54 protein-coding genes (2 of these 54 only partly in view) are annotated in these 57194 nt (G+C 60.8%); 24 read left to right on the top strand and 30 right to left on the bottom strand.

All coding sequences use genetic code 11. From position 1 onward, the window contains the following. From ACFOFO_RS04290 to ACFOFO_RS04315, 6 genes are all read left to right on the top strand, one after another. On the top strand, window positions 1–225 hold the final stretch of the coding sequence (locus tag ACFOFO_RS04290; RefSeq protein ID WP_390326597.1) for a DUF3375 domain-containing protein. Its footprint begins 1230 nt before the window's first position; 225 of the gene's 1455 nt are visible here — the last part of the coding sequence; the start codon falls outside the window, past its left edge; the stop codon is at window positions 223–225. Between the two features lie 544 nt (window positions 226–769). Beyond that, the gene (locus tag ACFOFO_RS04295; protein ID WP_390330923.1) at window positions 770–1417 is read left to right on the top strand and encodes a DUF4194 domain-containing protein; all 648 of its coding nucleotides are present in this window, start codon (window positions 770–772) and stop codon (window positions 1415–1417) included. Beyond that, window positions 1410–4796, top strand: a complete 3387-nt coding sequence (locus tag ACFOFO_RS04300) for an ATP-binding protein (protein ID WP_390330925.1) — start codon at window positions 1410–1412, stop codon at window positions 4794–4796. The genes ACFOFO_RS04295 and ACFOFO_RS04300 overlap by 8 nt, the downstream gene beginning before the upstream one ends. Beyond that, window positions 4793–5968, top strand: coding sequence for a DUF3322 domain-containing protein (locus tag ACFOFO_RS04305; protein WP_390326599.1), 1176 nt, complete (start codon window positions 4793–4795; stop codon window positions 5966–5968). The genes ACFOFO_RS04300 and ACFOFO_RS04305 overlap by 4 nt, the downstream gene beginning before the upstream one ends. 395 nt (window positions 5969–6363) lie before the next feature. Then, window positions 6364–7773, top strand: coding sequence for an MATE family efflux transporter (locus ACFOFO_RS04310; RefSeq protein ID WP_390326602.1), 1410 nt, complete (start codon window positions 6364–6366; stop codon window positions 7771–7773). Window positions 7774–7939: 166 nt separating this feature from the next. Continuing rightward, entirely contained in the window at window positions 7940–8143 is a 204-nt protein-coding gene (locus ACFOFO_RS04315) for a hypothetical protein (protein WP_390330926.1), read from the top strand. 88 nt (window positions 8144–8231) lie between these two features. On the opposite strand, the gene pcaF is transcribed toward ACFOFO_RS04315, so the two are convergent. From pcaF to paaA, 11 genes are all read right to left on the bottom strand, one after another. Further along, complete coding sequence (gene pcaF / locus ACFOFO_RS04320) at window positions 8232–9434, bottom strand: 3-oxoadipyl-CoA thiolase (RefSeq protein ID WP_390326606.1); 1203 nt, start codon at window positions 9432–9434, stop codon at window positions 8232–8234. A gap of 9 nt (window positions 9435–9443) precedes the next feature. Beyond that, window positions 9444–10775 carry a phenylacetate--CoA ligase PaaK gene (gene paaK / locus ACFOFO_RS04325; protein WP_390326608.1) on the bottom strand — a complete coding sequence of 444 codons (1332 nt, stop codon included), beginning with the start codon at window positions 10773–10775 and terminating at the stop codon, window positions 9444–9446. Between the two features lie 87 nt (window positions 10776–10862). Beyond that, on the bottom strand, window positions 10863–11300 hold the full coding sequence (gene paaI / locus ACFOFO_RS04330; protein WP_390326610.1) for a hydroxyphenylacetyl-CoA thioesterase PaaI: 438 nt from the start codon (window positions 11298–11300) through the stop codon (window positions 10863–10865). A gap of 19 nt (window positions 11301–11319) precedes the next feature. Then, the gene (gene paaH, locus ACFOFO_RS04335) at window positions 11320–12858 is read right to left on the bottom strand and encodes a 3-hydroxyacyl-CoA dehydrogenase PaaH (protein WP_390326613.1); all 1539 of its coding nucleotides are present in this window, start codon (window positions 12856–12858) and stop codon (window positions 11320–11322) included. Window positions 12859–12861: 3 nt separating this feature from the next. Further along, a complete protein-coding gene (paaG, locus tag ACFOFO_RS04340) occupies window positions 12862–13653 on the bottom strand; it encodes a 2-(1,2-epoxy-1,2-dihydrophenyl)acetyl-CoA isomerase PaaG (protein ID WP_390328234.1) in 792 nt (263 codons plus the stop codon). A gap of 32 nt (window positions 13654–13685) precedes the next feature. Next, on the bottom strand, window positions 13686–15350 hold the full coding sequence (paaN, locus tag ACFOFO_RS04345; RefSeq protein WP_390326615.1) for a phenylacetic acid degradation protein PaaN: 1665 nt from the start codon (window positions 15348–15350) through the stop codon (window positions 13686–13688). 623 nt (window positions 15351–15973) lie between these two features. Continuing rightward, on the bottom strand, window positions 15974–17050 hold the full coding sequence (gene paaE / locus ACFOFO_RS04350; RefSeq protein ID WP_390330928.1) for a 1,2-phenylacetyl-CoA epoxidase subunit PaaE: 1077 nt from the start codon (window positions 17048–17050) through the stop codon (window positions 15974–15976). A 293-nt stretch (window positions 17051–17343) separates the two neighbouring features. Continuing rightward, entirely contained in the window at window positions 17344–17898 is a 555-nt protein-coding gene (paaD, locus tag ACFOFO_RS04355; protein ID WP_390326617.1) for a 1,2-phenylacetyl-CoA epoxidase subunit PaaD, read from the bottom strand. Further along, window positions 17898–18683 carry a 1,2-phenylacetyl-CoA epoxidase subunit PaaC gene (gene paaC / locus ACFOFO_RS04360; RefSeq protein WP_390326619.1) on the bottom strand — a complete coding sequence of 262 codons (786 nt, stop codon included), beginning with the start codon at window positions 18681–18683 and terminating at the stop codon, window positions 17898–17900. Before paaC ends, paaD begins: the two co-directional genes overlap by 1 nt. A 14-nt stretch (window positions 18684–18697) precedes the next feature. Beyond that, complete coding sequence (gene paaB / locus ACFOFO_RS04365) at window positions 18698–18982, bottom strand: 1,2-phenylacetyl-CoA epoxidase subunit PaaB (RefSeq protein WP_390326621.1); 285 nt, start codon at window positions 18980–18982, stop codon at window positions 18698–18700. A gap of 92 nt (window positions 18983–19074) precedes the next feature. Next, window positions 19075–20064 carry a 1,2-phenylacetyl-CoA epoxidase subunit PaaA gene (gene paaA / locus ACFOFO_RS04370; protein ID WP_390326624.1) on the bottom strand — a complete coding sequence of 330 codons (990 nt, stop codon included), beginning with the start codon at window positions 20062–20064 and terminating at the stop codon, window positions 19075–19077. Window positions 20065–20470: 406 nt separating this feature from the next. Between paaA and paaX the strand changes: the two genes are divergently transcribed. Beyond that, window positions 20471–21460 carry a phenylacetic acid degradation operon negative regulatory protein PaaX gene (paaX, locus tag ACFOFO_RS04375; protein ID WP_390326626.1) on the top strand — a complete coding sequence of 330 codons (990 nt, stop codon included), beginning with the start codon at window positions 20471–20473 and terminating at the stop codon, window positions 21458–21460. Between the two features lie 24 nt (window positions 21461–21484). Here the strand turns inward: paaX and ACFOFO_RS04380 are convergent, their stop codons facing one another. After that, window positions 21485–24067, bottom strand: a complete 2583-nt coding sequence (locus tag ACFOFO_RS04380) for a DUF1631 family protein (RefSeq protein ID WP_390330930.1) — start codon at window positions 24065–24067, stop codon at window positions 21485–21487. A 370-nt stretch (window positions 24068–24437) separates the two neighbouring features. On the opposite strand from ACFOFO_RS04380, the gene ACFOFO_RS04385 reads away from it, so the two are divergent. From ACFOFO_RS04385 to ACFOFO_RS04405, 5 genes are all read left to right on the top strand, one after another. Next, window positions 24438–24848, top strand: coding sequence for a surface-adhesin E family protein (locus ACFOFO_RS04385; RefSeq protein WP_390330931.1), 411 nt, complete (start codon window positions 24438–24440; stop codon window positions 24846–24848). Between the two features lie 70 nt (window positions 24849–24918). After that, the gene (locus ACFOFO_RS04390; RefSeq protein WP_390330933.1) at window positions 24919–25686 is read left to right on the top strand and encodes a hypothetical protein; all 768 of its coding nucleotides are present in this window, start codon (window positions 24919–24921) and stop codon (window positions 25684–25686) included. Between the two features lie 248 nt (window positions 25687–25934). After that, window positions 25935–26663: a P-loop NTPase family protein gene (locus tag ACFOFO_RS04395; RefSeq protein ID WP_390326634.1), complete on the top strand. Its 729-nt coding sequence runs from the start codon at window positions 25935–25937 to the stop codon at window positions 26661–26663. Window positions 26664–26675: 12 nt separating this feature from the next. Next, window positions 26676–27065, top strand: a complete 390-nt coding sequence (locus ACFOFO_RS04400) for a hypothetical protein (RefSeq protein WP_390326637.1) — start codon at window positions 26676–26678, stop codon at window positions 27063–27065. Between the two features lie 127 nt (window positions 27066–27192). Beyond that, the gene (locus tag ACFOFO_RS04405; RefSeq protein WP_390326639.1) at window positions 27193–30051 is read left to right on the top strand and encodes a M16 family metallopeptidase; all 2859 of its coding nucleotides are present in this window, start codon (window positions 27193–27195) and stop codon (window positions 30049–30051) included. A gap of 500 nt (window positions 30052–30551) precedes the next feature. Here ACFOFO_RS04405 and ACFOFO_RS04410 read toward each other — a convergent pair whose 3' ends face one another. The 3 genes from ACFOFO_RS04410 to ACFOFO_RS04420 form a co-directional block, all read right to left on the bottom strand. After that, the gene (locus tag ACFOFO_RS04410) at window positions 30552–31679 is read right to left on the bottom strand and encodes an SLC13 family permease (protein WP_390326641.1); all 1128 of its coding nucleotides are present in this window, start codon (window positions 31677–31679) and stop codon (window positions 30552–30554) included. Continuing rightward, window positions 31676–31891, bottom strand: a complete 216-nt coding sequence (locus ACFOFO_RS04415; protein WP_390326643.1) for a hypothetical protein — start codon at window positions 31889–31891, stop codon at window positions 31676–31678. Before ACFOFO_RS04415 ends, ACFOFO_RS04410 begins: the two co-directional genes overlap by 4 nt. A gap of 122 nt (window positions 31892–32013) precedes the next feature. Then, a complete protein-coding gene (locus ACFOFO_RS04420; RefSeq protein WP_390326645.1) occupies window positions 32014–32496 on the bottom strand; it encodes an FKBP-type peptidyl-prolyl cis-trans isomerase in 483 nt (160 codons plus the stop codon). Between the two features lie 193 nt (window positions 32497–32689). On the opposite strand from ACFOFO_RS04420, the gene thpR reads away from it, so the two are divergent. After that, window positions 32690–33214, top strand: a complete 525-nt coding sequence (gene thpR / locus ACFOFO_RS04425; protein ID WP_390326647.1) for an RNA 2',3'-cyclic phosphodiesterase — start codon at window positions 32690–32692, stop codon at window positions 33212–33214. Here the strand turns inward: thpR and tcdA are convergent. Next, on the bottom strand, window positions 33207–34148 hold the full coding sequence (gene tcdA / locus ACFOFO_RS04430; protein ID WP_390326649.1) for a tRNA cyclic N6-threonylcarbamoyladenosine(37) synthase TcdA: 942 nt from the start codon (window positions 34146–34148) through the stop codon (window positions 33207–33209). The two genes, thpR and tcdA, sit on opposite strands and share 8 nt — an antisense overlap. Before the next feature lie 39 nt (window positions 34149–34187). Next, on the bottom strand, window positions 34188–34466 hold the full coding sequence (locus tag ACFOFO_RS04435; protein ID WP_390326651.1) for a hypothetical protein: 279 nt from the start codon (window positions 34464–34466) through the stop codon (window positions 34188–34190). On the opposite strand from ACFOFO_RS04435, the gene ACFOFO_RS04440 reads away from it, so the two are divergent. The 3 genes from ACFOFO_RS04440 (at window position 34456) to ACFOFO_RS04450 (ending at window position 38312) form a co-directional block, all read left to right on the top strand. Further along, complete coding sequence (locus ACFOFO_RS04440) at window positions 34456–35604, top strand: MFS transporter (protein ID WP_390326653.1); 1149 nt, start codon at window positions 34456–34458, stop codon at window positions 35602–35604. The genes ACFOFO_RS04435 and ACFOFO_RS04440 overlap by 11 nt on opposite strands. A gap of 69 nt (window positions 35605–35673) precedes the next feature. Next, entirely contained in the window at window positions 35674–36888 is a 1215-nt protein-coding gene (gene pdxH, locus ACFOFO_RS04445; RefSeq protein WP_390326656.1) for a pyridoxamine 5'-phosphate oxidase, read from the top strand. A gap of 212 nt (window positions 36889–37100) precedes the next feature. Continuing rightward, window positions 37101–38312, top strand: coding sequence for a class I SAM-dependent methyltransferase (locus ACFOFO_RS04450; RefSeq protein WP_390330935.1), 1212 nt, complete (start codon window positions 37101–37103; stop codon window positions 38310–38312). On the opposite strand, the gene msrA is transcribed toward ACFOFO_RS04450, so the two are convergent. After that, the gene (gene msrA / locus ACFOFO_RS04455; protein ID WP_390326660.1) at window positions 38309–38842 is read right to left on the bottom strand and encodes a peptide-methionine (S)-S-oxide reductase MsrA; all 534 of its coding nucleotides are present in this window, start codon (window positions 38840–38842) and stop codon (window positions 38309–38311) included. The genes ACFOFO_RS04450 and msrA overlap by 4 nt on opposite strands. A gap of 185 nt (window positions 38843–39027) precedes the next feature. Here msrA and ACFOFO_RS04460 point away from each other — a divergent pair, with 185 nt between their 5' ends. Then, a complete protein-coding gene (locus ACFOFO_RS04460) occupies window positions 39028–39543 on the top strand; it encodes a flavin reductase family protein (RefSeq protein ID WP_390326662.1) in 516 nt (171 codons plus the stop codon). A gap of 57 nt (window positions 39544–39600) precedes the next feature. After that, the gene (locus ACFOFO_RS04465) at window positions 39601–40803 is read left to right on the top strand and encodes an acyl-CoA dehydrogenase (RefSeq protein ID WP_390330937.1); all 1203 of its coding nucleotides are present in this window, start codon (window positions 39601–39603) and stop codon (window positions 40801–40803) included. 182 nt (window positions 40804–40985) lie between these two features. On the opposite strand, the gene ACFOFO_RS04470 is transcribed toward ACFOFO_RS04465, so the two are convergent. Then, the gene (locus ACFOFO_RS04470; RefSeq protein ID WP_390326665.1) at window positions 40986–41669 is read right to left on the bottom strand and encodes an OmpW/AlkL family protein; all 684 of its coding nucleotides are present in this window, start codon (window positions 41667–41669) and stop codon (window positions 40986–40988) included. A gap of 32 nt (window positions 41670–41701) precedes the next feature. Here ACFOFO_RS04470 and ACFOFO_RS04475 point away from each other — a divergent pair, with 32 nt between their 5' ends. Further along, window positions 41702–41956, top strand: a complete 255-nt coding sequence (locus ACFOFO_RS04475) for a SemiSWEET transporter (RefSeq protein ID WP_390326667.1) — start codon at window positions 41702–41704, stop codon at window positions 41954–41956. An 84-nt stretch (window positions 41957–42040) separates the two neighbouring features. Here the strand turns inward: ACFOFO_RS04475 and ACFOFO_RS04480 are convergent, their stop codons facing one another. The 10 genes from ACFOFO_RS04480 to ACFOFO_RS04525 form a co-directional block, all read right to left on the bottom strand. After that, on the bottom strand, window positions 42041–43282 hold the full coding sequence (locus ACFOFO_RS04480) for an SGNH/GDSL hydrolase family protein (RefSeq protein WP_390326669.1): 1242 nt from the start codon (window positions 43280–43282) through the stop codon (window positions 42041–42043). Between the two features lie 117 nt (window positions 43283–43399). Further along, complete coding sequence (locus ACFOFO_RS04485; protein ID WP_390326671.1) at window positions 43400–44479, bottom strand: L-threonylcarbamoyladenylate synthase; 1080 nt, start codon at window positions 44477–44479, stop codon at window positions 43400–43402. Between the two features lie 21 nt (window positions 44480–44500). Continuing rightward, entirely contained in the window at window positions 44501–45721 is a 1221-nt protein-coding gene (locus ACFOFO_RS04490) for a 5-(carboxyamino)imidazole ribonucleotide synthase (RefSeq protein WP_390326673.1), read from the bottom strand. Continuing rightward, window positions 45718–46233 (bottom strand): 5-(carboxyamino)imidazole ribonucleotide mutase, encoded by a 516-nt coding sequence (gene purE, locus ACFOFO_RS04495; RefSeq protein WP_390326675.1) that lies wholly within the window; start codon window positions 46231–46233, stop codon window positions 45718–45720. The genes ACFOFO_RS04490 and purE overlap by 4 nt, the downstream gene beginning before the upstream one ends. 1 nt (window position 46234) lies before the next feature. After that, a complete protein-coding gene (locus ACFOFO_RS04500; RefSeq protein WP_390326677.1) occupies window positions 46235–47131 on the bottom strand; it encodes a phosphoribosylaminoimidazolesuccinocarboxamide synthase in 897 nt (298 codons plus the stop codon). A 243-nt stretch (window positions 47132–47374) separates the two neighbouring features. After that, a complete protein-coding gene (gene fba, locus ACFOFO_RS04505; protein ID WP_390326679.1) occupies window positions 47375–48439 on the bottom strand; it encodes a class II fructose-bisphosphate aldolase in 1065 nt (354 codons plus the stop codon). Window positions 48440–48518: 79 nt separating this feature from the next. Next, the gene (gene pyk, locus ACFOFO_RS04510) at window positions 48519–49964 is read right to left on the bottom strand and encodes a pyruvate kinase (protein ID WP_390330938.1); all 1446 of its coding nucleotides are present in this window, start codon (window positions 49962–49964) and stop codon (window positions 48519–48521) included. 44 nt (window positions 49965–50008) lie between these two features. Then, the gene (locus ACFOFO_RS04515) at window positions 50009–51211 is read right to left on the bottom strand and encodes a phosphoglycerate kinase (RefSeq protein WP_390326681.1); all 1203 of its coding nucleotides are present in this window, start codon (window positions 51209–51211) and stop codon (window positions 50009–50011) included. A 157-nt stretch (window positions 51212–51368) separates the two neighbouring features. After that, the gene (locus ACFOFO_RS04520; protein ID WP_390326683.1) at window positions 51369–51692 is read right to left on the bottom strand and encodes an AzlD domain-containing protein; all 324 of its coding nucleotides are present in this window, start codon (window positions 51690–51692) and stop codon (window positions 51369–51371) included. Then, window positions 51689–52444 (bottom strand): AzlC family ABC transporter permease, encoded by a 756-nt coding sequence (locus ACFOFO_RS04525; protein ID WP_390330940.1) that lies wholly within the window; start codon window positions 52442–52444, stop codon window positions 51689–51691. Before ACFOFO_RS04525 ends, ACFOFO_RS04520 begins: the two co-directional genes overlap by 4 nt. 393 nt (window positions 52445–52837) lie before the next feature. Between ACFOFO_RS04525 and ACFOFO_RS04530 the strand changes: the two genes are divergently transcribed. From ACFOFO_RS04530 to ACFOFO_RS04550, 5 genes are all read left to right on the top strand, one after another. Next, on the top strand, window positions 52838–53758 hold the full coding sequence (locus tag ACFOFO_RS04530; protein WP_390326687.1) for a branched-chain amino acid transaminase: 921 nt from the start codon (window positions 52838–52840) through the stop codon (window positions 53756–53758). A 162-nt stretch (window positions 53759–53920) separates the two neighbouring features. Further along, complete coding sequence (locus ACFOFO_RS04535; protein WP_390326689.1) at window positions 53921–54121, top strand: zinc-finger domain-containing protein; 201 nt, start codon at window positions 53921–53923, stop codon at window positions 54119–54121. A 151-nt stretch (window positions 54122–54272) separates the two neighbouring features. After that, window positions 54273–54704, top strand: a complete 432-nt coding sequence (locus ACFOFO_RS04540) for a YybH family protein (RefSeq protein ID WP_390326691.1) — start codon at window positions 54273–54275, stop codon at window positions 54702–54704. 289 nt (window positions 54705–54993) lie between these two features. Beyond that, window positions 54994–55971 (top strand): YheT family hydrolase, encoded by a 978-nt coding sequence (locus ACFOFO_RS04545; RefSeq protein WP_390326693.1) that lies wholly within the window; start codon window positions 54994–54996, stop codon window positions 55969–55971. A gap of 2 nt (window positions 55972–55973) precedes the next feature. Then, window positions 55974–56588, top strand: coding sequence for a DUF2946 family protein (locus ACFOFO_RS04550; RefSeq protein ID WP_390326695.1), 615 nt, complete (start codon window positions 55974–55976; stop codon window positions 56586–56588). Between the two features lie 78 nt (window positions 56589–56666). Here ACFOFO_RS04550 and ACFOFO_RS04555 read toward each other — a convergent pair whose 3' ends face one another. Then, window positions 56667–57194, bottom strand: the end of a protein-coding gene (locus ACFOFO_RS04555; protein ID WP_390326697.1) for a beta-barrel assembly-enhancing protease. 999 nt of this gene lie beyond the right edge of the window; the window shows 528 of its 1527 coding nt (coding positions 1000–1527); its start codon lies off the right edge, out of view; it ends in the stop codon at window positions 56667–56669.

Here is a 57194-nt window from a genome sequence, read left to right on the forward strand (position 1 = left end):
GCCTTGCAGGATCGTTCGCAAGTCACCCTGCGTGAGCTGTGCGAGATGCAGCCGCTGCAGCACGGCTTGGCAGAGCTGGTGGCGTACCTGCAGCTCGCGGGCGATACCTTCAAGACCGTGGTGGATGAGGAAGCGACCGAGACCATCGTCTGGAGACGCGAAGGGCCGAATGGTCAGGAATATGCGAAGCAGGCGCGTTTGCCGCGTGTAATCTTTGTCAGATAACTGATGTTATGCACGTCCACAATGAGGAAGGGCATGGTCCACGAAAAACACTAAAGGCACGAAAAAAAGGTGGTAATGGGTAGCGTAGGAACAGCTGCCCACGTTGAAATAAGCGTTCGACGTATGCCAAGTATTGATGGGAGTATATTTTAGAGCCGCAATAAATATATGCGGTAAATGCCATGAAAATTGTGATACTCCCTATTTTTTGCGAAGCTGGCACCTGGTTAGCCTGCAGTGACGGTTTGAATGAATGATGCACAAAAGACCGTTCGCCCTCAGTAGGTCCGTTCGCCCTGAGTAGCGCAGCGTATCGAAGGGAGCGTATCGAAGGATTGCTTGCGTCCGGAGACCCTTCGATACGCCCTTCGGGCTACTCAGGGCGAACGGTTTACTGCCTACAACTGGCACGGTGCACCATAGCGGACTGAATAGTTACCGAAGCGGATTGTTCTATGAAGCCTTTCGTGCTTTTCGTGTGTTTCGTGGACAATACGTAACATCAGTTAGGTCAATGCGGTTCGATAAATGCGGTGAGGTGAGAATGGCAGAACAAGAACTTGAAAGCGCTGTAGCAACGAATGACTTATCGGTGCTGGTCATCGTTTTGCTCAAAGGCGTGATCTATCAAGAAGCGGATGCCGGTCTTTGGAACGCACTGCTCAAGCTGCAAGCGCGGGTGCGCGACTACGTAACGGTACTGGGCCTGGAGCTGGTGCTTGACGAGGCCGAGGGCTATGCCTTCTTGCGCTCGCGCCCGGAAAACGAAGATGACGCAGCGCCAAAGCTTCCGCGCCTGGTGACGCGGCGTCCGTTGTCGTTTCCGGTGAGCTTGCTGCTGGCGCTGCTGCGCAAAAAACTGGCCGAGTTCGACGCGAGCGGCGGTGACACGCGCCTTGTGCTGTCCCGCGATGAGATTGTCGAGTTGATTCGGGTGTTTCTGCCCGAAAGCAGCAATGAGGCCAAGTTGATTGACCAGATCGAGACCCATCTCAACAAGATCGTGGAACTGGGATTCCTGCGCAAGCTTAAACCTGGCGCAGCGAATCAGAATAAGCAGGCGGGGGTGTTCGAAGTGCGCCGCATCCTCAAAGCGTTCGTGGACGCGCAGTGGCTGGCTGATTTCGATGCGCGGCTGGGGGCGTATCAGGCACATCTCGGCGCGCCTTCGGAAGAGGCTGGCGATGAATAGGTACGCAAATGAGACTCAAACGCTGGGCATGGATTTTGTCGCCGACGATACGCTCTCTGGCTTCCGCCTGGCGCGCCTGGAAGTGTTCAACTGGGGCACTTTCGATGGCCGGGTTTGGGCGCTGAATCTGGGCGGAAAGAACGCCCTGCTCACCGGCGATATCGGATCGGGCAAGTCAACGCTGGTCGATGCGGTCACAACGCTGCTGGTACCGGCGCACCGCATCGCCTACAACAAGGCCGCCGGTGCCGACAACAAGGAGCGCACGCTACGATCTTACGTGCTGGGGCATTACAAGTCCGAGCGCAATGAAGTGAGTGGAACAGCCAAGCCGGTAGCACTGCGCGACCACAACAACTACTCGGTGATCCTGGGCGTTTTTCATAACGCGGGCTATGACCAAACGGTGACGCTGGCACAGGTCTTCTGGATGAAGGATGCGCAGGGGCAACCAGCGCGTTTCTTTGTCGCGGCGGGGAGCGGCATGTCGATCATGGACGATTTCGCCAACTTCGGTAGTGACATTGCACAATTGCGCAAACGCTTGCGTGCCGTGGGCGCAGAAGTGTTTGACACCTTTCCGCCCTACGGCGCCTGGTTCCGTCGTCGCTTCGGCATCGAAAATGAACAGGCGCTGGAGTTGTTTCACCAAACGGTGTCGATGAAGTCGGTGGGTAACCTGACCGATTTCGTGCGCAGCCACATGCTCGAACCTTTTGAGGTGGCACCACGCATCACGGCCTTGATCGGCCACTTCGATGACCTGAATCGGGCGCACGAGGCCGTACTAAAAGCCAAGCGGCAAGTGGAACTGCTCTCGCCGCTGGTCACCGACTGTGAGCGCCATTCATCCCTAGTCGCGCAAGCCGAGGAGCTCCGCGCCTGCCGCGAGGCGCTCAGACCCTACTTCGCTGGCCTGAAACTCGGCTTGTTGGAAAAACGTCTCGCCGGCCTGGCTGATGAATGGGTGCGGCAAGACGCTCACGTCAGACGCACTGAGCATCTGCGTGATGCGCAGCGTGCCGAAGAAGGCGAACTCAAGCGCAGCATTGCCGACAACGGCGGCGACCGTCTGGAGCGACTGGCTGTCGAAATACAGCGACTGGAACGGGAACGAGGCGAACGCGAGCGCAAGGCAACGCGTTACGCAGAACTGGTGCGCGCAGTCGGCGAGAAGCCCGCTGAACAGGAGCCCGATTTTCTTGATCAACGCCAGCGCTTGCTCGCCCTGGCCGAAGCAGCGCGCAGCCAAGAGGCAAGTCTGCAAAACGATCTGACCGAGCATGGTGTGACTCTGCGTCAGGGCAAGCAGGAGCATGACACCGTGTCCGCCGAGATCAACAGTCTGAAAGCCCGGCGCAGCAACCTCCCCGCTGAACAGGTGGCGATGCGCGCTGCGTTGTGCAAGGCCCTCGATTTGCCTGAGGCGGATATGCCGTTTGCCGGCGAACTGCTGCAAGTGCGGGACGATGAACGCGACTGGGAAGGGGCCGCGGAACGGCTGTTGCGCAACTTCGGCTTGTCGCTGCTGGTGCCCGATGCACATTACGCAAAAGTCGCGGATTGGGTCGACAGAACGCATCTCAGGGGACGCCTGGTTTATTTTCGGGTACGCCAGAGTTCTCGGGGCGAACTGCCCAACCTGCACCCGGACTCCCTGGCGCGCAAGCTAGACATAAAACGCGACTCGCCTTTCTACAACTGGCTGGAACGCGAATCGGCGCACCGTTTCGACGTGGCCTGCTGCGCAACACCCGAGCAGTTCCGCCGGGAGAGCCGCGCGATCACGCGTGCGGGCCAGATCAAGGCTGCCGGCGAGCGCCACGAGAAAGACGACCGTCATCGGCTGGAGGACCGCAGCCGCTATGTGCTGGGCTGGACCAACACGGCGAAGATCGCGGCGCTCGAAGCCACAGCCAGGAAGCTGGAGGCGCGGCTAGGCGAACTGGGCAGCCTGTTTGGCAAGATCCAGGCTGACCAGAACACACTCAAGGACCGCCTCACCGCACTGACGAAGCTTGACGAGTACGCCGATTTCCATGAACTCGATTGGCAGTCCGTTGCCGTGCAGTTGGCCCAGCTGACGGACGAGAAACAACGACTGGAGTCTGCCTCCGATGTGCTCAAGCAGCTGAGCGAACGGTTGATCGTGGTCGCTGCGGCCTTGAAGGACACAGAAGTCCAGCTGGAGGACCACAAAGACAAGCGCTCCAAAGCAGACCAGAAAAAGAGCGACGCCGAAGCCGCGCGCGGACAAACGCAAGAGATGCTTGATGAACCGGCCTGCGCAAGCCACGCGAGGTACTTCGAGCGACTCGACACTATACGCAGCGAGGCCTTGGGCGAGCATCAACTGACGGTCGAATCCTGCGACAACCGCGAGCGCGAGGTGCGCGACTGGTTGCAGACCAGGATCGATGCCGAAATCAAGAAGCTCGACCGCCTGCGCGACAAGGTCATTCAGGCGATGGCCGCGTACAGGGAAGAATTCAAACTGGAAACGGCCGAGGTGGATGCCAGCATCGAGGCGGGCTTCGAATACCGGAACATGCTCGAACACCTGAAGGCCGACGACCTGCCTCGCTTCGAGGCGCGCTTCAAGGAACTGCTAAACGAGAACACCATCCGCGAGGTGGCCAATTTCAATTCGCAGTTGAACCGCGAGCGAGAAACCATCAAGGAGCGGATCGCGCGCATCAACGAGTCGCTGACCCAGATCGACTACAACACAGGTCGCTATATCGTGCTGGAAGCGCAGCCGACGCCCGACGCAGACATCCGCGATTTCCAGTCCGAGTTGCGCGCGTGTACCGAAGGAGCACTGACCGGCTCGGACGATGCCCAATATTCCGAAGCCAAGTTCCTGCAAGTCAAACGCATCATCGAGCGCTTTCGCGGACGGGAAGGGCAATCCGAGCAGGATCGCCGCTGGGCCGCCAAGGTCACCGATGTGCGCAACTGGTTCGTGTTTGCCGCCAGTGAGCGCTGGCGCGAGGACGATAGCGAACACGAACACTATTCCGACTCGGGCGGCAAGTCGGGAGGTCAAAAAGAGAAGCTGGCCTACACCATCCTGGCGGCGAGCCTGGCCTATCAATTCGGTCTGGAATTTGGCGAAGTACGTTCCCGCTCCTTCCGTTTCGTGGTGATCGACGAAGCCTTCGGACGTGGCTCGGACGAGTCTGCGCAATACGGCCTGCGCTTGTTTGCCCAACTCAACCTGCAGCTCCTGATCGTCACGCCGCTGCAAAAAATCCACATCATCGAACCTTTCGTTTCCAGCGTGGGATTTGTCCACAACGAGGAAGGCCGTGCCTCCAAACTGCGCAATCTCTCGATTGAGGAGTACCGTGCAGAGAAGGTGAGGATGACCGGATGAGCTGGACCAGGCCGGTCGACCTGCGTGCCCAGATGCAAAAGCTGTGGGACCGGGGCGAACTGCTGGCCAGTCTTGTCAATGGCGAGTCGCTATTCCCAAGGCGTTTGGCGCTCACGGTGCCTACCTCGGCTGAGATGGCTGACCGCTTTGACGAGGTACGTGCCTGGATTGGCGACCTTCGAGCGATGCCTCACTGCCGGGTGGAGGTGCGGGAGTTCAGACACCGAGTGTTCGGCGCAAATACCGTCCCCCAGGAGGTATGGATCGATACCCTCGAACATGCGTTGGCTCTCATCGGCAAGCAGCGGGACGTCGCCCGCTTCACTGCGTTGATCGAGGTAACACGCAAACAACAGCCGCAATTGCTGGACTGGCTGGCCAAACGGCCACTGCGCGCGCTGGAGCTGGTCGACAAGTGGCGTATGCTGCTGGACATCGTCGCTTGGCTGCAGGCCCATCCACATCCTGGCGTGTACCTGCGGCAGGTAGACCTCCCCGGCGTGCATAGCAAGTTCATCGAAGCCCATCGCGGCGTGCTCGTAGAGTTGCTGGATATCGTCTTGCTGCCCGAAGCCATTGATCCGACGGCATCCGGCGTGAGCCAATTCGCAAAGCGGTACGGATTTCGTGACAAACCGATGCGCATCCGCTTTCGCGTTCTCGACCCGAAGCACGCCCTATTGCATGGTGCCCTCGTGCAGGACGTGACCCTTGATGCCGAGAGCTTTGCCCAACTCGATCCCAATGTCACGCGTGTGTTCATCACCGAGAACGAGATCAACTTCCTGGCCTTTCCGCAGGTCAAGGACAGCTTGCTCATCTTCGGTGCGGGATACGGTTTCGAAATGTTGAGCCGCGCCGAATGGCTTTCGCGCTGCCGCATTCATTATTGGGGTGATATTGACACCCACGGCTTCGCGATCCTTGATCAGCTCCGCAGTCAGTTCGACCACGTGGAGTCGTTCCTGATGGACCGCAACACTTTGCTGGCATTTGAAACGCTATGGGGTGAGGAAGAGAAACAGACGCTGCGCGACTTGCCCTGGCTGAATGCTGAGGAAACGGTACTCTACGATGATTTGCGAGACAACCGAATACGCAAGAATTTGCGTCTTGAGCAAGAAAGGATCGGCTTCGGCTGGGTAAAGTCAGCGCTATCGACGCTTACCTAGGAATCTGTCGGACCTACGGCTCGGCGCCCCCGGAGAATCGGCTGCCAAAATCTCTGAGCGATACAGTGTCACCGGCTTTTTAGTCAATAGCTCGCTATTGACGCTGCAAATCCGGCAAAATATGCCTTGGTTCAGCACATTTTTCGCTTCGATCCCATAAGTCCGATTGACTCCTGGATTCAATAGGCCTCCAACCGACACTTCCCCCGATTCTCTCCACCCTCCGTTTTCAGAAAAAACGGCCAAATGTTCGAATCCATGCCCATTTGCAGGTGGTTTTGCTATACTGCACGACAATGGGACGTTAGTTAGGTTCCGCGTTCCGCCACCAATTCCACAAAGGCCAACCGCATCCGGTTGGCTTTTTTTTCTTGCGATAACGCACGCCATCCATGATGTCACAAACATTCCGTTTTTCCGCCGTCCGCACCGAAGCCATCGCCCTGTGGCGGCTGGCGTGGCCGATGCTGGTCGGCCAGCTCGCCACCGTCGGCATGGCGGTCGCCGACGTCGCCATGACCGGCCATGCCAGTGCCGAAGACCTGGCCGCCGTATCGCTGGGCGCGTCGATCTGGGCGATCGTGATTGTTACCGTGATGGGCGTGATGATGGCGATCAATGCGGTGGTCGCGCACGAGATCGGGGCCGGCGAATTGGGCCGGATTCCACATGTGGTGCGGCAGGCGTTGTGGAAGTCGCTGGGGGTCGGACTGGTCGCGTGTGTGCTGATCAATGTGGCGACACTGGTATTTGATCATCTTTTTCTCGATGCGGAAGTGCGCGACAAGGCGTCGATGTTCGTGCATGTGATCAGCATCGGCCTGCCGCCGTTTGCCGCTTACCGCGCGCTGTACGGTTATAGCACCAGCCTGCATCAGACCAAGCCGATCATGGTGATCGCGCTGGGCGCCTTGCTGTTCAATATTTTCATCAACTGGCTGCTGATTTATGGCCATTGGGGCTTGCCGAAACTGGGTGGCGTCGGCTGCGCGGTAGCAACCGGTATCGGATTATGGCTGATGCTGGGCGCCATCCTGTTCTGGATCCGGCGTGCGCCGGCTTACCGCACGACTTACCCGTTTTCCCATTGGGAAGGTCCGAACTGGAATGAGATCGGCTCGATGCTGAAAATGGGATTGCCTATCGGCATCACTTATTTTGCCGAGGTCAGCGCATTCAGCATGGTTGGTCTGCTGGTCGCACGCTTCGGCGTGGTGACGATGTCGGCGCACCAGATTGCGCTCAATTTCGCGTCGCTGGTATTCATGGTGCCGATGAGTTTCGGCATTGGCCTGATCACCCGCGTCGGGCAGACCTTGGGCGAAGGCGATGCGGCGCGGGCGCGCTTCATTGCGTGGGTCGGAATCGGCATGTCGCTGGCGTGCGCGCTGGCTTCAGCGACCTTCATTGCGCTGTTTCGACAGCAGATTGCCGCAGCGTACACTTCGGACCCGGCAGTGCAGGCGCTGGCGGAGCATTTGTTGCTGTTTGCGGCCTTGTTCCAGCTTTCCGATGCAACCCAAGTGGCGGCATCCTGTGCGATCCGCGGCTACAAGGTGACGCGACCGCCGATGTTGATCCATATTTTTGCGTTCTGGGGTTTCTCGCTGCCGTTGGGCTGCGTGCTCGGCTTGGCGCCCGCCTGGCTAAGCTGGGCGCCGGCGGTGCCGATGGCTGCCACCGGGTTCTGGATCGGACTGGTGACCGGCCTGACCATCGCCGCCGTGTTGCTGGTGTGGTTCCTGAACCGTCTGTCCTTGCGCCAGATACACGTGATGCGGACGGCGCTGCCGATGGCGGCCTGATCCGGTGGCAGCATCAGCCTGCCATGTGACGGGAACGGAATCTGCCTAATCCGGCGTTTTGGCAGTCTGCTCCGTAGAAAATGCAGTTCATCGCATTCCGTTGGAAGTGGGCGTTGGGCTTGGCTACAGTGGTGTCATACCAACGCAACCACCGAAAGGAAGCAAAATGAACATCGCAAAAAATATGGAAGCCATCGCCATCGTCGCAATCGCTCTGACTTGCGTGACCACCTACGCGGTCGCCGGCAAATCTGAAACGGCGCGCGTGACCGCGCCGCAGGTGAGCAGTGAAAATGCCGGCGCTATCCCGACCGTCATCGTGATCGGGAAGCGTCCGACCGCAGCAGAAAAAGCACAGATTGCAGGTTAATATTGCCAGACTGTGAAGACTTTGCTGCGCCATTTTCACATCCAGGCCGCTTCTGGCTGTCTGTTTCACCTACTCCCTGCCTGGTCCGTTATACCCGTTCGATAATGATCGCAATACCCTGGCCGACGCCGATGCACATGGTGCACAGCGCATACCGCCCTTTGGTGCGTTCCAGCTGATTGAGCGCGGTCGTCACCAGTCGCGCGCCGGAGGCGCCGAGCGGGTGGCCGATCGCGATGGCACCGCCGTTCGGATTGACATGGGCGGCATCGTCAAGCAGGCCGAGGCTGCGCGTGACCGCCAGTGCCTGCGCGGCGAATGCCTCGTTCAGCTCGATCACATCCATCTGCTCGATACTGAGGCCGGTTTGCGCCAGCACCTTGCGCGCAGCCGGCGACGGGCCAAAGCCCATGATGCGCGGCGCCAGACCGGCGGTCGCCATGCCGAGCACCCGTGCGCGTGGTGTCAGACTGAATTTCGACGCCGCGGTATCCGATGCCAGCAGCACCGCGCAAGCGCCGTCATTGACGCCGGACGCGTTGCCGGCGGTGACGCTGCCGTCCGGCCGGACCACGCCTTTCAGCTTGGCGAGTGTCTCGATCGCCGTGTCAGGCCGCGGATGCTCGTCCGTGTCGAAAATTTTTGGATCGCCCTTTTTCTGCGCGATGCTGACCGGCACAATCTCGCTTTGAAAGAATCCGGCGGCATGCGCTGCCGCCCAGCGTTGCTGACTGCGCAAGGCCAGCGCGTCCTGATCGGCGCGATTGATGTTGAATTCCTGCGCGACATTTTCGGCGGTTTCCGGCATCGAATCGATACCGTACTTGGCCTTCATCAGCGCATTGACGAAACGCCAGCCGATCGTGGTGTCTTCCATCTTCGCGCTGCGCGAGAAGGCGCTGTCGGCCTTGCCCATCACAAACGGTGCGCGCGTCATGCTCTCGACACCGCCGGCGATGATCAGACCGGCTTCACCGGCCTTGATGCTGCGCGCCCCAATGCCAATCGCGTCCATGCTGGAGCCGCACAGGCGGTTGATGGTGTTGGCCGGCACCTCGATCGGCAACCCGGCCAGCAGCGCCGCCATGCGGCCGACGTTGCGGTTGTCTTCGCCGGCCTGGTTGGCGCAGCCGTAATACAGGTCATCCACCGCGGCCCAGTCGACGCCGGGGTTGCGCTCCATCAATGCCTTGATCGGCAGCGCGCCGAGGTCGTCGGGTCGCACCGTCGCCAGTGCGCCGCCGTAGCGGCCGAAAGGCGTGCGGATCGCATCACAAATAAAAGCATTCATTGCATGTCCTTAGAGTGGATTGATCTTGCTGCGCAGGTCGATCACGTGCTTGGCCTTGCCAACCGCTGTGCGCTCGATGCATCCGGATGCCAGGATGCTCACTTTGGTAGTGACGCCGACATAGGTCTTGATGTGGTGTTGCAGCGCATTGTTGAGCGCGGTCAGATCGGCATCCGACAGCGGGTGCGGCAAATCATGGCGCAGCTCGGCAATCACTTCCATCACGTCAAGGTGACCGTCGCGCGAAATCACCAACTGGTAATGCGGCGCCAGTTGCGGCAGCTTCAGGATGATCTCCTCGATCTGCGTCGGAAACACGTTGACGCCGCGGATGATCAGCATGTCGTCGGAACGCCCGGTGATCTTGCCGATGCGCCGCATCGAGCGCGAAGTCGGTGGCAACAAGCGGGTCAAGTCGCGCGTGCGGTAGCGGATGATCGGCAGCGCCTCCTTGCTGAGCGAGGTGAATACCAGTTCGCCTTCCTCGCCATCGGGCAGCACCTCGCCGGTGTCCGGATCGATAATTTCCGGGTAGAAATGGTCTTCCCAGATCACCGGGCCGTCCTTGCTCTCGATGCATTCGCTGGCGACGCCCGGCCCCATCACTTCCGACAGACCATAGATATCGACCGCATCGATGCCGGCGCGCGCCTCGATCTCGGCGCGCATCGCATCGGTCCACGGCTCGGCGCCGAAGATCCCGACCTGGAGCGAGCTGTCAGCCGGATCGAAGCCCTGACGGGTAAATTCCTCGATGATGTTGAGCATGTACGACGGCGTGACCATGATGATGCTCGGCTTGAAATCCTGGATCAGCTGGACCTGCTTTTCGGTCTGGCCACCCGACATCGGGATCACGGTGCAGCCCAGTTTTTCGGCGCCGTAGTGGGCACCGAGACCGCCGGTAAACAGGCCGTAACCGTAGGCGATATGGACCATGTCGCCGGCCCGTCCGCCCGCCGCGCGGATCGAGCGCGCGACTACCGTGGCCCAGGTGTCGATGTCATTTTTGGTATAGCCGACCACCGTCGGTTTGCCGGTGGTGCCGCTCGACGCGTGAATCCGCACTACCTGCTCGCGCGGCACCGCGAACATGCCGAACGGGTAATTGTCGCGCAGTGCTTTCTTGCCGGTGAACGGAAATTTCGCCAGATCGGCCAGGGTTTTCAAGTCGTCCGGATGGACGCCCGCCGCATCGAATGATGCGCGGTAGTGCGGCACATTATTGTAGGCGTGCTTCAGCGACCATTTCATCCGTTGCAGCTGCAGCGCCTGCAGCTCGTCCTTGCTGGCCAGTTCGATCGACTCCAGATCGCCGGGATTGGGTGTGCGTTGCGGCATGATGAGCTCCAAAACGATAAAAGAAATGCTTACTGTCTTCAGGCGGTCGGGCCGACGCCGGCTGCGATCCGCGTATGTCCCGGTCGGTTACGCCAGTTGCTCCAGCGTTACCACCTCGCCCTTGATCCGGTACGAGCGGCCGCGAAACAGCGCGATGCGGCGACCGTCCTGATTGGTCACCAGGATGTCGTAGACGCCGGTGCGGCCGGCCAGCGATTGTTCGATACCGTCCGCAGTCAACACGTCACCCAGAAGGCCGGGCGCCAGATAGTCGATGCTGCAGCCGGACGCAACCGTGTTCTGGTTATGACTGTTGCAGGCAAACGCGAACGTGCTGTCGGCCAGCGCGAAAATGAAACCACCATGGCAAGTGTCATGGCCGTTCAGCATGTCGGCCCGGATCGTCATCGTCATGCGCGCATAGCCGGGCCGGATTTCGGCCAGCGCGATACCCATCGCCTGGGTCGCCGGATCGCGCGCATACATGGCATCGGCGGCGGCTTGCGCCAGTCGTTGTGGATTCATCGTTGCTCCGGTAGGCGGTTCACTCATGAAATTTCGCTCCCGCCGCGACTTTGCGGCGCAGCAAGGGCGACACGCGGTAGCGGTCTTCGCCATAGGTGGTTGCCAAATGGTCGAGCACGGTCACCACGCTCGGCAGCCCGATCGCATCGGCCCAGGCCAGCGGTCCGGCCGGGTAATTGACGCCCTTCTGCATTGCGATATCGACCGCCGCCGCGGTGCAGACGCCCTGATTGACGGCATCGGCCGCCTCGTTGGCCAGCATCGCGACGGTGCGCATCACGGCCATCCCGGCCACGTCATCCAGCCGCGACACGGCCAGTCCGGCGGTCTGGAACAGGCCCACCACGCTCGCATAGGCGCTCGGGCTGCACTGATCGGCGGCGGTCAGTGCAACGCGGCTGGCGCGTCCGTAGTCCAGCGCCAGATCGAGCAGGACCGTATTCGGGTAGTCATTGACGCGTGCGCGCTCGGTTGCGCTACGACCATCGGTCAGGTACAGGCCCGCATCGCCGCAGGTAAACAGCGGCGCATCGCCGGATTCCGCACATACCGCACCTTCGGCAACCGCAATACCGGCGTGCAGGAAGCGGGCCGCCAACTGCGCGACGATGGCTGCGCCACTGTGACTGCTCACTGCTGATGGTCTGACCTGCGTCGGTTCGGACTGCGGCTGCGCTGCAGTCGCATCGTCGCCATAACGGTAAAAACCGCGTCCGCTCTTGCGCCCGAGAAAACCGGCATTCACCAGCTCCTGCTGGATCAGCGACGGCGTGAAACGCGGGTCGCAGAAATACGCATTGAACACCGACTGCGTCACTGAAAAATTGACGTCGTGGCCGATCATGTCCATCAGCTCGAACGGCCCCATGCGAAATCCGCCGGATTCGCGCAGCACTGCGTCGATCGTGGCCGGTTCGGCCGCCTGCTCGTTCAGCAGTCGCAGCGCCTCCGCATAGTAAGGCCGCGCCACCCGGTTGACGATGAAGCCGGGCGTCGATTTGGCATGCACCGGGCTCTTGCCCCACGCCGCAGCCGTCGCGTACACGGTATCGGCGATGGCGCGCTCGGTCGCCAGACCTTCGACCACTTCGACCAGCGCCATCAACGGCACCGGGTTGAAGAAATGCATGCCCACCAGCCGCCCGGGCGATGCCAGTTTGGCGCCGATCGCGGTCACCGAGATCGACGAGGTATTGGTGGCGAGGATGCAACCGGCACCGACCACCGCTTCCAGCTCGGCGAACAGCGCGCGCTTGAGGTCCAGATTCTCGACAATCGCTTCCACCACCAGACCGGCGTCGGCCAGTTCGGCCAGGTTGCTCGCCGCTTGCAGGCGGTTGCCGGCAGCCTCGGCATCGGCGGCGCTCGTCCGACCCTTGTCGGCCAGCTTCTGATACATGTTGCGGATATCGGTCAGCGCCTTGGCGACCGTTTCCGGCCGGGTGTCGTACAGCTTGACGCGATGGCCGGCGGCGGCCGCAGTCTGCGCGATGCCGGCGCCCATCGCGCCGCTGCCGACCACGGCGACGATACACGATGACGGTAATGCAGCGCTCATCCGCTACTCTCCTTTAAATTGCGGCGCGCGCTTGGCCATGAAGGCCGCGACGCCTTCGCGGTAGTCGTGGCTGTTGCCCAGTTCGCGCATGAAATCGCGTTCCAGATCGAGTTGCTGCGGTAACGTATTGGCCGGACTGGCATACAGCGCCTGCTTGGTGCGCGCCAGGCCCTTGGTCGGTGCGCTGGCGAAATGCTGGGCCAATGCATCGGTTGTTGCAGTCAATTGATCGTCGTCCACGCATTGCCAGATCAGGCCCCAGCTTTCGGCGCGCTCGGCACTCAGCTTGTCACCCAGCATCGCCAGACCCATCGCGCGAGCGGTGCCGACCAGGCGCGGCAGGAAGTAGGTGCCGCCGGTGTCCGGAATCAGACCAAGCTTGCAGAACGCCTCGATGAAACTGGCCGAACGGGCCGCGATCACGATGTCGCAAGCCAGTGCCAGATTGGCACCGGCGCCGGCGGCGACGCCATTGACCGCGCAGATCACCGGCATCGGCAGATTGCGCAATGCCAGCACCAGCGGGGCGTAATATTTCTCGACCGATTCACCGAGATCAACCCCGGGCGCACCCGGTGCGACCGCGCGGTCCCCGAGGTCCTGGCCGGCGCAGAAGCCGCGTCCGGCGCCGGTCAGCACCAGCACCCGTACCGAACTGTCGGCCTTCAGCTGTTCCAATGCGGCGCGCACTTCTCCGTGCATCGCCGCGGTAAAGCTGTTGAGTCGGTCGGGCCGGTTCAAGGTCAATCGCGCGATACCGTCCTGGATCTCGAACAGAATGCTGTCGTAGTTCATTGGGTAGCTCATGGTGGCTCCGTGATTCCGGTTTACACGTGGGCGCGGCGTTGCACCACGCGGAAGCGATTGGCAACGAAGGCCGAATCGGACAGCGACGCATTGGCAGCCGGATTGGCGCCGGTCGCATGGAAATCGCTGAACGCGGCCGACTGGTTGACGAACACGCCGCCGGTCAGGTTGATCGACAGTGCGACGCCGGCCTGTTCCGACGCATCGGCGACCTGGTCCAGCACCGCCGGTTTGTTGGAGTACACCGACAGCGTCAATGCACCGTGTTCGGTCGCGCCCTTCTGTGCCAGCGCGATGCTGTGCGCAGTGCTGTCGGTCGCGATGGCAAACGAGATTGGACCGAAGAATTCCTGCATGATCTTTTCCTCGTCGACACTGCCAACTTTCAGCAGCAGCGGGGTGCGGATGCGCGCCTGCGGGAACTGCGGATGCACCAACGTCTGGCTGTCCTGCACCACTTCGCCGATGGCACGGGCGGCGTCGATGCGATCGAGCACGCCGGTATTCTGGATCGCTCCCAGCACTTCGACCGCCTTGGCCGGATCGCTGGTCAGCTTGGCAATGCTGTCGCCGATCGCGCTGGCGACCTGATCAAAACTCAGATGGCCGTCCGGTGTATCGATGCCGTCTTTCGGAATATAAATATTTTGCGGTGCGGTGCACATCTGGCCCGAATACAGGGTCAGCGAAAACGCGATGTTGCGCACCATGCCCTTGAAGTCGTCGGTCGAGTCGACGATGATCTGGTTGACGCCGGCCTTCTCGGTAAACACGATGGCCTGATGCGCATTGCGCTCGAGCCAGGTGCCATTGCTGCTGCTGCCGGTGAAGTCGATCAGGCGCACTTCGGGACGCAGCGCCAATGTCGAGGCCATGCGTTCGCTTGGATCGTTCGCAACCAGGGTCACGACATTCGGATCGAAGCCGGCTTCGGTCAGCACTTCCCGCGCGATTTCGACGGTGATCGCGAGCGGAAGAATCGCGCCCGGATGCGGCTTGACGACCACCGCATTGCCGGTCGCGAGACTGGCGAACAGGCCCGGATAGCCGTTCCAGGTCGGGAAGGTGCAGCAGCCGATGACCAGGCCGACGCCGCGTGGCACCACGGTGTAATGCTTTTCCATCCGCAACGGCTCGTTCTTGCCCTGCGGCTTTTCCCATAGCGCGGTCTTTGGAATCCGGCGCATCTCTGCCCAGGCATAGGCAACCGCCTCCAGCGCGCGATCCTGCGCGTGCGGGCCGCCGGCCTGGAACGCCATCATGAAAGCCTGGCCGGTGGTGTGCATCACCGAGTAGGCAATCTCGAAGCTGCGCTTGTTCAGGCGATCCAGAATCTCCAACGAAACGCCAACCCAAGCCTCCGGGCCGGCCTTGCGCCAGCCGGTCGATGCGTTCTGGATTGCGCCAAACAATTGATCCAGATCCGGTTTCGGATAAGTGATGCCCAGATCGAAACCGTAAGGTGATACTTCCTTGCCGGCCTGGCCGATAGTGCCAGCTTGATTCAGTGCGAACGGTTTGTTCAGACGCGCGTCAAACGCGGCCTTGCCGTCGTTGTTGGCGGTTTCGCCGTAGACACGTGGGCTCGGCATTTCTGCATACGGACTCCAGTAACCGCGGGTCGCGATGGCTGCTACGGCTTGGTTCAGAAGCTCTTGATGACGGTCGAAAAAGGCGTGTGACATGTGGTTTTCTCCAGGCTATTTTTGAATGTGGTTATCGGTAATGGTGGTTCGGTGGTCCGGTGGTCCGGGTTAATGATGTGGTTCCGAATAACACCAAAATCCGGTGACCTATGTCGCGAGCTGAAATGCCAATACGGATTGCAGCGAACGACACTGGGTCCCAGCGTTCGCTGGGACGACATCACTTTGCATCGGACAACACTTGTTCAACTTATTTAAAATTTGCGCTACACATTTCTGGTTGAAACGGTCAACAATTACTGTCATTCCAGTCCTTCGGCAGGCTCAGGATGAACCGGCCTGCGGCCACGCTGGAATCCAGTGGCGTCCGCTGCATACCGAAATTTCGACATGGAATGCAACGAAAGACACTGGGTCCAGCGTTCGCTGGGACGACATCACTTTGCATCGGACAACACTTGTTCAACTCTTACTTAAAATTTGCGCTACCCATTTCTGGTTAAAACGGTCAACAATTACTGTCATTCCAGCGAACGCTGGAATCCAGTGGCGTCCGCTGCATACCGAAATTTCGACACGGAATGCAACGAACGACACTGGGTCCCAGCGTTCGCTGGGACGACGGCCGCGGGCAAATTGATGTGTCCGTGGCGTCTAAAAAATCAATGATCCTGATCGAAATCGACCACCACCTTGTCGGTCAGCGGAAAGCTCTGGCAGCTCAGCACAAAGCCGCGCGCGACTTCATAATCTTCCAGTGCGTAGTTGACGTCCATCTCGACCTTGCCGTCCAGCACCTTGCAGCGGCAGGTCGAACACACGCCACCCTTGCATGAATAACGCATATCGATGCCCTGGCGCAGTCCGGCGTCGAGGATCGATTCCTTGTCCTTTTCCATCGTGAAGCTGGTGTGATTGCCGTCGATGATGACGGTGACCTGGCATTCCTGTGGCTGTTGCTGGAGCTTCGCATGCGCTACGTGTTGATGCTTCGGAATGCTGGCGGCGAACAGTTCGATCTTGATGTTCGATTTCGCCATGCCGTGTTCCTGCAATACGTCGGACACGTCGTGCATCATTTGCTCCGGGCCGCAGATGAAGACGGTGTCGATATCGTCGAGCTTGATCCAGTGCCGGAAGAACTGCTCGCATTTTTCTTTCGTGATGCGGCCGTTGAACAGTTCGATGTCCTGCTGCTCGCGGCTCATCACATACACCAGGTTCAGCCGTTCGAGATAGATATCCTTGAGGTCGGTCAGCTCTTCCTTGAAGATCACGGTGGACGACGCGCGGTTGCCGTAGAACAGCGTGAACTGGCTATGCGGCTCCGCGATCAGCGTGGTCTTGATGATCGACAGCATCGGCGTGATGCCGCTGCCGGCGGCGAAGCCCAGATAGTGCTTCTTGTTTTCTGCGCTGAGCGGCGTATTGAAGTGCCCCATCGGCGGCATCACGTCGAGCGTGATACCCGGCTTCAAGGTATCGTTGGCCCAGGTCGAGAACTCTCCGCCGGGGCAGCGCTTGATTGCCACGCGTAGTTGTTGGTCCTGTACCGCCGAACAGATCGAATATGAGCGCCGCACATCGTCGCCATTAATCGTGGTGCGCAGCGTCAGATGCTGTCCCTGGACATACTGGAATTTATCTTTCAACTCCGACGGCACTGCGAACGTGACCGCAATGGTGTCACGGGTTTCGTTGATCACGTTGGCGACCGATAGCGGATAAAACTTGCTCATTTATTGCTCTCCATTGCTAGCTTGGGGTGTTGCCAAGTTTCGTCTTTGCTCTTGTCTTATTGCTGTGCTGCGGAACGGTATTTATTTCGGGCTTATACGGGTTGACGCAAACTTCCGACTTCCAAAATTTGGCTGTCGTCCCAGCGCACGCTGGGACCCAGTGTCTTTCGCCGCACGCTATTGCCATTGCTTCCTGGTGCGATCGACGCCGCTGGATCCCAGCGTGCGCTGGGATGACACGGAATGTTTAAAGTTCGCGGCAATCAATGGCGCTTGAAGTTCATGAGTTGGTATCAATGACACTTGAAATAGTCAAACGGTTCCAGGCAATCATCGCAACGGTACAGCGCCTTGCATGGAGTTGACCCGAACTGGCTGGTGACGCGGGTGTGACTCGAGCCGCAGTGCGGACAGACCACCACCAATAGCGGCCGCTTGCGGCTGATGGCTGAGGCGGCTGCTGCGTCGGAACGCAGGCCGCTGATGTCGATCACCTGTTCGGCCGGCGGCGCGATACCGTACGCGTGCAACTTGCGTTTGCCGTCCTCGCTCATCCAGTCGGTAGTCCAGGCCGGCGACAATTGCGTCTGCAAGCGCACCCGTTCGATGCCGCGCTCGTGCAGCGCCTGTGAAATCGCGTCGGCGATCACGGTCATTGCCGGGCAACCGGAATACGTCGGGGTGATGGTGACCACGCATTCGTCGGCGTGCCACACGACATCGCGCACGATCCCCAGGTCGACGATCGAGATCACCGGGATCTCCGGGTCCGGTACCGCGGCCAGCCATGACCAGACCTGCGCGCTGTCGGGCCGCTCGATCATCCTGGTCGACGCTTGCGTGTCCATTACCACTGTGCTCCTGGATAGGCGCGCTGCAGGAATTGCATCTCGGCCAGCAAATAGCCCAGGTGTTCGGTGTGCACGCCCTGCTTGCCGCCCTTTTGCATCCACGCATCGGGGGCCGGCATGGTCAAGGTCGCTTCGGCGAAAATCTCGGCCAGATGCGCCAGCCACGCGGCGCGCAGAGTGCCCGGATCGGGTGCGATGCCGGTCGCGGTGATGGCGTCGTCCAGCGCATCGGCGTTGAACATTTCGCCGGTGTACGGCCATAGCGCATTGGCTGCGGCCTGGACCTTGCTGCGACTGAGCTCGGTGCCGTCGCCCAGACGTACTACCAGGTCGCCGCTGCGGCGCAGGTGGTAGGTCACTTCCTTCAGCGATTTTTCGGCGATTTCGGCAATCCGTTGGTCCGACGATTGCAGCAAAGCCTGCAGTTGGAAGTAATGCCAGCTATCGAACAGGAACTGGCGCATCAGCGTGTCGGCGTAACTGCCGTTCGGCTGTTCGACCAGCAGAAAATTGCGGAACTGGTGCGCATCGCGCAGGAATGCGAGCTGGTCCTCGTCGCGTCCGGCGCCTTCGATCTCGGCCGCATAGCTGAGCCACATCCGCGCCTGCCCGATCAGATCGAGCGCGACATTGGTCAGCGCCATATCTTCTTCCAGCGCCGGCCCCTTGCCGCACCATTTCGACAGTTGCTGGCTCAGCACCAGCGCGGTGTCGCCCAGGCGCAGCAGGTAATCAAACTTGTCACTCGCGAATTTGTCTTTCGTGAATTTGTCATTCGCCACGGTATTCTCCCGCCCTACAAATTCTTGACTTCTTCCGGCATCGGGAAGAAGGTCGGATGACGGTACACCTTGCTGTTGGCCGGCTCGAACAGCGCAGTCTTGTCGCCCGGGCTGCTTGCGACGATGTCGCTGGCCTTGACGACCCAGATGCTGACGCCTTCGTTGCGGCGGGTGTAGACGTCGCGCGCGTTATTGACCGCCATCTCGGCATCCGGTGCATGCAGGCTGCCGACATGCTTGTGCGCCAGGCCGTGCTGGCTGCGGATGAAAATTTCCCACAATGGCCATTCTTTGCTCATCAGATTCTCCTAATTTTGTTCTGTCACGTCAGCTGTCATGTCCGCTGTCACGTCAGCTGTCACGTCAGCGGTCACGCCATCCACCACATCGCTCAGGCAGCCTTGGCGCGGTCCGCTTGTTTGTCCGCATGCGCCACCAGCGCCTCACGGAACCAAGCGCCGTCTTCCCACGCGTCGACGCGGGCCTGCAGCCGCTCGCGGTTGCAGGGCCCGTTGCCCTTGAGCACGTTGTGAAATTCGCTCCAGTCGATCGCGCCGAACTCGTAATGACCGGTTTCTTCATTGAATTTCAGATCCGGGTCGGGCACGGTCAGGCCGAGATATTCCGCTTGCGGTACGGTCTGGTCGACCATCTTCTGGCGCAGCTCGTCATTGGAGAACAGCTTGATGCGCCATGCCGACGACTGCGCGCTGTTGACCGATTCGGCGTCGCTCGGACCGAACATCATCAGCGACGGCCACCACCAGCGATTGAGCGCGTCCTGCGCCATCGCCTTTTGCTGCGGCGTGCCCTTGCACAGCACCATCATGATGTCGTAGCCCTGGCGCGCATGGAACGATTCTTCCTTGCAGACGCGGATCATGGCGCGCGCATATGGCCCGTACGAACAGCGGCACAGCGGGATCTGGTTGATGATGGCCGAGCCGTCGACCAGCCAGCCGATCGCACCCATGTCGGCCCAGCTCAGGGTCGGGTAGTTGAAGATGCTGGAATATTTGGCCTTGCCCGCATGCAGCGCATCGAGCAGCTGGTCGCGCGAGGTGCCGAGCGTTTCGGCTGCGCTATATAAGTACAGACCGTGGCCGGCCTCATCCTGGATCTTGGCCAGCAGGATCGACTTGCGCTTCAAGGTCGGGGCACGCGTGACCCAGTTGCCTTCCGGCAACTGGCCGACGATCTCGGAATGCGCATGCTGCGAAATCTGGCGAATCAGGGTCTTGCGGTAGGCATCCGGCATCCAGTCCTTGGCCTCGATCTTGATGCCGTCATCGATCCGCGCCTGAAACGCGCGCTCATCCTCGCTCATGTCGTCCTGCGAACGAACCCGGCTCAGTCCGGTTTCTACCAATTGTGCATACATGATCTGTACCTCCGGGTTGCTGACTTATTTGCTCACTTAGTTGCCAATTTAGTTGCCAACCTAGTTGCCAACTTCACTGCCTGATGCCGTCCGTTGGGGTTGCCGCACGATCCGCGCCGGCGCAGTCTTCATATTATATGATACGCTTAAATTAATTCAACCAGTTTTTTAGTATCATTTTATATTTCAGTATCTAAAATAAATATCGGCAACAACTGTACGGCGACGTCCGTGTCGAAAATCTGCCATCTGGAAAATATACTCCTAGACCATATAGCTTATTTCCGCCAATAAATGATAGTGAGTTACGCTATACTCCAATAAAATTGAAAAACAAGTACTGACGCCAACGCCGGTCTTCAAGATCCAATATACGCCTACCGCCAATCACCATGCACTTTTTGCAATGACTAATCCCCCTCTCCAGAACTGGCTGCAACAGCTGATGAGCAGCGATCCGTTACGCGCAAAATCGCTCGTCACCACCGTGTTTGGCGACGCGATTGCACCGCATGGCGGCGCGGTTTGGCTCGGCAGTTTGATCGAATTGCTGGCGCCGTTCGGCATCAGTGACCGACTGGTACGCACCAGCGTGTTCCGGCTGGCCGAGGAAGACTGGCTGCAGGCCAGCCGCGAAGGCCGGCGCAGCTCGTACACCATCACGGCGCCGGCATTGCGCCGTTTCGAGCGCGCCTTTCGCCGCATTTACGCACCGCTACACCGGAGCTGGGATGGCAACTGGACGCTGGCATTTGCCGCCGGCGGCAATCTGAACGCAGCCGAACGCGGCGCGCTGCGCAAGGAACTGGTGTGGGAAGGGTTTTGCTTGATCGCGCCTGGCGTGTTCGGCCATCCGTCAGGCGATCCGGAAGCGCTGGAGGACATCCTGCAACGCCTGAACGTGCAGGGCAAACTATTCGTCTGCAGCGCCAGCGAACTGGCCAATGTCAGCGCACGCCCGTTGCGCGAGCTGGTCGAACACGGTTGGGAACTCGATGGCGTGGTGCAGGGCTATCAGCGCTTCATCGCGCAATTTGCGCCGCTACGTGACCTGCTCGATCTGCTCGACGCGCAGCAAACAGCGGCGGCCTCGGCGCAGTTGGAGCCCGCGCTGGCCTTCATGCTGCGCACGCTGCTGATTCATGCGTTTCGCCGCGTCCAATTGCATGACCCGCAGCTGCCTTTGGCGCTGCTGCCCGCCGCGTGGCCGGGCACCAGCGCCTATGAACTGTGTCGTGACTTGTATCAACGGACCCATGCCGCGGCCGAGCAATATCTGGTCGCCACGCTGCAGCGCGAGGACCAGCATGCGGCGGAGGCGGCGCCGTTCTTCTATCAGCGCTTTGGCGGTTTGCACCGATCCGCCGATCGATCTGCGGATCGATCCAGCGCTTAAAGTAGGCCAGCTTAGTAGGCCAGATTACGCGTGCTCGCCGTCCATCTGATCGGCGGTTTGCAGCAGTGATTGCACGGCCCGCTCAAACAACGGTGCGGCTTCGATAAAGCGGGCACGATCATTCTTGAGCAGGCGGCGGAACGTGCGCACGCTGATGATCGACGGCGCGCCATGCTCGTCGACGCTCAGGACCAGGTTCGAGGCGTTGCGGCTGATCCAGTTCAAACGGCCGCGGCTCCAGTGGCCGTCGAGGTTGAATTCGATCGCGACGCCGCTACGCAAACCTGCCAGCACGCTCTCTTCGGCATCCAAGTCCGCTGCGTCGATATCGGTATCGAGACCCGCTATGCCAGGGCTGCCGGCACTGCCGGCGCCCTGCTCCGCGCTGTCGTGCTGCTCGTGACCGGCGTCAAACATCTGGTCGACCAGCAGCAAGTCCAGTTCCAGCTCCCTGATTGCTTCATCCAGAAATTCACGGTCGGCCGCCATTTTTGTTGGCGTCACCGCTGCCGGCACATCGCGTTCCGGATCGTCGATGAAGCGACTGAAATGCTCATGGATCGCTGACAGCGACGGTGCCGACGCGGTCGTCGCGCGCAGGGCATGGGTATGCACATCCACCAGCCAGTCTATGAAGTCCTGCCGTTGCGGCAATTCGAGGCCGGCCAAGGTCATCCCCTCGCGCAGGTCGGACAGGGTAATCGGTAGCAGCGCCAGCAGTTGTGCCCGGTCCTGCTCGGTGTTTTTCGGCACGATGCTCCACAGCAGATCGGGGATCAGCAGTTGATAGCGCTGCGCGCGCGCATCATCGGTGCGCCCTGCGCGCTCGATCGCGTGAACCCAGGTCGACGTCAGAAAATCGTGCAGGTAAGGATCGATGGTCAGACCAGCCAGTGACTCTGCCATCCGGGCCGAGGTACGGGCGAAACGCAGGGTGCGGCTCTCGGTCGTTTCCATCGCCTGCACCGCACGCTCGACCTGGTGGTCGCTGGCGCTCAACTCCTGGGCAATGAAGGCGTCGAATTCGTCCAGCAGTTTGGAGAACAGCTGCGGACTTTCGGATTCGTCGGCCAGCAGCGCGTCGACGATACGGCAAATCTCGGCAGTGACGCGCACGCCGCTCGGATCAACCTGCTTCAATCCGATCGAAATGGAACCGATCCGGTTGATCATCATGCGCGCCGGGTGACCCTTCTGCGTCAGCAGCGTCGGCTGCTGCAGCGCGATCTTCAGCACCAGAAACTGCAGACGCCCCAGTTGCGCCCGCACTTCGGCCGGCACCTGCTGGTCGCGCAGAATAAACTCGAACAGCATCGCGACCACGTCGATCGTCATCTGCTCGTTGACGTTGCGCGCCATGTCGTTCAGGGTCGCGCGTTGTTCCGCGATCAGGTTGCGCGGCTCGCCATCGTCATTCAGCAGCACCGCGTCGGGCGGCGTGCCGGCGCGCAGAAAATTCTGGATCGGACTGGCCGGCCCGCAGGCGGCTGGGCCGGCGCTGCTGCCGGCGCTCGTGCCGACGCGCGCAAACGCTGCTGCCGGATCGTGCGCCGCCGCCGATGCATACGGTACGTATGGTGCATACGGCGTGTACGGCCGGCCCGGGTGATCGGGCATGCCCACCGGCATCGATGCAGCGCCTTCGTCGAAAAATTTGCGCAGCGTGGCGCCAACCAATTGGGCGCCGGCCAACCATCCGCCTTTGCCAGCATTCGATGCCACCGGGCGCACTTCGATCTGGTCGCGCGGCTGACCGGCTTCGGGTGCCGAATTGGCCGGCTTCACACCGCGCACCAGATGCAGCAGTTGATCGACCATCCGTGCCGGCGGGTCTGCCGCCATGCTCGCCCCGTCCGCGTGGCCTAGTGCGCGGTCGCCGGTGCCGTGGGCACCACCGCCCAGCGCGGCCAGCTGTGCTGGACCCGCGCCGCCGGCGGTCGGACTGACCGGCTGCTCGGGTGACTTCTTTATCTTCAGTTGCAAATTCGCGGCGATGCCGTGGCGCGCCAGATGCTCGTTCAATCGTTCGTACAGCTCGGCAACGCCGCTTTCCAGCTCTGAACCCAGTTGCGCAATCAGGATTGCTGTCATTCCCGGTGTCAGGTGCAGGCTTTCGACCGCGGTCGCGATGCAGCGCGACAGCAGATACGGCCGAAACGGATTTTCCCGTTCCTTGATATTGTCCTGCTCGAACAGTAGCGCAATGCGGATATTCAGATCACGCAATGGCTCCTCTGCCTCGTTGCGGAATCGTTTGGTGATGCCATCGATTCGCAGTTCGTCCTCGAAGGCGGCAGAATCGAGCAGCGCCAGCGAGTTGCCGCGGTACGCCGCCGAGAATGACGGGCGAAATGTGCTGAAGGCAGTTTGAAAGCTGCGGTTGAGCAAATGTTCCAGCGCCTGCGCCATCTCTCGCGTCAGTTCGGCACCGCGATTGAGGACGATCCCGCGCGCGTCCAGAAACTGCCGTTGCGCTGCCGAGGAAAAGCTGGCATCCGCCTTGGCGAAGAGCTGCAGCGCACTGCGCGGTAGCATAATATCGACCACGGCCAGGAAACCGCGCAGGAATTCTGCCCTGGTCATCGCCAATAATTCATTCCGGTCCATACCGCCCCCAATGTTTCCCATAAGCAAAAAAAATCGCTGATTGTTATGATAACGGCGAGGTGCGGCCACGGCACGCAACTCGAGTTGCTATTGTGTATGATCTGATTTCGCTATGCGAGCTTATTTATACCTGCATTTCGCCACCTACCGGACACCATTACCCTCCTGAATGCGCAGGCAGCGGCCTGACCGGAGCCAGCCGGTCCATAATACGTCGATATATTTCATATTATCAACATAGCGGCCACGGCATCGGCCGGGCCTCAAGCGTGACGAACCGGCCGTGCGGAATTTGTCCGGCACTTGGCGGTCGAACGATGTCTCCCCTGCAATTACACAGCAATTACACAGCAAATACACTCATCACAATATGAAAAAAATCGCATTATTATTAACTTTGGTATGCAGCGCCAGCTTTGCTGCCGACTGGCGCAAGGTCGGTGAAACCGAACGCGGCGATGTCCACATCGACGCCGCAACCATCGCACAAAAAGGCGATATCCGGCAGGTTTTGGTGATGGGCAATTACAAGGATCCGGTCGAGACCGGCGGCGCCGAAAAGTTCTCGTTCAAGTCGTACAAGGATCTCAGCCAATACAATTGCAAGACCAAGACCATGGCCATCGTGCAAGAAGTACTGTACGCCGAACGCGATGGCGCAGGCGCGACCAACCATTACAATCCGCCGATCAGCAAACCCAATTACCTGCCACCGGCGCCCAATTCCTTCGGCGCCGATATTCTGAAATTCGTCTGCGCCTATCCGCTACGCAAAAAATAATTTTCAAAAATAACCATCAGCGCCGCGCATCGCGCTGTCCAGTGTCAGCCAACCAGCCTGAGGTGCCGTCATGACTGTCAATAAAAGCCTGATCGCAGTGTTGTTGATGACGGCCGGACTAGGCGCCTGCGGTGGCGGCGGCTCAGTGAGCTTCAATACTTCGCCGCCGCCGGCCGGACCGAGCGAAGGACTATGGCAAGGCAGCACCAGCAGCGCGCGCACTATCACCACCTTCGTGCTGGATAACGGCGTGTTCTGGATCCTGTATTCGGGCTCGGGCCCGAATCCGGGCACCGGGATCGCCGGCCTGATCCAGGGTTCTGGCACCAGCATCAACGGCAGTTTTTCGTCCGCGGACGCGAAGGATGTCAATCTGGAAGGACAAGGCATCGGCGCCGCGACGGTCTCGGCCAGCTATGTCGCCAAAACGAGCTTCAACGGCACCATCTTTTATCCGAATTTGAACCAGACCGTCAGCTTCGCCAGTAACTACAACATCGCGTACGAGCAGGCGCCGAGCGTGGCGACGCTGGCCGGCAGCTATACCGGGATCGCCAGTACCGCCGGCGCAACCGATGCCGCGATTGTCAGGATCGACGCCAGCGGCAACCTGAACGGCATCGGCACCAGCGGCTGCCAGTTCGCCGGCACCGCCTCGCCGCACGCCCGAGGCAATCTGTACGATCTCAGCATCACCTTCAAGGGCGGCGCCTGCAGCAATGGCAGCAACACCCTGACGGGCATCGCCTACTACGACGCCGCTGCCAGACGACTGTACAACGTCGCGCTGAACAGCGAGCGCAGCAGCGGCTTCATCTACGTCGGCTTGAAAAACTGATGCGGCGCGCCGATCCGGCGCCGCTGCTGTCGCACTCGGCGGTTCAAATGCGCCGTACGGGCTGGTTGCCGCGAAAAGTATACTGCCACCAGTATATTTGAAGACCGCCGGAAATCAAGCGCTTTCCTGCCATTTTCTGGCAATACTCCCTGTTAATTTCAGTTGCACATTCGCGTACAATGGCGAGGCATTTTGGCACGGCAACATCGGCCCGAAATCCGTTTTGGTCTTACGCATCTGGAGCAAGCATGAAAAACACCGTGCATTTTATCCTGCAGGGCAAGGGCGGGATCGGCAAGACCCTGGTGTCGACCATCCTGGCGCAATGGATCCGGCCAAAGGACGGCGCGACCTTGCGCTGCTACGACACCGATCAGGAGAATGCGACGTTCTCGCGTTACAAGGCGCTGGGCGTCAAGCATGTACAGGTGATGACCGATGCGCGCACCATCGATCCGAAACGCTTCGATGCACTGATGATCGACATCCTCGAGACCGACGGCAACTGCGTGATCGACAACGGCGCCAATACCTTTTCGCCGCTGCTGGCGTATCTGATCGAGAACGACGCGTTCTCGCTGCTGCAGGATTCCGAGCGCCGCGTGTATATCCATTCGATCGTCGGCGGCGGCGACACGCTGCATGACACCGCATCCGGCTTTGTGTCGACCGCCAAATCGGCCAAGGCGCCGATGGTGTTATGGGAGAACCAGCATTTCGGCCTGCTGCAGTCGGCCTCCGGCAAACTGTTTTCCGAATCGCAGACCTATCACGACCATCTCGACAAGATCCGCGGCCGCGTCACGCTGGCGCAGCGCAATGCCGACACCTTCGGCGCCGACCTGAAGAAGATGAACACGGCGCGCATGACGGTCGACGAAGTCATGCAGAGCGACAAATTCAACATCATGGAAAAGCAGCGCATCAAGGTGGTGTACCGCGAGATATTCGAACAACTCGATCGCGTCGACTGGTAAGCGGAGGACGCCATGGATCAGCAAAAGCTGCGCAATCTGGTATTTGAAAAAACCGGCGTCAAGGTCGACAGCAACGACCCGATTTTCGCGCTGGTCGCGCTCAATGAGACGGTGCTGGCGGAGACGGTCGAACGCCATGTCGCGCTGATCGACGCCGCCACCGCACAGCTCGGCGCACAGGTGCAGCAGTTGCTGGAAGCCAGCGATCGGTATCGGCAGTTGCATCCGGCCAGCGCCAGCAACCCAGGCGCTACGCCCGCCGCGGCAGCGCTCACGGCACCCAGCCCGGCGCAACCGGCGACGTGGCGCGGCAGCGACCAACGCCTGATCGTCGGCGCCTGCGCCATCGCGCTGCTGAGCGCGTTATTGACGGTCAGCCTGCAATGGCTGTTCAGCCGTTAGCAGAGAAGTAGGGTGCGCCATGCGCACCATTACCCGTGCCGACGCACCATTGGTGCGCATGGCGCACCCTACTTTTTCCCATTTTGCGTAAGTCCTATTCATCATAAAACCAACCACGGAGACCTAGATGAAATCGTTGAAACTGCTGGCGATACCGGCCATCGTCATCGGACTGTACGGCACGGTCAATCCCGCGCTGGCCCGCGATCCGGCACCACCGGCCAGCGCCGCCGCATCAGCCACAGTTGCCGCCAGCAATGGCGCCCTGCCGTCGATCCCTTACGAAAAATACACGCTGCCGAACGGCCTCGACGTGATCCTGGTCGAGGACCACAAGCTGCCGATCACCGCGGTCAACGTCTGGTATCACGTCGGCCCCGCCAACGAGGCGCCGGGCCTGACCGGCTTCGCCCATCTGTTCGAGCACATGATGTTCGCCGCCTCCAAGCATGTTCCGCGCGGGCTGGCCGACAAGTTGCTCGAAGGCGCCGGTGCCACCGACTCCAACGGCAGCACCGATTTCGACCGCACCAACTATTTCGACACCGTGCCGTCGAACCAGCTGGAGCTGGCGCTGTGGACGCATTCCGACCGCATGGGTTACCTGCTCGACGTGCTGGACCAGACCGCGCTGTCGAACCAGCAGGACGTGGTGCGCAACGAGCGCCGCCAGAGCATCGAGAACCGGCCCTACGGCATCGTCGAGGAAGAACTGTTCCATCAGCTGTTCCCCAAAAACCACCCGTACTACGCCGACGTGATGGGCTCGCACGCCGACATCCAGTCGGCCAAGCTGAAGGACATCAAGGACTTCTTCACCCGATACTACCGGCCCAACAATGCCAGCCTGGTGATTGCCGGCGACATCGACAAGGCCAAGACCAAGGCGCTGGTCGCCAAATATTTCGGCAGCTTCAAGCGCGGCCCCGACGTCCCGAAACCGCACGTGGTGACGCCGCCGATCACCAGCGAACGCCGCGTCGTGGTGCAGGACCGGGTCGAACTGCCGCGCGTGTTCATGGGCTGGCTGACCACGCCGGCCTATCAGCCGGGCGATGCCGCACTGGGCGTGGCCGCGCAAATTCTGGGCGGCGGCAAATCGAGTCGGCTGTACAAGTCGCTGGTGTACGACAAGCAAATCGCACAGGAGGTGGCGGCGACCCAGAATTCGGAAGCGCTCAGCTCGCTGTTCGTGGTCGATGTCACCGCGCGTCCCGGCCATAGCGCACAGGAACTTGAAGCGGCGATCGATGCCGAGATGGACCGCCTGCGCAAGGATGGCCCGACCGAACCGGAAGTAGAACGCGCCCGCAACACGATCGAAACCGCGCTCCTGAGCCAGGTCGAAAAAGTGGGCGGCCAGGGCATCGCCAACCAGCTCAATCAATACAATCAGTATCTCGGCGACCCCGGCTATCTCGGCAAGGAGATCGACAGCTATCGCAAGGTCACGGCGGCCGACGTGCAGCGCGTGATGGCGGCGCAATTGCAAAACCATGCGCGTGCGGTGGTGACCGGCGTGCCAGGCAAGCAGGACCTGGGACCGGAAGTGCCGATTCCAGCGATGCCGAAACAAGCCGCCGGCAAGGACAGCGGCGTCACCTCGCTCAACGCCGACCAGGCCTGGCGCAAACAGGTGCCGAAAGCCGGCCCGCAGAAGGCGTTCACGCTGCCGCAGGGCGATGTATTCACGCTCAGCAACGGCCTGACTGTGATCCATCACCGCAATCCCGGCCTGCCGCTGGTATCGGCCGAACTGGTCATCAAGACCGGCTCCGAAGCCAATCCGCTCGACAAATCCGGCCTCGCCAGCTTCACCGCCGGCATGTTGACCGAAGGCACCAGCAGCCGCACCGCGCCGCAGATCGCCGATCAGATCGCGCAACTGGGTGCCTCTCTCGGCGCCGCTTCGTCGGCCGATGCATCGAGTGCACAGGTCGCGTCACTCAAGCACAATTTCAGCCAGGCGCTCGATCTGCTGGCCGATATCGTGCTGCGCCCATCGTTCCCGACGGCAGAAGTCGAGCGTGAGCGCAGCAGCCGGTTGGGTGCATTGAGCCAGCAGCGCGACAGCGCTCCGGCCGTCGCCAACCGCGTCGCCCAGGCGGCGCTATACGGCGAGCAGCACCCCTACGGCTATGTCGAACTGGGCACCGAAGAGGCGATCAAATCGATGCAGCGCGACGATCTGCAGGCGTTCTGGAAGCAGCACTATGTGCCGAACAATGCGGCGTTGGTGGTGTCCGGCGATATCACGCGCGCCGAACTGAAAGCGCTGGCGGAATCGCGCTTCGGCGGCTGGCACAGCGCCGCAGTCGGCCGCTCCGCGATCGGCCAACCGCAGTCCAGCACGGCCCGGCTGATCCTGGTCGACAAACCCGGCGCGCCGCAAACGGCGTTGCGCGTGACCGGCATCGGCCCGGATCGCAAGACGCCTGACTATGCGGCGCTGCAGGTGATGAATGCGGCACTGGGCGGCCTGTTCACCAGTCGCCTGTCGAATAACCTGCGCGAGGAAAAGGGTTACACCTACGGCGTGCAATCGGGCTTTCAGTACCATCGGATGCCGGGCCCGTTCGCGATCGCCAGCAGCGTGCGTACCGATGTCACCGGCCCGGCCCTGGGCGAGATATTCAAGGAAGTGCGCGGCATGATCGCCCGGCCAATGTCGGTCAAGGAACTGGCCAACGCGCGCAACTCGCAGATCCTGTCGCTGCCCGGCAAGTTCGATACCAACCACAGCATCGGCGCCAGCCTGGCGAATATCTTTGTCTACGATCTGGGGCAGGATTATTACAGTCGGCTGCCGAAGCGCTTCGCCAGTGTCACCGGCGCCCAGGCGCAGGCGGTCGCGAAGAAATATCTGCAGCCCGAGCAGCTGATCGTGATCGGTGTCGGCGACAAGAGCAAAATCGCACCGCAGCTGGAGCCGCTGAAGCTGAGCCCGGTCGAATATCGCGATGCGGATGGCAAGCTGCTGAAGTGATTTGAACGGCAACGCGGTTGCGACCACCGCCTCAGCCCTGCAGCAGGGTCAGGATCAACTGGCCTGCGGCCAAGCTGGGGCGGCGGTTTTACATTTGCGCCGAAGTTTTTCATTTGTCGAAGCGGACCGGAAATGCGACGTCAAGTCAAGGCGCAAACGGCGACAGGCGCAGACGATCGCTCCAGCGAAAGATGGTCGCAGATATTGACGTCGTCCCAGCGAACGCTGGGACCCAGTGACTTACGTCGCACACTCCCCGCGCCTATTGCAGAACACAGGTAACGTCCTGATATAACGCCCGTGTGACGCAACCAACGCCGCTGCCCCCCTTGCAGGGCGCATCTGCGCTTGCAAGCGCAGACCGTTGCACAGGCGGACAGCATGCTATCCGAATTCCCTGCTCCACCTTTCGCTGGGACGACGTTTTTACGAGTATCCGTAATTGGGTATACCGAGTCCGCCGCATCAACTCGCGATGTCATCTACCTGCCGCGATCCACTCACCACACAAACAACCACAGATACACCAGCCCGCCGGTGACCAGCAAAAACGGCAACGAATACAGATGAAACACCAGCCACGCGCTTCTCTGGTGCGTCATGCGCAGCGCGATGATATTGGCCAGCGAGCCGAGCATGAAGCCGAAACCGCCGACATTGACCGCGTACGCGGTCAGGCGCCAGTCCCGGGTGTATTCGGCCAGCAGGATGGCGGCCGGAACATTGCTGATTAACTGTGAGGCGGCGATCCCGGCCAGATAGAGCCGTTGAGGCTGCGCGAGGCCGATATTGCCGATCACATCGCGCACCAGGTCCAGTTGCGCCAGCAGTCGCAAATCGATGAACATCAACACGAACACCAGGATCAGACCCCAGTCAACGCGCGCCAATACCTTGCGAAAACCAAGCAGGAAGATCGCCAGCAGCACCAGCAACGCCGCCGGCGCATGATGCAGTTCGGTCAGGATCAGGAACGGCAGATACAGCGCCAGCGACAGCCATAGCAGGTGGCGGCGTACCGGCGGCAGCGCGACCAACTGGTGGATCTGCAGCGCACGACTGGAAAATGCGGCGGCGCTCAGCACCAGCAGCGGCACCATCAGCAGCAGGAACAGCGGCAGCAACGCCACCACGAAAGAGTGAAACGGCAATTGCGACTGCTGCCACAGGAACAGGTTTTGTGGATTGCCGATCGGTGTCAGCGCGGAACCGGCATTCGCCGCCAACGCCTCGAAGATGATCAGCCGCGTGATCGGCAGCGGTGCGGCGACCGCGATGCGCAAGCTCACTGTCAGCGGCACCACCACGAACAGCGCGACATCGTTGGTTAGCAGCATCGACAGCAGCGCCGTGGCCAGCACCAGGAACAGCGCCAGCGCGCGCTCGGTCGGCATCAGTACCAACAGCCGCTCACCCAGGTGATGCAGATATCCGCTCAGCTCGACGCCCTTGGTCAGCACCAGCAAACCGGCGAGCGTGGCAATAGTCGGCCAGTCGACCAGCGCCGGGTAGCCGCTGACTTTTGCCGGCGCGACCGCAGTCAGTCCCACCAGCAATAACAGCAGCGTCCAGAAAAACCAGTCCTTGCGCAGTGCCTGCAGCGGCGAAACAGGGGACGGATGGTTCATCGGAAGCGCAGCATCGAGATGCGATAGATCGATATACTCCACGGATATCCGATGATCAACCGCCGGTAAATTAATGACATTAATGTCATACTGGTCATACCGCCTTGGATGTTGGTATTGAAACGACCGTTCTTCCGGTCAACATTTTGGTTCGTGCGGCGTGTCTTGCGCGGTGCGCGTTGCCGCGTGGCGCGACCACCGGTGATCTGCATCGAACCGCGGCGATGCGGCTGCGCGGACCCGCGGGTTTAGCAGCTTGGAGGCTTGGCGCCAGCACCGACAACCCGCAATGCCATTGGCTGACGATCGCAACATTGCAGGGTGTGCTTGCCGGTTACTTCAGATCCAGCAATTCAACGTCAAACACCAGCGTTGCATTCGGTGGAATCACACCGCCTGCGCCCTTGCTGCCGTAGGCCAGATCGCTGGGGATGATCAAGGTGCGTTTGCCGCCGACTTTCATGCCGACCACGCCCTGATCCCAGCCCTTGATGACGCGGCTTGCGCCGAGCGGAAAGGCGAACGGTTCGCGGCCGATCGAGCTGTCGAACTGCTTGCCGTGATGATTTTCCGCCTGCGCGTCGTACAGCCAGCCGGTGTAATTGACTACCGCTTGCGCACCGCGCACCGCCTCTTGACCGCTGCCGACCCGACTGTCGGTCTTGACCAGAGTCTGCGGTGGTCTGACCGCGGCGTTGCTGACTGCCGCAGTGCCGGCGGCAGCGGCACCGGATGGCGATCCAGCCGGCGTGCCGACGCAGCCGCCCAGCGCGATTGCGGCCAGGATGACGACGATGGGGGAAACTCGATTTTGCATGATAGGAGTCCATGATGAAGGTTGTCGGGCCCGCGCCGGGTGCAGCTTGTTGCTTCTACTTGCCAGCCGGTCGGGTGCCAGCCTGCAATAATAACAATAATCAAGCTGAGCAATAACGCCAAAGCAACACTAAGCCGGCAACCACCGCATAATCATCACTACATCATCATCACCACATAAGGACCGTCAGCGCATGCCCGACCAACAGCCACAAAAACTGCGCCTGTTTTATGCGCTTTGGCCCGATGCGGCCACCCGCGCGGCGCTGACGCAACTCCAGCTTGCAGTGCGCGGCCGCAAAATGCGTCCGGAGAATTTTCATCTGACGCTGGCGTTTCTCGGTGAGCAGGCGCCCGCCTCGCTGCCGCTGTTGCGTCAGGTATTGCAGCAGTTAGGCGGATCGGCGCTCGATTTGCAACTGGACCAATACGGTTACTTCCGCCGCAACCGAATCGCCTGGGCCGGCATGCAGCAGGTGCCGCCGGCGCTCATCGCGTTGCAGCAGGATTTGGCGCAGGCATTGGTGCGGCATCGGATCGACTATGACAACCAGAGTGCGTTTCGTCCACATCTGACACTGGCGCGCAATGCGCCGGCGCCGGAACAACTGACCGCCGTGCCCGTGCTCTGGCACGCCGACCAAGTTGCGCTGGTGCAATCGGATTCGCTGGATCAGGGTCGCCAGTACCGGATACTGGCGTCGCACTGGCTTAAATAGTCGCCATGATGTCAGCCGCTACCGCCTCGCCGTCCGTAGCAGATGGCGGTGCGGCCGCGGATGCGAATTCAATCGCAGCGGCTGGCGGGCGTTCATGGGCATGGTCGGCCAGCTTGCGCAACACCTGTGCCGCTGCCACCATGCCAAAGCTGGCGGTCACCACCATTGCCGAACCGAAGCCGGCGCAATTGAGACCGGTGACGCCGCTGCCATTGCCGTCGTCGTCGTCGTCGTCACCTGCGAGCGAACAGGTTTGGTCGCTGCCCGGGAACTTCAACGGTTCCATCGAGAATACCGCGTCGATGCCGAAACGGTTCTTGCTGCCGCGCGGGAAGCCGTGCAGATTGCGCAATTGTTTGCGCACCTTCGCCAGCAGCGGTTCCTGTTCGGTTTTCGAGAGGTCGCGAATTTCGATACGGGTGGGGTCAAGCTGCCCGCCGGCGCCGCCGATCGTCACCAGCGGTATACCGTGCTGGTGGCAATACGCAATCAGTGCGGTCTTGGGTTTCACGCTGTCGATCGCGTCGATCACATAATCGAAATGCCGGGCACCGATCATCTGATCGAGATTGTCCGGCGCGATGAAATCCTCGATTTCGGTGACCCGGCAAAACGGATTGATTTGCGCAATGCGCTCTGCCAACGCGCTGATCTTGGCTTGCCCCAGGGTTGAACTCAAGGCCTGAATCTGCCGATTGATATTCGATTCGGCCACATTGTCGAGATCGATCAGGGTCAGTTGCCCGATCGCACTGCGCGCCAAGGCTTCCACCACCCACGAGCCGACGCCACCGACGCCGATCACGCACACATGCGCGTTGCGAAAGCGCGACAGTGCGGCGTTGCCATACAAGCGGCCAATGCCGCCGAAACGACGATCGAAATCGACGTGGGCTGGTGTTGTCAAGGAGAGTTCATCTAAAACAGTATCCATGGCGCTATTTTAACGTACGGCAACCCCCGGCTTTTTACTTTAAAATACAGATATCGATCCACAGTCGTATTTTTGTGGATTATTAGCCTCGAAAGCCACCGTGTTAATTGCTCCTGATACATCAGCATTGACATCCAGCAACCCGGCATCAGCCGCTGCTGGATCAGATGCTGCTGGATCAGTTGCCGAAGTACCAAGATCGTCCACGCCAAACACTGCAGCACCCGGGCCCGGGCTGAACCCGGCAACTTGCTCGGCCGCACAGGCGTCTGCAGCAAGCTGGAGCGCATGGCGGCCACCGCTGATCGTGCAGCTCATCCTCTCTTCGCTGATCGCGCATATCGCGATGAACGGCGCACGCATCACCACCACGCTGTATGCGCTGTCGCTGCAGGCGTCGCAATTGGCGGTCGGCACCCTGGTCGCCGTGTTCGGTTTGTTCCCGGTGTTATGCGCGGTGCCGATGGGTCGCCTGATCGACCGCGTCGGCATTACCCGCCCGATGTTGGGCGGATGCCTCGCGATGGGCGTCGGCTGCGTGCTGCCGACCCTGACGTCGGGGCTGCCATGGCTGTATCTGTCATCGATGCTGGTCGGCACCGGCTTCGTGACGATTCAGATTGCATCGCAGCACACGGTCGGCGTGATGAGCACGATGCACAATCGCTCGACCAATTTCAGCTGGCTGGCGCTGGGATATTCGATCTCCAGTTTTTGCGGACCGGTAATCGCCGGCCTCGTCATCGACCATGCGGGGCATGCGGTTTCTTACCTGGTGTTCGGTGGTTTTGCATTGAGCGCGCTGCTGATGATCGCTGTCAGCGCGCTGCACCAGATCCGGATGCCGCAAGCCGCCGCCAATCAAACGCAGAGCGGCGGCGGTCTGTGGGAGTTGTTGCGGGACCCCGATTTGCGGCGCATCTACGCGATGGCAATCCTGCTCGGTTCGGCCTGGGACCTGTTCACCTTCGTGACACCGATCCACGGTTCGCAACTCGGTTTTTCGGCATCGACCATCGGCCTGATCCTCGGCTGCTTTTCGATTGCGACCTTCGTGGTGCGACTGGCGATGCCGTGGATCGCGCGCCGCTATTCCGAATGGCAAGTCCTGGTCGGCGTGTTGGGGCTGGCAGTGATCTGCTATGGTCTGCTGCCATTCATGCATCAGCCGCTGTCGATGATGCTGGTGGCCGCGGCACTCGGACTGGCACTCGGTTCCAGTCAGCCGAATGTACTGGCACTGCTGCACCAAACCGCGCCGCCTGGTCACGCCGGGGAAGCGGTCGGATTCCGTGCCACCATCAGCAATGCGACCGGGGTCGTGCTGCCGCTGGCGTTCGGCGCAGCGGGCGCCAGCCTCGGTCTGTTCGCGGTGTTCTGGGGCATGGGCGCGCTGGTCGGCGCCGGCATTCCGCTGATCTGGCGCAAGGCATGCGGTATCGCCGTAAAATCATAGTGACACCGCGCGCAGCGTTTTCATTCAGCCGGCGAAAACGCGCGCCTTAATCCATCTGCGAGGTATTTCGTGACTGACTCATTATTCGAAGCGGTACCCGGCTTTGATCAACCGATCGCCGTGCTCAAGCATTGCCACGACCGCATCCGCAAGCAGTTGGGCACCCTGCAGAAATTGCTGGCCCACCTGCCGGAACATGGCGCAGATGTTGATGCGCAACAAGCCGCCAAGGCAGTTCTGCAGTATTTTAGTAAGGCCGCACCCAAGCACCACGAAGATGAAGAACAGGACTTGCTGCCGATGCTGCAGGCGGTCGCGCAAGGCGACGACGCCGCTCTCTTGCGCAGCCTTTGTCCCGAGATCATGAAAGAACATCAGCAGATGAATGTGGCCTGGCAGACGCTCGATCAGCAACTACAGCAAATCGCTTGTGGTGCGGCGGCACATCTGTCTGCAGCGGAGGTGCAGCATTTCACTGCGATGTATACGGCCCATATGGAAACCGAAGAAAGCCATATTGCACCGATGGCGAAACGCCTGTTCAGCAACCAGCAAATGGCGCAACTGGGCGCTGCGATGCAGGAGCGGCGCGGCATTATGGCGGTCGGGAGCACAGCCGCAACAGCGCTGGCCAGGCCCATAAAGAACGCCAGAATCGCCCATCTGCGCACCGATTACAGCCACGCCAGCCTGACCGAATCGGATGTACTGAACGATCCGATCGCCCAGTTTGCCAAATGGTTTGACGAGGCGCTGAAGGCCGAAGTGCGCGAACCAAACGCAATGAGCATCGCCACGGTGGCGGCTGGCGGCCGGCCATCGTCGCGCATCGTGCTGGTCAAGGATTTCGATCAGCTCGGCTTCACCTGGTTTACCAATTACGACAGCCGCAAGGGTCGCGAGCTGCAACAAAATCCGACCGCCGCGCTGTTGTTTCACTGGTCCGAACTGGAGCGACAGGTGCGCATCGAGGGCCGCGTCGAGCGCATCAGCGCGGCGGAAAGCGACGCGTATTTCAACAGTCGGCCATTGCAGAGCCGGCTCGGCGCCCTGGCGTCGGACCAGAGTCTGCCGGTGGCCGACCGGGCGCAGCTGGAAAGCCGCTATGCGCAGGCGGCGGCGCAATACGGCGAGCATCCGCCGCGCCCCGAACAATGGGGCGGTTACCGGCTGATACCGGACGCGATTGAATTTTGGCAAGGCCGGCCGTCGCGGCTGCACGACCGGATTTTGTTCACCCTGCGGGCCGACGGTAGTTGGTTGCGTCAGCGCTTGCAGCCCTAGGAGGCTGTCAGACTTACGGAATCGGAGCGAAAATTACTGAACGAGGACAGATTTTGCCGGAATTGCAGCGTCAATCGCGCGCTACGCTATTGACCAAAAATGCCGGTGACACTGTACCGATCAGAGGTTTTATCAGCCGAGTCTGCGCAAGTCCGGCAGGCTCCTTAAGCGCGGGGACAACCGACTGATTCGTCTGCACGACCGGAGGCATCATGTTTTGGGAAAAGCGACTGGAACATTGGGTTCAGAACATCCGCAGTCAGTCCCCGTTACCCCTGCGGCTAGAACTGTGGAACGGGCAACGCTTTGACTTCGGGCAAGGGCTGCCGCAAGTCACCATCACGGTGCCGCGTTTGTCGGCCCTCAGCTACCTGCTGCGGCCATCGCTGTCCAGCCTCGGCATCGCCTATGTCGAGGGCAAGATCGACGTCAAGGGCAAGGCCGCCGAAATGATCGCGATCGGCAATGCGCTGGCGGTGCATACGCTGGCAGCCAAAGGCCGGCTATCGCGCGTGGTGCGTAGTTTCAAGCACGACAAGGCACACGACGCGGAAGCGATCCGCTATCACTACGATGTGTCGAACGATTTTTATGCGCAGTGGCTGGACCGCAACATGGTCTATTCCTGCGCCTATTTCGAGCATGGCGATGAGGATCTGGACACCGCCCAACTGAAGAAAATCGATCATATCCTGACCAAGATTCAGGTCCGCCCTGGCGACCGCCTGCTCGACATCGGCTGCGGCTGGGGTGCGCTGGTGCTGCGCGCGGCAGAAAAATTCGGCGCCCGCTGCGTCGGTGTCACGCTGTCGGAAAACCAGTACGCACTGGCGAAGGAGAGGGTCGCGCGCGCCGGCCTGTCCGACCGCGTCGACATCCGGCTGCAGGACTATCGCGATGTCGAAGGCAGCTTCGAGCGCATCACCAGCGTCGGCATGTTCGAACATGTCGGATTGAAGCTGCTGCCGGCTTATTTTGCGAAGATCAATACGCTATTGACCGAAGACGGAATCGCGATGAATCACGGCATCACGTCGACCGATCCCGACAACGGCGAGGCGCCGTTCGGCGGCGGCGAATTCATCGAGAAATACGTGTTTCCGCTCGGCGAATTGCCACACATAGGTCTGGTACTGCGCAGCATGCAGGAAGGCGGGCTGGAAGCGCTCGATGTTGAAAATCTGCGCCGCCACTACGCCCGCACCTGCAGCATATGGGCCGAGAATTTTGAAACCCGGGCCGACGCGATCCGGACGCTGACCGACGACAAGCATTTCCGGATCTGGCAGGTGTATCTGGCCGGATCGGCCTACGCGTTTGCGCAGGACTGGATCTCGCTGTACCAGGTAATCTGCGTCAAAGCCGGCCGCAGCCCACAGTCGCCATGGTCGCGCCGTTATATCTACCCCGCTATTGAACGCTAGGCTTCCGGTCTGATCCGGTCGCTGAACATTTTGCGGAACTTGGCGACCTTCGGCGCCACGGTGAAGGCGCAATAACCCTGCAGCGGGTGCTGGCGGAAATAATTCTGGTGGTAATCCTCGGCCTTGTAGTAAGTCTGGACCGGGCTCAGTTCAGTGATGATCGGCGCGTCCCACACGCACGCCATTTCGGCGATCACCTGCCTGGCGGTCGCCTCCTGTTCCGGCGAATGATAATAAATCACCGAACGGTATTGCGTACCCTGATCGGCGCCCTGCCGGTTCAGGGTGGTCGGGTCGTGGATCGTGAAGAAGATTTCCAGAATGTCGCGATAACTGACCTGGGTCGGATCGAAGCTGATGCGCACCACTTCAGCGTGGCCGGTTGCGCCGCTGCACACCTCCTCGTAGCTGGGATTGGCAATGCTGCCGCCGCTGTAGCCCGATTCCACATGCTGGACACCGCTCAGCTCCTGATATACCGCCTCCAGGCACCAGAAGCAACCGCCTCCCAATGTTGCAATTTCAGTCATGGTCTGCCTTCTCCTTCCGCGGTTTGGCGGGCCTGGTATCACGTCTCAGGCTCGCGTCTTAGGAAGACTGTAGCGCAATCTTGCCCCGACTGCATGCCAATTTGCAGGCGATTGGTCGCCGCCAAGGGTGATTGGAACAAGAGCTGGTTCGCGTTGCCGCCGCTTTTTCGGCATAATAACTGGATATGCACACAATATCCCCACGCAGTCCGACGCGCGAATTCGACGACGCGCAGTTCCGGCAGGCGCTATCGCAATTCGCTACCGGTGTCACCGTGATTACCACGCGGCTGGCGGACGGCAGTTTCCTCGGCCTGACCGCCAGTTCGTTCAATTCGGTCTCCATCGATCCGCCACTGGTGTTGTGGAGCCTGTCCAATCAGGCCACCAGCATGCCGGTCTTCAGCGCCAACTCACACTATGTGATCAATGTGCTGGGCGCCGGTCAACACCAGCTTGCCGAACAGTTCTCGCGCCGTGTCGAGAACCGTTTTGACGGCGTCGATTTTGAACTATCGAGCACCGGACATCCGATCCTGAAGGGCGTATCGGCCTGGTTCGAATGCCACAACCGCAGCCGTTATCCGGAAGGCGACCATGTCATCTTCGTGGGCGAAGTCGAATGTTGCGATGTCCACCCGCAACGCGCGCTAGTGTTCCACGACGGCCGTTTTGTCGCCACCACGGTCGGGCAGCCATAGAGCTTCAGCGTCGGCCGGCATCAACACCGCAGCATCCCACTAATATCAGGAGACCGAATGAACGCACCAGAGAACTTCAAGAAACACAAGGCCCAGTTCCACTGGGATGATCCGCTGCTATTGTCGGATCAGCTCACCGAAGACGAGCGCATGGTGCGCGACGCCACTGCCGCCTACTGCCGCGACAAGCTGCAGCCACGCATTCTGGAGGCGTTCCGCCACGAGAAAACCGATCCGGCGATCTTCCGCGAGATGGGCGAACTCGGCCTGCTGGGCCCGACCATCCCGGAACAATACGGCGGCCCCGGCCTGAACTACGTCAGCTACGGCCTGATCGCCCGCGAAGTCGAACGGGTCGATTCTGGCTATCGCTCGATGATGAGCGTGCAATCGTCGCTGGTGATGGTGCCGATCCATGAATTCGGCACCGAAGCGCAGCGCCAGAAATATCTACCGAAACTGGCCAGCGGCGAATGGATCGGCTGCTTCGGCCTGACCGAGCCGGACCACGGTTCCGATCCCGGCTCAATGATCACCCGTGCCAAAAAGGTGGCGGGCGGTTACGCACTGAGCGGCAGCAAGATGTGGATCTCCAACTCGCCGATCGCCGATGTATTCGTGGTCTGGGCCAAGGACGATGCCGGCGAAATCCGCGGTTTCGTACTGGAAAAAGGCATGGCGGGCCTGTCGGCACCGGCGATTCACGGCAAGTTCGGTTTGCGCGCGTCCATCACCGGCGAAATCGTGATGGACAATGTGTTCTGCCCCGAAGAAAACGCCTTCCCCGAGGTGCGCGGCCTGAAAGGCCCGTTCACCTGTCTCAACTCGGCCCGCTATGGTATCGCCTGGGGTGCGTTGGGCGCGGCCGAATCGTGCTGGCATATCGCGCGTCAGTACGTGCTGGACCGCACGCAGTTCGGCCGCCCGCTGGCCGCCAACCAGCTGGTGCAAAAGAAATTGGCCGATATGCAGACAGAAATCACGCTGGCGCTGCAGGGTTGTCTGCAACTGGGCCGGATGAAGGATGCGGGTACTGCCGCGGTCGAGATCACATCGATGATGAAGCGCAATTCCTGCGGCAAGTCGCTCGATGTGGCCAGGGTCGCGCGCGACATGCTGGGCGGCAACGGGATCTCGGACGAATTCGGCGTGATCCGGCACATGGTCAATCTGGAGGTGGTCAATACCTACGAAGGCACCCACGATATCCATGCGCTGATCCTGGGACGGGCGCAAACAGGGATTCAGGCCTTCCAATAATACTGCCGGTAGTATTTATTGGACCGCAATGAATACAAGGGGATCAGGGTATTTTTTGCCAATACTCCCCCGGCAATATCAGGATGATGCAATAAAAAATCCGCCTGGCGTATCCTGCTCAGGTGGATTTTTTTGCTACTGATGGCTCGCCGGCGCAAGCGACAGGCGATCCTTAATCAGCTTTAGAACTTGTAGCCGACCGCCAAACTGATCGCCACCGGGTCAAGCTTGATATCGAGCGTCTGGCCGGACGAGAAATGCGTGGTCGTCTTTAGGAAGGTCTTGGTGACGACGCCATCGAGGAACCATTTGTCGTTGATCGCATAAGTCACGCCGATCTGTGGCGTCAGCGCGACCTTGTTATCGAGAGTGAACGTGGTCGGGGTGGCGCTGCCGGTATTGGTGATCGCGGTCAACTTGCCGGAGCCGGTTTCCTTGCGGAAGTAGGCATAGGTCAAGCCGAGTCCGACATATGGACGAAACGCCGACTTGGCTTCCAGAAAGCGGTATTGTATGAACAGCGTTGGCGGCAAGACCTCCGCCGTGCCGATTTTGCCGCTGCCCTTGATCGAACCGTCGCCGAAGAATTCATGGGTGTACGGCCAGCCGAGGTCGAGTTCGGTGGAGATATTGTCGGTCAACATATAGCCGCCGGCGAAGAGCACCTCGGTGTCGCTGCCGACATCGGCCTTGGTGTTGGGTAAGGCCGGCGCCGACATGGCACCGCTGTCGACTTTCGGTGTGATCTTGTTGACGCCAGCCTTCGCGAACCAGGTACCGGCGCTTTGCGCCGATGCTGCGGCACTGATGCTCATCGCGACTGCCAGTGCCAAAACTTTAAGTGCGCCTTCGAAACTTTTTTTCATCTTGTCTCCTAATTCTTCGATTGAATAGTTCAATGCCATCTACTGATCTGATCGGTTATCTCGCTGCCACGCTGACCACCGCGGCCTTCGTGCCGCAAGCCTGGCTGACCTGGAAAACCCGCCGCGCCGATGGCATCTCGCTGGCCATGTACGGTATTTTCACGACCGGCGTTGCACTCTGGCTGGCTTACGGCCTGCAACTGGGCGCGATGCCGATTGTCATTGCCAACCTCATCACCCTGTTGCTGGCCTGCTTCATCCTGATCATGAAATTCCGCTATAAATGAGCGATCAGCGGAGCGATCAGGGAGCGATCAGCGCGTAACACGAGGGACCATCAGCGCCCCTCGTTACCGCTCAGGTCGCCAAGCTTAGAGCCAGCCTTTCGCGGCCATTTTCTCCGATACATAACGGGCCGCCAGCAGATACGCAAACGGCGTCGGGTGCACCGAATCCGCGTACGAATAATGGCTGACGTCGCCAGGGTTCAAGTTGGTGGCGTTGCAACCGAGCGCATTACCGAGCGGGTTTTTGGCCGGGCTCAGATCGCAGGCGGGCGTCGTGACATTGGTCAGGCCATAGGGACCCGGATTGGTGTATTGATCGCGGTTCACCGAGTAGGCATCGACCACCAGCACATTGCCGTTGTCGGCCAGTCCGGTTTGCAACTGGTTGTTGAAGGTGGTGACCATGGTCGTGATCAGCGCGCGCGTGTCGGCGCTCTGGGTCAGCGCATACGGTGTCACGCTGACATCCGGCAGGTTGACTACCGTGACGTATTTCGCGCCGTTGGCGACGATCAGCGATTTCACATAGCCGGCCAGTTCGGCGCCGGCGGTGCCCATCGCGGTCACCGCGAGCGGCGCATTGGTCTGCACGTAGGCACCGGCGGCGGCGGCACCGACGGTCGGCGTCAGTTCCGCAATCGCTGCCGGTTGGCAGTTGGTCGCTTGCGCATCGGTAGGCGTGCAGGTGCCAGCCGCAATATCTTTCTGAATTTGACCTGGAACCGCCGCCGTCACCGCTGCCGTCGCTGCCACCGTTGCATTTGCCGACAGACCGACCAATTGCATCAGCACATCATCAGCGCCGGCCCACACGAAGACGGCTTCATCGCCTTTGAACTTACCGCCCACAGCGTTCAGGTGATTTTGAATTTGGGTGACCAACGGCACGGTCAGATCGCCGCGGGTGGCGCCGGTCAATTTGTTGCCCGGCCCGACCGGGTTAGTGACGCGCGCGCCGCCCTGCGCATACGAAGTGCAGCCGGCATGGTTCACGACCGGGACGTTGAAACCGGTGGGGCCGCCATCGAGGCCGGTCTGCGCGGCGCATGGCGCCGGCAAACCGAACTGCGCTGCCATCAATTCGGTCCAGTTCTTGCCCGTCAATGCAGGGTTGATGCTGGTGTTATCGCCGTTGATGGTGAACTTGCCGCCGCCAAGAGCCGCGATCGGGCCGACCGCGTAGGTACCGACATCGCTCAGGCTGTCGCCGAACGACACCTGCGAGCTGAATTTGACCGCGGTGGACTGATCGCCGGCACCACCGCCACCGCAGCTTGCCAGAGCGGCGGCGGCAAGCAGTGTCAGAGCGAGTTTGAATTGACGCATTGATGTCTCCTGTCGTTTATGATTATTGAAAAGTACGAGCGTGTTTATTCGTCTCGGCCAATATGCCATCTCTGGATTATCTTGTACAGCGGCAAGCCGGGCGGACGCCGGCTTTTTTTAGAGCAGGCGCTCCAATATGCCGGCAGAGTCATACGCGGCACGGCGCAAGCGGTCGTTGACAGCTTGCCACAAGGAAACTTGCGGCGGCGCTTCGACCACGATCAGGTCCGCCGCGGCGAGGTCCAGCTGCCGCAGCGCGACATACAGATCGTGGGCGTAGGCATCGGGTGCGGCCGGCATGTCGAAGCGGGCTGCGACATTGGTCGCGATGCTGGTCGATAGACCCATCAACGCGATGCGTCGCCCGGCCAATTGTAGCCGCGCCAGCGTCGCCGCCAATTGCAGCGGCGCGACCAGGGCCACCGGCGTGCGCGGTGCGTAATGCGCTTCCAGCGTGCCCGATGCACGCGGCGCGGCGGCGTCCGGCTCGGCCGGCGTGTGCCCGATCACTGCCGCAATGTCGGCGGCACTGATGTGACCCGGACGCAACAGTACCGGGCCGTGGGTCGCGAGTCGCGACAGGTCGAGAATGGTCGATTCGATGCCGACCGCGCTCTGGCCGCCATCGAGGATGCTGGCGATCGCATGGTCGGGGCCAAATTCATCGCGCACATGCTGGGCCGTGGTCGGGCTGACATGACCGAATTTATTGGCGGACGGCGCGGCGACACCGCCCTTGCCGCCCCTGAACGCCCGCAGCAGCGCCTGCGCCACCGGATGCGACGGACAACGGATGCCGATCGAATCTTGCCCGCCGGAGACGGCGTCAGGAATGTGGGCGGCCCGCTTCAGGATCAGGCTCAGGGGACCGGGCCAGAACGCGGCGATCAGTTGGCGCGCCTCGTCCGGTACCGCAGCGGCCCAGTACGCAAGATCGGCCTCGGGTGCGATATGCACGATCACCGGATGATTGGCCGGCCGCCCTTTCGCAGCGTAGATGCGCGCCACCGCTTGCGGGTTTTCGGCATCGGCGCCAAGACCGTACACGGTCTCGGTCGGGAACGCGACCAGCTGCCCGGCTTCCAGCTGGCGCGCCGCCGCATCGATCGCGGCTGGATCGATACCCGGCGCGATACCCGCATCAAGACCGGAATCGAGGCCTGAACCTCGCCCAGAGTCGGACCCCGCTGGTTTCATCACTTGAGGATTACAACGCAATTACAACGCAATGCCGAGGATGCCGCAAGCGACAGCCAGCTGCTGCTGCGCCTGCGCCAGGGTCGGCGCGACAAAGCTGATATGGCCCATCTTGCGACCGCGTCGCGCATGCGCCTTGCCGTACAGGTGCAGGCAGGCGCCAGGCAGGGCCAGCAGCTGGTCCCAGGCCGGTTCGCGCAGTTGCTTGCCATCGCCGACGAACCAGATATCGCCCAGAATATTGAGCATCACGGTAGCCGAGTGCTGGCGCGTGTCGCCCAAGGGCAAGCGCGCCATGGCCCGCGCCTGTTGCGTAAACTGGCTGGTGACACAGGCGTCGATGGTGTAGTGACCGCTGTTGTGCGGCCGCGGCGCCATTTCATTGACCACCAGAGAGCCGTCCTGCAGCACGAAAAATTCGATGCACAGCACGCCGACATAGTCTAGCCGGTCGACGATCACCCGCGCCGCATCCTGCGCCTTTCTGGCCGAATCGGCGCAGACGTTCGGGCCCGGCACCGTCGTGGTGAACAGGATGCCGTCGCGATGCACGTTTTCGGCAATCGGGTACACCACCGTCGCGCCATCGACGCCGCGCGCGACCAGGACCGAGATCTCGTACGCCAGCGGCAACATTTTTTCCAGCACGCAGGCCACGTCAGTGTCACCGAACGCGGCAACCGCAGTGCGCAGCTCGTCCAGCGTGCGGACCCGGACCTGCCCCTTGCCATCGTAACCGAGCCGGACGGTTTTCAGGATGCCCGGCAACAGCTCGGCCGAGATGGCGTCACTATGCGCGTCGATGTCGGCCTTTGATGCGATCAGGCGATGCGGCGCCGGCAGCACCTTTGATGCGGGACTGCAATCGGTGAAGAAATTCTTTTCGGCGATCCGGTCCTGCGCAATCGAGACGCCATGCGCGGCGGGCGCGACGATGGTGCGTTCGGCCAGAAACGCCAGGCTCTGTGCCGCTACGTTCTCGAATTCAGTGGTCACCGCCACGCACAACTGACCCAGCTCCGCCAATGCGGCCTGATCATTGTAATCGGCCACGATATGGTGATCCGCCGCATGCGCCGCCGGGCAATTCTTTTCCGGTTCCAGCACGGCGACCTTGTAACCGAGTGCCTGGGCGGCGTGCACGAACATGCGGCCGAGCTGGCCGCCGCCCATCACGCCCAGCCAGACCGGCGGTGTCGCTACCGGGATCAGCGGCAGTTGTGAATCCTGTACCTTGCTCATGCCGGCAGCTTCATGTCGAGTGCGATCTGGGTCTGCTTGTCGCGGAAGGCCAGCAGCTTGGCGGCCAGCGCGTCATCGGTCATGGCCAGCATCGCGATCGCCGACAGCGCCGCATTGGCGGCACCGGCCTCGCCGATCGCATAGGTCGCCACCGGGATGCCCTTCGGCATTTGCACGATCGACAGCAGCGAATCCTCGCCGCGCAGATATTTGGACGGCACCGGCACGCCCAGCACCGGCACGATGGTCTTGGCCGCCAGCATGCCCGGCAAATGAGCCGCGCCGCCGGCGCCGGCGATGATCGCGCGCAGGCCGCGCGCCTTGGCTGTTGCCGCGTACTCGAACATCTGGTCCGGCATGCGGTGCGCCGAAATCACCTGCGCCTCGTGGGGGACGCCGAATTCTGTCAGGATCGCGACCGCATGCTGCATCACGTCCCAGTCTGAGGATGAGCCCATGACCACGCCGACCAGCGGCATGCCCGCAACCAATACAGCTTTCTGTTCGTTCATCTCAGTCCTTCAGCTGGGCACCGGTCAGGCGCTGCAGCGCTTCGCGATATTTGGCGCCGGTCTTTTCGATCACATCGGCCGGCAGGTTCGGCGCCGGCGCGGTCTTGTTCCAACTAGTGACCGTTTCCAGATAATCGCGCACAAACTGCTTGTCGAACGATGGCGGCGAAATGCCGACCCGGTAGCTGTCGGCCGGCCAGAAACGCGACGAATCGGCAGTCAGTACCTCGTCCATCAGGTGTAATACACCGTTCTCATCGAGGCCGAATTCGAACTTGGTGTCGGCGATGATGATGCCCTGGGTCGCGGCGTAATCGGCGGCGGTTTTATACAGTTCAATGCTGATGCTGCGAATCTTGCTGGCCAGTTCGGCACCGATGCGCTGCTCCATCTCGGCGAAACTGATGTTCTCGTCGTGTTCGCCCAGATCGGCCTTGGCGGCCGGCGTGAAAATCGGTTCGGCCAGCTTGGCTGCCTGTTGCAGCCCGGCCGGCAAGGTGATGCCGCAAATCGCGCCGGTCGCCTGATAGTCCTTCCAGCCGGAACCGATGATGTAGCCGCGCACCACCGCCTCGACCATGATCGGCTGCAGACGCTTGGCCACGACCGCACGGCCGCGTACCTGTTCCACTTCGTCCGGTGCCACTACCGATTCCGGCGCGATGCCGGTCAGGTGGTTCGGCACGATCGCGGCCAGTTTGTCGAACCAGAAATTGCTCATCTGGTTCAATACCTTGCCCTTGGTCGGGATCGGCTCGTTCATCACGACGTCGAACGCCGACAGCCGGTCGGTGGTCACGATCAGGATCTTGTCGGTGTCGACCGCGTAGTTGTCGCGCACCTTGCCGTGGCCCAGCAGTGGCAGCGAAGTGATGGAGGATTGGTACAGACTGGTCATGGTTGTTCCGTAATCGTGAGGATTGTGCGCAGCGTGCGCCGGGGCGGTCGACGCTGCGCATTACTCGTCGTCTTCAAGGCCAGCGCAATCGCATGGCGATCGTTGCTGGCTAAGGCTTTTAGCCCCTTCCCCCTCGCAGGGGGAAGGTTGGGATGGGGGTAGGACGGTCGATCGGCAACGTGTATCATTCATCGACCGCACTACCCCCTCCCTAACCCTCCCCCTGCAAGGGGGAGGGAACTCTTATTGTACGATTTGCGCCAGTGCGCCTTTCTGGTACCGTTCGGCCATCGCTTCCAGCGTCAGTGGCTTGATCTTGGCGGCCTGACCTTCGCAGCCGAACGACAGGAAACGTGCCTTGCAGACTTTCATCGCCGCTTCGCGCGCCGGCTTCAGGAAGTCGCGCGGATCGAATTTCGATGGATTTTCAAACATATAGCGGCGCACCGCAGCGGTCATCGCCAGCCGGATATCGGTATCAATATTGATCTTGCGCACGCCGTGCTTGATGCCTTCCTGGATTTCTTCGACCGGTACGCCATAGGTCTCTTTCATGTCGCCACCGAATTGACGGATCTCGGCCAGCAGTTCCTGCGGTACCGACGACGAGCCGTGCATCACCAGATGGGTGTTGGGAATGCGGGCGTGGATTTCCTTGATGCGATCGATCGCCAGAATATCGCCGGTTGGCCGGCGCGAAAACTTGTAGGCGCCATGCGAGGTACCGATCGCGATCGCCAGCGCGTCGCACTGGGTCAGCTTGACGAAGTCGGCCGCCTGCGCGACGTCGGTCAGCAATTGCTCGCGCGTCATCGTGCCGTCGGCGCCGTGGCCGTCTTCCTTGTCGCCCTTCATAGTTTCGAGCGAGCCGAGCACGCCCAGTTCCGCTTCGACCGTGACGCCGATCGCATGCGAGAACCTGACCACTTCGCGCGACACATCGATGTTGTATTCATAGCTGGCGACGCTCTTGCCATCGGCCATCAGGGAGCCGTCCATCATCACCGAGGTGAAGCCGGAGCGAATCGCGGTCATGCAGACCGCCGGCGACTGGCCGTGATCCTGATGCATCACCACCGGGATATGCGGATAGGCTTCGACTGCCGCCTCGATCAAGTGGCGCAGGAAGGCTTCGCCGGCGTATTTGCGGGCACCAGCCGACGCTTGCATGATGACCGGCGAACCGACTTCATCGGCGGCGGCCATGATGGCTTGCACCTGTTCAAGATTGTTGACGTTGAACGCCGGCAGGCCGTAGCCGTTTTCGGCCGCGTGGTCGAGCAGTTGACGCATGGATACGAGTGGCATGGTGTTACTCCAGATAATGAATATACATATAGGGAAAGCGGGGCGTATCGGCAAATAAAGGCACGAAAACAGGCAGAAATCAGTATTGGCCGACCTTGACGATCTTGAGCGCATTGGTACCGCCAACCTGTCCCATCGGCTCGCCCCAGGTGACCACGATCATGTCACCTTTTTGGACGATGCCATTGTGCACCAACAAGTCTTCCGCCGCTTTCAGCACCGCGGCGCTATCCGTCGATTGCGTCAGATGCAGCGTCCGCACATTGCGGTACAGCGCGGCCTTGCGCTGGGTTGCCAGGCTTGGCGTCATCGCGAAGATCGGCATGTCGATGTTGTGACGGCTCATCCATAGCGCGGTCGAGCCCGATTCAGTCAGGGCGATGATGGCCTTGACCCGCAGATGGTAGGCGGTAAACAGCGCACCGTAGGCAACCGACTGGTCGATGCGGGTAAAGGTGACGTTCAGGAAATCGGCATCGAGTTTGCAGAGATCCGATTTTTCGGCTTCCAGGCAGATCGCCGCCATCGTTTCGACGGTTTCTACCGGATATTTACCGGATGCGGTTTCGGCCGAGGTCATCACCGCATCGGTGCCGTCCAGCACTGCGTTGGCGACATCCGACACCTCGGCACGAGTCGGTATCGCGTTGACGATCATCGACTCCATCATCTGGGTAGCCGTGATCGCAATCTTGTTCGACGCGCGCGCCATCTTGATCATGCGCTTTTGCAGTGCCGGGACCGCGGCGTTGCCGACTTCCACCGCCAGATCGCCGCGCGCGACCATGATGCCGTCGGACGCGTCGAGGATTTCCTGCAGCACCGGAATCGCCTCGGCACGTTCAATCTTGGCGATCATCATGGGCTTGTGGCCGTATGCTTCGCCGGCGATATTGGCAAGCTGGCGCGCCATTTCCATGTCGGTCGCATTTTTCGGGAACGATACCGCGACATAGTCAGCCTGAAAGCTCATCGCGGTCTTGATGTCTTCCATGTCCTTGGCCGTGAGCGCCGGTGCCGACAGGCCACCGCCCTGGCGATTGATGCCCTTGTTATTGGATAGCGCGCCGCCGATCCTGACATGGGTATGGATCTCGGCACCGACCACCTTGTCGACGATCAAAACTATCAGACCGTCGTTCAAGAGCAGCACGTCGTTCGGTTTCAGGTCGCGCGGCAAAGCCTTGTAATCGAGGCCGACGCGTTCCTGGTTGCCCAGTTCGCCGTTCGCGCCCCAGCCAGCGTCGAGGATGAATTTGGCACCTTTTTCCAGTTCGATCTTGCCGTGCTCAAACTTGCCGACCCGGATCTTCGGACCCTGCATGTCGGCCATGATCGCGACTTCACGGCCACACGCGGCGGCGGCCTGGCGTATGGTGTTGGCGCGCTCGATATGATCTTGCGCGGTGCCGTGCGAAAAATTCAGGCGCACCACATCGACGCCGGCCTCGATCATGCGCGTCAGCGTGGCCAGATCGCTGGAAGCCGGACCGATAGTGGCGACAATCTTGGTGGCACGTGGCATCAAATCTCCCGGGATCATGGTTGGTGGTCGCTTGCTGGCATGTTTTATCGTGCGCGCTGCATCAGGATCTCGACTGCCGGCAAGGTCCGCCCTTCCAGAAACTCCAGGAAGGCACCGCCGCCGGTCGAGATATAACCAATCTTGTCGGCAATCTGGTATTTCGCAATCGCGGCCAGCGTATCGCCGCCGCCGGCGATCGAAAACGCGTTCGACTCGGCAATCGCCAGCGCCAGGGTCCGCGTCCCTTCACCGAACTGGTCGAACTCGAACACACCGACCGGGCCGTTCCAGACGATGGTGCCGGCAGTCTTGATTTGCTCGGCCAGCATGGCCGCGGTTTTCGGTCCGATATCGAGAATCAGGTCGTCGTCGGCGACGTCCTTGACGTCCTTGACGGTAGCCGCAGCGGTCGGCGAAAATTCCTTGGCGCACACCACGTCGACCGGGATCGGCACCGATGCGTGGCGTGCCGCCATCAGCGCCATGATCGCCTTGGCTTCATCCACCAGATCGGCTTCGGCCAGCGATTTGCCGATCTTCAGACCGGCCGCCAGCATGAAGGTATTGGCGATGCCGCCGCCGACAATCAGTTGTTCCACTTTGCTGGCCAGCGCCTTCAGGATAGTGAGCTTGCTCGACACCTTGGAGCCGGCGACGATCGCCAGCAGCGGGCGCGCCGGCTGATGCAGTGCCTTGCCGAGCGCGTCGAGTTCGGCTGCCAGCAGCGGGCCGGCGCAGGCGATCGGCGCGTATTTGGCGATCCCGTGGGTAGTGGCTTCGGCCCGATGCGCGGTGCCGAACGCGTCGTTGACATAGATGTCGCACAGCTTGGCCATTTTTTGCGCCAGTTCATCGCTGTCCTTCTTTTCGCCCTGGTTGATGCGGCAGTTTTCCAGCAGCACGACTTGGCCCGGCGCCACCTCGACACCGTCGACCCAGTTCTGCTTGAGTTCGATGGTTTGCCCGAGCAATTCGGACAGGCGGCGCGCCACCGGCGCCAGCGTGTCGGCCGGCTTGAACTCGCCTTCGGTCGGACGGCCCAGATGCGAAGTCACCATCACCGCGGCGCCGGCATTGAGCGCCGCCTGGATCGCCGGCACCGAAGCGCGGATGCGCGTATCTTCGGTGATATTGCCGGCATCGTCCTGCGGCACGTTCAGATCGGCGCGGATAAACACACGCTTGCCCTGTAATTGGTGGGCGGCGATCAGGTCGGATAGGCGACGAAATTGAAGAACAGCTTGCATGGCGTATCGGAAAGGCGAGAAAGAAAAGCCGCTATTTTACCGCACCGCGCCCCGCGCTAAAACCCGTTTGATAGCAAAGCAGCCAAGACTGAACACTGAATGGTGGATCGCGTGCGCGTTATCGCGCTGACCGCGACCACGGCGCCGCCATGGCCCGCTATTGCCACACCAGCCTGAGCACCGTATACAAGGCCATGCCGATAATAATCGTGCCTAGCAAATGGCGGGTGGTCTTGAAGAACAGCACTGCGCCGAGCGCGGCCCACAGCTTCGGATTGGCGATCGCCAGATTCAGATTATTGCCGGACATTAACAAATCAGGCATCACAATCGCCGCCATCGCGGCCGCCGGCGCATAGCGCAATGCGTGCTGGATCTTTGCCGGCAGCTTGACATCACCCAGCAAAAAGAACGAACCACGCGTCAAGATCGCCGCAACGGCCAACAAAATGCTCGAAATCCAGACATCGACATTACTCATGCCGACTCCTTGTCCAGCATCGAATCGGCCACCATCGCCGCCACCATTCCCAGGATCACCGCCAGCAGCAGCCCGAGCCGATACGGCAGGCTGTACGCCAGCAGCGACACCAGGCTGGCCACCACCACACCGGCCAGCGCGGCGCCGTTGAAGGTGAGCGGGATCAGTACCGCCAGCAGCGCCAGCGTGCCGGCAAAGCCAATGCCCCAGCTTTGCGGAATCTGGCTGGCCAGCAGGATGCCGGCGACCGAACCAGTTTGCCAGGCGAACCAGTTGGGATAACCGATGCCGGTGAAAAATCCGACCTTGCCTTCGGTCTGATGCACGGTTTCGGGCGGAAAGCGTTGCGGGAAAAAGGCGGTCGTGATGTCGGCGTTGAAATAGCCGTACCAGAGCCGCTTGTACCACGGCAGATGGGCGAAATGCGGACCGATCACTGCGGCAAAGATCACGAAGCGCAAATTGACCACCAGCGCCGTTGCAAACACCACCCATATCGAGGCATTGGCGGCGATCAACGGCAGCGCCGCCAGTTGCGCGGAGCCGGCATACACCACAAAAGTCATGCCCAGCGCCTGCCAGAGCGTCAGGCCCGACTTGACCATCGCCATCCCGGTCACCATGCCCCATGCGAAGATGCCGGGCATGGTCGGGGTCGATATCCTGCGGCCATCGGTAAAGGCTTTTTTTTCGATCGCCAACCGGGCCTCGACGCCATCCTGCTCGCTGGTACTGCCACTGAACGCGCTCACGCTGCACTCTTTCTGAATAATTATGTGATCTGGGTGGTACCAGGAGCTGTATTTAAGCGCAGATACTCCGGAAGATGAATACGCAGTGCCCACATTTTGTTTGCATATTTGCTACATACTCCGAAGAAACTTGAAAATTAATTTCTATGCAGCAACAATATTGGGGTGCTGCATCGCAACGCTTACAGCTTTTTTACCGATCCGCCATTCTACCGACGAACGTTCGGGCTTGCTCTGAACGGTTAATCGCCGCGTTGGGGCGGCGCGTTCACTACAAAGCTGCAGATCGCAGTAAATTTTTGCCCCTGCTGCCGCACCTGATATGCTGATCAACCGGTGCTAATCCGTTAAAATCATATTTTCACGAGGCCTTGCCTTGTCAGGGAGATCAGCATGTCGATGGACGACCGCGACGGAAAAATTTGGCAGGACGGCAGCCTGGTCGATTGGCGCGACGCCAAGATCCATGTGCTGACGCATTCGCTGCATTACGGCATGGCGGTATTCGAGGGCGTACGCGCCTACCAGACCGACGAAGGCACCGCAATTTTCCGGCTCAAGGAACATACCCAGCGTCTGTTCAACTCGGCCAAGATTTTCCAGATGACGATCCCGTTCGATATCGACACGGTGATGCGCGCGCAGCAGCAGGTAGTGCGCGAAAACCAGCTCGAATCATGCTATCTGCGGCCTTTGGTCTGGCTCGGTTCCGAAAAACTCGGCATCTCGGCCAAAGGCAACACCGTCCACGTGGCGATCGCGGCGTGGCCGTGGGGCGCGTATCTGGGCGAGGAAGGCATGGCCAAGGGCATCCGCGTCAAGACCTCATCGTTCACGCGGCACCATGTGAATGTCTCGATGGTGCGCGCCAAGGCCAGCGGCTATTACATCAATTCGATCCTGGCCAATCAGGAGGCGCTGACCGATGGCTACGATGAGGCATTGCTGCTCGACACCGAAGGCTATGTGTCGGAAGGCTCGGGCGAGAATGTGTTTATCGTCAAGAACGGCAAACTGTACACGCCGGATTTGGCCAGCTGCCTGGACGGCATCACGCGCGATGCGGTGCTGACGCTGGCGCGCGATCTCGGTATCGCGGTGATCGAAAAACGCATCACGCGCGACGAAGTGTATTGCTGTGACGAAGCCTTCTTCACCGGCACCGCGGCCGAAGTGACGCCGATTCGCGAACTGGATAACCGCCAGATCGGCGACGGCCGGCGCGGCCCGGTGACGGCGCAATTGCAGGCGCTGTTCTTCGATGTGGTGGCCGGCAAGGCACCGCAATACCGGCATTGGCTGACGCTGGTATAAATCTCAGGCACGACAGCCAAACCAAGCAGCGACGAATCAGCCGCGCTGAACCTTTACTGAACCCGTACTGAACCTTTACCGAATCCGTACTAAATCTTCACTTAATTTTACTTAAGCCGGTGACCGCCTCGCAGCGGCACCAAGCGCCACAATAGGACAAGCATGCAAGAAGTCACAGCAAAAATGAACACGGTCGAACTCGACGGCAAGGACCTGCCAGCCTACTGCCCGCACCCGGCGATGCCGCTATGGTCGTCGCATCCGCGCGTCTACCTCGACGTGGCGTCGACCGGTCAAGCCAAATGCCCGTACTGCGGCACCGTGTACCGGCTGGCGCCGGGCGCGGTGGTGCATGCGCACTGAGTGTGCGACTCTCCCGGCGCAGCCAAACCGACGCCAAAATACCTGATTTGAAGGGGGTATATGCCGAATTTGGCTTATCCCCCTTGAATTACATGCGGGTAATTTAATACACCACCCTGTATTTACAGAAAACCACAGCCCCGGAGCCAGCATGCCACGCGGACAACAACTCAATGGAAGCGCCACCGAAACCGAGGCCGCGTTTTACGACGCGCTTGCCCGCGCCGATCTGGAGGCGCTGATGGCCTTGTGGGCCGATGATGAAGAGATCGTCTGCATCCATCCGGGCGCGCCGCGGCTGCTCGGTCATGCGGCGATCCGGGCGTCGTGGGAGGCGATCTTCGAGAATGGCGGCGTGCACATCAACCCGGTCCTGCTGCATCAAACCCACAACCTGATGAGCGCGATCCACAACGTGGTCGAGGAGGTCAAGGAGCGGGCCGGCGCCCAGTCCGACATGCACATCCTGGCGACCAATGTATTCGTCAAGACGCCGCACGGCTGGCGCATCGTCGCGCACCATGCGTCGGTGGCGCCAGGCAAGGCGCAACAGGAGGCGCCGAAAGCGTCGCTGCTGCATTGAGCGCCGCCACCGTTTTCCCTGGGAGCCGGTCGAACTTACGGCGAATCGGCAGTTAACGTCGCCGAGCGGGCTCGTGTCACCGGCTTTTTACTCGTTAGGCCGCCGTTTAGCGCGCGATCGACGCCGCACATCGGGCAAAATCTGCCCTGGTTCAGCGTAGTTTCGCGTCGATTCCGTAACTCCGACACGCTCCTGGAGCATCGTTGCTGCCGTTGCCTTTTCACACAGGCGAGCCGGCCTTTGCGATCGCGCAATCGTCGCCACCGGTTACCGCAGGAAAATATCTGTTATGACGTATAACCCACCACGCTGGCTGCCCAGCGGCCATTTGCAGACGATTTATCCCGCTACCTGCATCGCGAAGCCGGTCATCGGCTACCGGCGCGAACGCTGGGATGCCCCGGACGGCGACTTTGTCGATGTCGATTTCGTTGACGGGCAGCCGGGTCAACCGTTCATCGTGCTGTTTCACGGGCTGGAAGGCTCGTCCGACAGCCACTATTCGCGCGCGCTGATGGCCGACATCGCGGCGCGCGGCTGGTCCGGCGCAGTACCGCATTTCCGCGGCTGCTCCGGTGAGATGAATCTGGCGCCGCGCTTCTATCATTCCGGCGATGCGGCCGAGGTCAACTGGATTCTGCGTCGGCTGCGCGCACGGCACCAGGGCATTTTCTACGTGGTCGGCGTCTCGCTCGGCGGCAACGCGCTGCTGCGCTGGCTCGGCGAATCGCAACACCAGGCCGAGATCGTCGATGCCGCCTGCGCGATTTCGGCGCCGCTCGATCTGGCGCAAGGTGGGGTCGCGTTGGCGAGCGGACTCAATCGCTTGTACACGCGGATGTTCCTGCAAACGCTGAAGCCGAAATGCCTGCACAAGCTGCAGCAATACCCCGACCTGTTCGACCGCGATCGCATGCTGCGCGCACGCGACTTGTATGAATTCGACAATGTCGTCACTGCGCCGCTGCACGGCTATCGCGACACCAACGACTACTGGGACCGCGCCAGCGCGAAGCATGTACTGACCGACATCACGGTGCCGACCCTGGTGCTGAACGCGCGCAACGACCCGTTCCTGCCCGGCCACCATCTGCCGCGCCGGGCATCGTCGTCGGTCACGCTGGACTATCCGATGGAAGGCGGCCATGTCGGCTTCGCGGTCGGCGCCCTGCCCGGCCGCCTCACCTGGTTGCCGCAACGCGTGATCAGCTTCCTGCAAAACGGCGACAGCTCGGCCAACCAGAAAAACTATCTGGACCGCTCCTGAGGATGGACGCGATCGTTCAACAGGCACTGGCCAAATGGCCGAATGTGCCGCACTGCTACGGCTGGCTGGCGCTGGACGCGCGCGGCGTCTGGCGCATGCGTGACGAACGTGCGCAACAGCACAATCTGCCGGGCGACAAGCTGGTGCATGCGGCATTGATCGGCTTCATCAATCGCAACTACGCACCGGACCCACAGGGCCGCTGGTATTTCCAGAACGGGCCACAGCGGGTCTACGTCAATCTGGAAGCATGTCCTTACATCGCGCATACCGATCCGGTGCAAGGCTTCGTGCTGCAGACCGGCGAAGCCCTGACCGCCATCGACGCGCTCTGGCTCAGCGACACCGGTCAGTTATTGCTGCAAAGCGGAGACAAGCTCGCGCAACTCGACGACCGCGACATGACACAATGCATGACCGCGTTGCGCATGAATGGCGCGACCGTCAGCGACGACGACTTGATGGCATGGGTGGCGGGTGCGGGACAGGACCAAGTGCCGGCGGCGCAGCTGACGCTGACCTGCGGCGGTACGCAGCACGTGGTGCGACGCATCGGACAGGCAGCGATCCCCGCCCAGTTCGGCTTTGTACGGTTGCCGCAACCAGACCCGGTTTAATAGGTGGTTGGGTGCAACCCGCCGACGCCGCCCCATGATGGGTTGCACCCATCCCACGGAAGCGCGCGATACGACCCGCTAGTCCTTCTTCTTATCCTGCAGTTCTTCCTTCCGCTTCGCCTTCATCTCGCGTTCGCGCGCATCGATCACGGCCTGATCGTAGAACGATGCATCCGGCGCGCGCCGCGCGATCGACAGCTGCTCCAGCGCCGACGGCAACGTGCCTGCCAGTGCATACGATTCGGCCAGTGCCATATGCTGTTGCGCCTGCTTGCCCTGCGCCGCATAGATACTGGCGAGTTGCTCATACAGCTTGGGCTCCTGCCGATACAACTGGGTCTGGTCGCGCAAGAACCGCGTCGCATCGTCCAGTCGCCCTGCCGCGGTCAGCGCCTGCGCATACTGATACGCCAAACCGCGCGACAGGGGAAACTGGGTGCGCGCCGTTTCCGCTTCCTCTACTGCATCGGCCGCATGCGCGGCGGCCAGCTTGATCTCAATCGACAGATTGGCAAAGATCGCATTCGAACTGGCGCCCTGGCCTGCGGCGGCGCTCGTGCGCCCCTGCCGCAACAGGCTCTGCGCCTTGTCGTACGCGCCCTGGCG

Origin of the sequence: Pseudundibacterium arcticum, assembly GCF_042646465.1 — a bacterium.
Taxonomy (GTDB): Bacteria; Pseudomonadota; Gammaproteobacteria; order Burkholderiales; family Burkholderiaceae_D; genus Undibacterium_A; species Undibacterium_A arcticum.

Bases quoted from the DNA above. Each gene is read 5' to 3' on its own strand.
- pyk (WP_390330938.1), bottom strand. From the start codon at position 49,964: ATGCCACGTGCCACCAAGATTGTCGCCACTATCGGTCCGGCTTCCAGC.
- ACFOFO_RS04530 (WP_390326687.1), top strand. From the start codon at position 52,838: ATGTCGATGGACGACCGCGACGGAAAAATTTGGCAGGACGGCAGCCTG.
- thpR (WP_390326647.1), top strand. From the start codon at position 32,690: ATGCCCGACCAACAGCCACAAAAACTGCGCCTGTTTTATGCGCTTTGG.
- paaX (WP_390326626.1), top strand. From the start codon at position 20,471: ATGACTAATCCCCCTCTCCAGAACTGGCTGCAACAGCTGATGAGCAGC.
- ACFOFO_RS04520 (WP_390326683.1), bottom strand. From the start codon at position 51,692: ATGAGTAATGTCGATGTCTGGATTTCGAGCATTTTGTTGGCCGTTGCG.
- ACFOFO_RS04315 (WP_390330926.1), top strand. From the start codon at position 7,940: ATGAACATCGCAAAAAATATGGAAGCCATCGCCATCGTCGCAATCGCT.
- ACFOFO_RS04545 (WP_390326693.1), top strand. From the start codon at position 54,994: ATGACGTATAACCCACCACGCTGGCTGCCCAGCGGCCATTTGCAGACG.
- ACFOFO_RS04310 (WP_390326602.1), top strand. From the start codon at position 6,364: ATGTCACAAACATTCCGTTTTTCCGCCGTCCGCACCGAAGCCATCGCC.
- pcaF (WP_390326606.1), bottom strand. From the start codon at position 9,434: ATGAATGCTTTTATTTGTGATGCGATCCGCACGCCTTTCGGCCGCTAC.
- ACFOFO_RS04535 (WP_390326689.1), top strand. From the start codon at position 53,921: ATGCAAGAAGTCACAGCAAAAATGAACACGGTCGAACTCGACGGCAAG.
- ACFOFO_RS04540 (WP_390326691.1), top strand. From the start codon at position 54,273: ATGCCACGCGGACAACAACTCAATGGAAGCGCCACCGAAACCGAGGCC.
- paaI (WP_390326610.1), bottom strand. From the start codon at position 11,300: ATGAATCCACAACGACTGGCGCAAGCCGCCGCCGATGCCATGTATGCG.
- ACFOFO_RS04380 (WP_390330930.1), bottom strand. From the start codon at position 24,067: ATGGACCGGAATGAATTATTGGCGATGACCAGGGCAGAATTCCTGCGC.
- ACFOFO_RS04410 (WP_390326641.1), bottom strand. From the start codon at position 31,679: ATGAACCATCCGTCCCCTGTTTCGCCGCTGCAGGCACTGCGCAAGGAC.
- paaN (WP_390326615.1), bottom strand. From the start codon at position 15,350: ATGTCACACGCCTTTTTCGACCGTCATCAAGAGCTTCTGAACCAAGCC.
- ACFOFO_RS04460 (WP_390326662.1), top strand. From the start codon at position 39,028: ATGCACACAATATCCCCACGCAGTCCGACGCGCGAATTCGACGACGCG.
- fba (WP_390326679.1), bottom strand. From the start codon at position 48,439: ATGCCACTCGTATCCATGCGTCAACTGCTCGACCACGCGGCCGAAAAC.
- ACFOFO_RS04450 (WP_390330935.1), top strand. From the start codon at position 37,101: ATGTTTTGGGAAAAGCGACTGGAACATTGGGTTCAGAACATCCGCAGT.
- ACFOFO_RS04295 (WP_390330923.1), top strand. From the start codon at position 770: ATGGCAGAACAAGAACTTGAAAGCGCTGTAGCAACGAATGACTTATCG.
- paaB (WP_390326621.1), bottom strand. From the start codon at position 18,982: ATGAGCAAAGAATGGCCATTGTGGGAAATTTTCATCCGCAGCCAGCAC.
- ACFOFO_RS04300 (WP_390330925.1), top strand. From the start codon at position 1,410: ATGAATAGGTACGCAAATGAGACTCAAACGCTGGGCATGGATTTTGTC.
- ACFOFO_RS04500 (WP_390326677.1), bottom strand. From the start codon at position 47,131: ATGACCAGTCTGTACCAATCCTCCATCACTTCGCTGCCACTGCTGGGC.
- paaG (WP_390328234.1), bottom strand. From the start codon at position 13,653: ATGAACTACGACAGCATTCTGTTCGAGATCCAGGACGGTATCGCGCGA.
- ACFOFO_RS04400 (WP_390326637.1), top strand. From the start codon at position 26,676: ATGGATCAGCAAAAGCTGCGCAATCTGGTATTTGAAAAAACCGGCGTC.
- ACFOFO_RS04490 (WP_390326673.1), bottom strand. From the start codon at position 45,721: ATGAGCAAGGTACAGGATTCACAACTGCCGCTGATCCCGGTAGCGACA.
- ACFOFO_RS04550 (WP_390326695.1), top strand. From the start codon at position 55,974: ATGGACGCGATCGTTCAACAGGCACTGGCCAAATGGCCGAATGTGCCG.
- ACFOFO_RS04465 (WP_390330937.1), top strand. From the start codon at position 39,601: ATGAACGCACCAGAGAACTTCAAGAAACACAAGGCCCAGTTCCACTGG.
- paaH (WP_390326613.1), bottom strand. From the start codon at position 12,858: ATGAGCGCTGCATTACCGTCATCGTGTATCGTCGCCGTGGTCGGCAGC.
- ACFOFO_RS04515 (WP_390326681.1), bottom strand. From the start codon at position 51,211: ATGCAAGCTGTTCTTCAATTTCGTCGCCTATCCGACCTGATCGCCGCC.
- paaK (WP_390326608.1), bottom strand. From the start codon at position 10,775: ATGCCGCAACGCACACCCAATCCCGGCGATCTGGAGTCGATCGAACTG.
- ACFOFO_RS04405 (WP_390326639.1), top strand. From the start codon at position 27,193: ATGAAATCGTTGAAACTGCTGGCGATACCGGCCATCGTCATCGGACTG.
- ACFOFO_RS04420 (WP_390326645.1), bottom strand. From the start codon at position 32,496: ATGCAAAATCGAGTTTCCCCCATCGTCGTCATCCTGGCCGCAATCGCG.
- ACFOFO_RS04305 (WP_390326599.1), top strand. From the start codon at position 4,793: ATGAGCTGGACCAGGCCGGTCGACCTGCGTGCCCAGATGCAAAAGCTG.
- ACFOFO_RS04435 (WP_390326651.1), bottom strand. From the start codon at position 34,466: ATGAGCTGCACGATCAGCGGTGGCCGCCATGCGCTCCAGCTTGCTGCA.
- ACFOFO_RS04485 (WP_390326671.1), bottom strand. From the start codon at position 44,479: ATGAAACCAGCGGGGTCCGACTCTGGGCGAGGTTCAGGCCTCGATTCC.
- purE (WP_390326675.1), bottom strand. From the start codon at position 46,233: ATGAACGAACAGAAAGCTGTATTGGTTGCGGGCATGCCGCTGGTCGGC.
- ACFOFO_RS04480 (WP_390326669.1), bottom strand. From the start codon at position 43,282: ATGCGTCAATTCAAACTCGCTCTGACACTGCTTGCCGCCGCCGCTCTG.
- ACFOFO_RS04470 (WP_390326665.1), bottom strand. From the start codon at position 41,669: ATGAAAAAAAGTTTCGAAGGCGCACTTAAAGTTTTGGCACTGGCAGTC.
- ACFOFO_RS04395 (WP_390326634.1), top strand. From the start codon at position 25,935: ATGAAAAACACCGTGCATTTTATCCTGCAGGGCAAGGGCGGGATCGGC.
- ACFOFO_RS04415 (WP_390326643.1), bottom strand. From the start codon at position 31,891: ATGCAGATCACCGGTGGTCGCGCCACGCGGCAACGCGCACCGCGCAAG.
- tcdA (WP_390326649.1), bottom strand. From the start codon at position 34,148: ATGGATACTGTTTTAGATGAACTCTCCTTGACAACACCAGCCCACGTC.
- paaA (WP_390326624.1), bottom strand. From the start codon at position 20,064: ATGTATGCACAATTGGTAGAAACCGGACTGAGCCGGGTTCGTTCGCAG.
- ACFOFO_RS04390 (WP_390330933.1), top strand. From the start codon at position 24,919: ATGACTGTCAATAAAAGCCTGATCGCAGTGTTGTTGATGACGGCCGGA.
- ACFOFO_RS04385 (WP_390330931.1), top strand. From the start codon at position 24,438: ATGAAAAAAATCGCATTATTATTAACTTTGGTATGCAGCGCCAGCTTT.
- msrA (WP_390326660.1), bottom strand. From the start codon at position 38,842: ATGACTGAAATTGCAACATTGGGAGGCGGTTGCTTCTGGTGCCTGGAG.
- ACFOFO_RS04475 (WP_390326667.1), top strand. From the start codon at position 41,702: ATGCCATCTACTGATCTGATCGGTTATCTCGCTGCCACGCTGACCACC.
- paaD (WP_390326617.1), bottom strand. From the start codon at position 17,898: ATGGACACGCAAGCGTCGACCAGGATGATCGAGCGGCCCGACAGCGCG.
- paaE (WP_390330928.1), bottom strand. From the start codon at position 17,050: ATGAGCAAGTTTTATCCGCTATCGGTCGCCAACGTGATCAACGAAACC.